At 42.4% G+C, this 57,671-nt stretch carries 52 protein-coding genes (1 of these 52 running past the window's edge); 42 read left to right on the plus strand and 10 right to left on the minus strand.

Going from position 1 to position 57,671, the window contains the following annotated elements; translation table 11 throughout:
• The first annotated feature begins 568 nt into the window (after positions 1-568).
• The 4 genes from ACTNB8_RS10345 (at position 569) to ACTNB8_RS10360 (ending at position 3,789) form a co-directional block, all read left to right on the plus strand.
• On the plus strand, positions 569-1,465 hold the full coding sequence (locus ACTNB8_RS10345; RefSeq protein WP_441054410.1) for a hypothetical protein: 897 nt from the start codon (positions 569-571) through the stop codon (positions 1,463-1,465).
• Between the two features lie 119 nt (positions 1,466-1,584).
• Complete coding sequence (locus tag ACTNB8_RS10350; protein ID WP_441054412.1) at positions 1,585-2,559, plus strand: hypothetical protein; 975 nt, start codon at positions 1,585-1,587, stop codon at positions 2,557-2,559.
• A gap of 630 nt (positions 2,560-3,189) precedes the next feature.
• On the plus strand, positions 3,190-3,477 hold the full coding sequence (locus ACTNB8_RS10355; protein WP_441054414.1) for a hypothetical protein: 288 nt from the start codon (positions 3,190-3,192) through the stop codon (positions 3,475-3,477).
• A gap of 24 nt (positions 3,478-3,501) precedes the next feature.
• Complete coding sequence (locus tag ACTNB8_RS10360; RefSeq protein ID WP_441054415.1) at positions 3,502-3,789, plus strand: hypothetical protein; 288 nt, start codon at positions 3,502-3,504, stop codon at positions 3,787-3,789.
• Positions 3,790-4,146: 357 nt separating this feature from the next.
• Here ACTNB8_RS10360 and ACTNB8_RS10365 read toward each other — a convergent pair whose 3' ends face one another.
• Positions 4,147-5,265, minus strand: coding sequence for a lactonase family protein (locus ACTNB8_RS10365; protein WP_441054417.1), 1,119 nt, complete (start codon positions 5,263-5,265; stop codon positions 4,147-4,149).
• A 193-nt stretch (positions 5,266-5,458) separates the two neighbouring features.
• Between ACTNB8_RS10365 and ACTNB8_RS10370 the strand changes: the two genes are divergently transcribed.
• Positions 5,459-6,349 (plus strand): nitroreductase family protein, encoded by an 891-nt coding sequence (locus ACTNB8_RS10370; RefSeq protein WP_441054419.1) that lies wholly within the window; start codon positions 5,459-5,461, stop codon positions 6,347-6,349.
• Positions 6,349-7,728: an MATE family efflux transporter gene (locus ACTNB8_RS10375; RefSeq protein WP_441054421.1), complete on the plus strand. Its 1,380-nt coding sequence runs from the start codon at positions 6,349-6,351 to the stop codon at positions 7,726-7,728. The genes ACTNB8_RS10370 and ACTNB8_RS10375 overlap by 1 nt, the downstream gene beginning before the upstream one ends.
• Before the next feature lie 25 nt (positions 7,729-7,753).
• On the opposite strand, the gene ACTNB8_RS10380 is transcribed toward ACTNB8_RS10375, so the two are convergent.
• Complete coding sequence (locus ACTNB8_RS10380; protein WP_441054423.1) at positions 7,754-8,668, minus strand: LysR substrate-binding domain-containing protein; 915 nt, start codon at positions 8,666-8,668, stop codon at positions 7,754-7,756.
• Positions 8,669-8,861: 193 nt separating this feature from the next.
• Between ACTNB8_RS10380 and ACTNB8_RS10385 the strand changes: the two genes are divergently transcribed.
• Genes ACTNB8_RS10385 through ACTNB8_RS10405 form a run of 5 tightly spaced genes read left to right on the plus strand, consistent with a single transcriptional unit; the run spans position 8,862 to position 15,375 of the window.
• Positions 8,862-10,274, plus strand: coding sequence for an MmgE/PrpD family protein (locus ACTNB8_RS10385; protein WP_441054425.1), 1,413 nt, complete (start codon positions 8,862-8,864; stop codon positions 10,272-10,274).
• Between the two features lie 43 nt (positions 10,275-10,317).
• The gene (locus tag ACTNB8_RS10390) at positions 10,318-12,237 is read left to right on the plus strand and encodes an aconitate hydratase (RefSeq protein WP_441054427.1); all 1,920 of its coding nucleotides are present in this window, start codon (positions 10,318-10,320) and stop codon (positions 12,235-12,237) included.
• A gap of 20 nt (positions 12,238-12,257) precedes the next feature.
• The gene (locus ACTNB8_RS10395) at positions 12,258-13,634 is read left to right on the plus strand and encodes an acyclic terpene utilization AtuA family protein (RefSeq protein ID WP_441054429.1); all 1,377 of its coding nucleotides are present in this window, start codon (positions 12,258-12,260) and stop codon (positions 13,632-13,634) included.
• Positions 13,634-13,939, plus strand: a complete 306-nt coding sequence (locus ACTNB8_RS10400; protein WP_441054431.1) for a DUF4387 family protein — start codon at positions 13,634-13,636, stop codon at positions 13,937-13,939. The genes ACTNB8_RS10395 and ACTNB8_RS10400 overlap by 1 nt, the downstream gene beginning before the upstream one ends.
• Before the next feature lie 35 nt (positions 13,940-13,974).
• On the plus strand, positions 13,975-15,375 hold the full coding sequence (locus ACTNB8_RS10405; RefSeq protein ID WP_441054433.1) for a YfcC family protein: 1,401 nt from the start codon (positions 13,975-13,977) through the stop codon (positions 15,373-15,375).
• Positions 15,376-15,704: 329 nt separating this feature from the next.
• Here ACTNB8_RS10405 and ACTNB8_RS10410 read toward each other — a convergent pair whose 3' ends face one another.
• From ACTNB8_RS10410 to ACTNB8_RS10420, 3 genes are all read right to left on the minus strand, one after another.
• Positions 15,705-16,628 carry a TDT family transporter gene (locus tag ACTNB8_RS10410; RefSeq protein ID WP_441054434.1) on the minus strand — a complete coding sequence of 308 codons (924 nt, stop codon included), beginning with the start codon at positions 16,626-16,628 and terminating at the stop codon, positions 15,705-15,707.
• 47 nt (positions 16,629-16,675) lie between these two features.
• Entirely contained in the window at positions 16,676-17,200 is a 525-nt protein-coding gene (locus ACTNB8_RS10415; RefSeq protein ID WP_441054436.1) for a C-GCAxxG-C-C family protein, read from the minus strand.
• A gap of 199 nt (positions 17,201-17,399) precedes the next feature.
• Complete coding sequence (locus ACTNB8_RS10420; protein ID WP_441054438.1) at positions 17,400-18,467, minus strand: FUSC family protein; 1,068 nt, start codon at positions 18,465-18,467, stop codon at positions 17,400-17,402.
• Between the two features lie 152 nt (positions 18,468-18,619).
• On the opposite strand from ACTNB8_RS10420, the gene ACTNB8_RS10425 reads away from it, so the two are divergent.
• The 13 genes from ACTNB8_RS10425 (at position 18,620) to ACTNB8_RS10485 (ending at position 32,333) form a co-directional block, all read left to right on the plus strand.
• Positions 18,620-20,200: a glucose-6-phosphate isomerase gene (locus ACTNB8_RS10425; RefSeq protein WP_441054498.1), complete on the plus strand. Its 1,581-nt coding sequence runs from the start codon at positions 18,620-18,622 to the stop codon at positions 20,198-20,200.
• A 140-nt stretch (positions 20,201-20,340) separates the two neighbouring features.
• A complete protein-coding gene (locus tag ACTNB8_RS10430; protein WP_441054440.1) occupies positions 20,341-21,348 on the plus strand; it encodes a beta-ketoacyl-ACP synthase III in 1,008 nt (335 codons plus the stop codon).
• A 63-nt stretch (positions 21,349-21,411) separates the two neighbouring features.
• Positions 21,412-21,636 (plus strand): acyl carrier protein, encoded by a 225-nt coding sequence (gene acpP, locus ACTNB8_RS10435; protein ID WP_441054442.1) that lies wholly within the window; start codon positions 21,412-21,414, stop codon positions 21,634-21,636.
• Positions 21,637-21,699: 63 nt separating this feature from the next.
• Positions 21,700-22,635: an enoyl-[acyl-carrier-protein] reductase FabK gene (gene fabK, locus ACTNB8_RS10440; protein ID WP_441054444.1), complete on the plus strand. Its 936-nt coding sequence runs from the start codon at positions 21,700-21,702 to the stop codon at positions 22,633-22,635.
• Positions 22,628-23,554: an ACP S-malonyltransferase gene (gene fabD, locus ACTNB8_RS10445; RefSeq protein WP_441054446.1), complete on the plus strand. Its 927-nt coding sequence runs from the start codon at positions 22,628-22,630 to the stop codon at positions 23,552-23,554. The genes fabK and fabD overlap by 8 nt, the downstream gene beginning before the upstream one ends.
• A gap of 51 nt (positions 23,555-23,605) precedes the next feature.
• Positions 23,606-24,355, plus strand: coding sequence for a 3-oxoacyl-[acyl-carrier-protein] reductase (fabG, locus tag ACTNB8_RS10450; RefSeq protein ID WP_296158189.1), 750 nt, complete (start codon positions 23,606-23,608; stop codon positions 24,353-24,355).
• Positions 24,352-25,593, plus strand: coding sequence for a beta-ketoacyl-ACP synthase II (gene fabF, locus ACTNB8_RS10455; RefSeq protein ID WP_441054448.1), 1,242 nt, complete (start codon positions 24,352-24,354; stop codon positions 25,591-25,593). Before fabG ends, fabF begins: the two co-directional genes overlap by 4 nt.
• A gap of 3 nt (positions 25,594-25,596) precedes the next feature.
• Positions 25,597-26,055: an acetyl-CoA carboxylase biotin carboxyl carrier protein gene (gene accB / locus ACTNB8_RS10460; RefSeq protein WP_441054450.1), complete on the plus strand. Its 459-nt coding sequence runs from the start codon at positions 25,597-25,599 to the stop codon at positions 26,053-26,055.
• A 71-nt stretch (positions 26,056-26,126) separates the two neighbouring features.
• Positions 26,127-26,555 (plus strand): 3-hydroxyacyl-ACP dehydratase FabZ, encoded by a 429-nt coding sequence (gene fabZ, locus ACTNB8_RS10465; protein WP_296158192.1) that lies wholly within the window; start codon positions 26,127-26,129, stop codon positions 26,553-26,555.
• Positions 26,556-26,565: 10 nt separating this feature from the next.
• Complete coding sequence (locus tag ACTNB8_RS10470) at positions 26,566-27,915, plus strand: acetyl-CoA carboxylase biotin carboxylase subunit (RefSeq protein WP_441054452.1); 1,350 nt, start codon at positions 26,566-26,568, stop codon at positions 27,913-27,915.
• A complete protein-coding gene (locus tag ACTNB8_RS10475) occupies positions 27,912-29,666 on the plus strand; it encodes an acetyl-CoA carboxylase carboxyltransferase subunit alpha (protein ID WP_441054454.1) in 1,755 nt (584 codons plus the stop codon). Before ACTNB8_RS10470 ends, ACTNB8_RS10475 begins: the two co-directional genes overlap by 4 nt.
• Before the next feature lie 266 nt (positions 29,667-29,932).
• The gene (gene ftsH, locus ACTNB8_RS10480; protein ID WP_441054456.1) at positions 29,933-31,807 is read left to right on the plus strand and encodes an ATP-dependent zinc metalloprotease FtsH; all 1,875 of its coding nucleotides are present in this window, start codon (positions 29,933-29,935) and stop codon (positions 31,805-31,807) included.
• A complete protein-coding gene (locus ACTNB8_RS10485) occupies positions 31,791-32,333 on the plus strand; it encodes an HdeD family acid-resistance protein (RefSeq protein WP_441054458.1) in 543 nt (180 codons plus the stop codon). The genes ftsH and ACTNB8_RS10485 overlap by 17 nt, the downstream gene beginning before the upstream one ends.
• Before the next feature lie 68 nt (positions 32,334-32,401).
• Here ACTNB8_RS10485 and glgD read toward each other — a convergent pair whose 3' ends face one another.
• Together glgD and ACTNB8_RS10495 are read right to left on the minus strand one after the other, a co-directional pair.
• Positions 32,402-33,517, minus strand: a complete 1,116-nt coding sequence (gene glgD, locus ACTNB8_RS10490; RefSeq protein WP_441054460.1) for a glucose-1-phosphate adenylyltransferase subunit GlgD — start codon at positions 33,515-33,517, stop codon at positions 32,402-32,404.
• 1 nt (position 33,518) lies between these two features.
• The gene (locus ACTNB8_RS10495; protein WP_441054462.1) at positions 33,519-34,658 is read right to left on the minus strand and encodes a glucose-1-phosphate adenylyltransferase; all 1,140 of its coding nucleotides are present in this window, start codon (positions 34,656-34,658) and stop codon (positions 33,519-33,521) included.
• 632 nt (positions 34,659-35,290) lie between these two features.
• On the opposite strand from ACTNB8_RS10495, the gene ACTNB8_RS10500 reads away from it, so the two are divergent.
• From ACTNB8_RS10500 to ACTNB8_RS10510, 3 genes are read left to right on the plus strand one after another with little or no spacing between them, the layout of a single operon-like run.
• Complete coding sequence (locus ACTNB8_RS10500; RefSeq protein ID WP_441054464.1) at positions 35,291-36,682, plus strand: sugar transferase; 1,392 nt, start codon at positions 35,291-35,293, stop codon at positions 36,680-36,682.
• Positions 36,675-37,511, plus strand: coding sequence for a LicD family protein (locus ACTNB8_RS10505; RefSeq protein WP_441054466.1), 837 nt, complete (start codon positions 36,675-36,677; stop codon positions 37,509-37,511). The genes ACTNB8_RS10500 and ACTNB8_RS10505 overlap by 8 nt, the downstream gene beginning before the upstream one ends.
• 4 nt (positions 37,512-37,515) lie before the next feature.
• Entirely contained in the window at positions 37,516-38,352 is an 837-nt protein-coding gene (locus ACTNB8_RS10510; protein ID WP_441054468.1) for a glycosyltransferase, read from the plus strand.
• Between the two features lie 54 nt (positions 38,353-38,406).
• On the opposite strand, the gene ACTNB8_RS10515 is transcribed toward ACTNB8_RS10510, so the two are convergent.
• Entirely contained in the window at positions 38,407-39,144 is a 738-nt protein-coding gene (locus ACTNB8_RS10515) for an ABC transporter ATP-binding protein (RefSeq protein WP_441054470.1), read from the minus strand.
• Between the two features lies 1 nt (position 39,145).
• Positions 39,146-39,931, minus strand: a complete 786-nt coding sequence (locus ACTNB8_RS10520; protein WP_441054472.1) for an ABC transporter permease — start codon at positions 39,929-39,931, stop codon at positions 39,146-39,148.
• 261 nt (positions 39,932-40,192) lie between these two features.
• On the opposite strand from ACTNB8_RS10520, the gene ACTNB8_RS10525 reads away from it, so the two are divergent.
• The 12 genes from ACTNB8_RS10525 to ACTNB8_RS10580 all read left to right on the plus strand — a co-directional run bounded on the left by ACTNB8_RS10525 (position 40,193) and on the right by ACTNB8_RS10580 (position 50,066).
• Positions 40,193-41,362: an ABC transporter substrate-binding protein gene (locus tag ACTNB8_RS10525; protein ID WP_441054474.1), complete on the plus strand. Its 1,170-nt coding sequence runs from the start codon at positions 40,193-40,195 to the stop codon at positions 41,360-41,362.
• A gap of 97 nt (positions 41,363-41,459) precedes the next feature.
• Positions 41,460-42,344 carry a branched-chain amino acid ABC transporter permease gene (locus tag ACTNB8_RS10530; RefSeq protein ID WP_441054476.1) on the plus strand — a complete coding sequence of 295 codons (885 nt, stop codon included), beginning with the start codon at positions 41,460-41,462 and terminating at the stop codon, positions 42,342-42,344.
• Positions 42,345-42,360: 16 nt separating this feature from the next.
• The gene (locus ACTNB8_RS10535) at positions 42,361-43,446 is read left to right on the plus strand and encodes a branched-chain amino acid ABC transporter permease (protein ID WP_441054478.1); all 1,086 of its coding nucleotides are present in this window, start codon (positions 42,361-42,363) and stop codon (positions 43,444-43,446) included.
• Positions 43,439-44,281 (plus strand): ABC transporter ATP-binding protein, encoded by an 843-nt coding sequence (locus ACTNB8_RS10540; RefSeq protein ID WP_441054480.1) that lies wholly within the window; start codon positions 43,439-43,441, stop codon positions 44,279-44,281. The genes ACTNB8_RS10535 and ACTNB8_RS10540 overlap by 8 nt, the downstream gene beginning before the upstream one ends.
• A gap of 1 nt (position 44,282) precedes the next feature.
• On the plus strand, positions 44,283-45,002 hold the full coding sequence (locus ACTNB8_RS10545) for an ABC transporter ATP-binding protein (protein WP_296158218.1): 720 nt from the start codon (positions 44,283-44,285) through the stop codon (positions 45,000-45,002).
• Between the two features lie 884 nt (positions 45,003-45,886).
• Positions 45,887-46,036, plus strand: coding sequence for a 50S ribosomal protein L33 (gene rpmG / locus ACTNB8_RS10550; RefSeq protein WP_296045474.1), 150 nt, complete (start codon positions 45,887-45,889; stop codon positions 46,034-46,036).
• A 22-nt stretch (positions 46,037-46,058) separates the two neighbouring features.
• Positions 46,059-46,268 carry a preprotein translocase subunit SecE gene (secE, locus tag ACTNB8_RS10555; protein ID WP_441054482.1) on the plus strand — a complete coding sequence of 70 codons (210 nt, stop codon included), beginning with the start codon at positions 46,059-46,061 and terminating at the stop codon, positions 46,266-46,268.
• 16 nt (positions 46,269-46,284) lie between these two features.
• Complete coding sequence (gene nusG, locus ACTNB8_RS10560; protein ID WP_296158212.1) at positions 46,285-46,800, plus strand: transcription termination/antitermination protein NusG; 516 nt, start codon at positions 46,285-46,287, stop codon at positions 46,798-46,800.
• Positions 46,801-46,859: 59 nt separating this feature from the next.
• On the plus strand, positions 46,860-47,285 hold the full coding sequence (rplK, locus tag ACTNB8_RS10565) for a 50S ribosomal protein L11 (RefSeq protein WP_015540664.1): 426 nt from the start codon (positions 46,860-46,862) through the stop codon (positions 47,283-47,285).
• Between the two features lie 56 nt (positions 47,286-47,341).
• Positions 47,342-48,034, plus strand: a complete 693-nt coding sequence (rplA, locus tag ACTNB8_RS10570) for a 50S ribosomal protein L1 (protein ID WP_441054484.1) — start codon at positions 47,342-47,344, stop codon at positions 48,032-48,034.
• A 64-nt stretch (positions 48,035-48,098) separates the two neighbouring features.
• The gene (locus ACTNB8_RS10575) at positions 48,099-48,914 is read left to right on the plus strand and encodes a transglutaminase domain-containing protein (protein ID WP_441054486.1); all 816 of its coding nucleotides are present in this window, start codon (positions 48,099-48,101) and stop codon (positions 48,912-48,914) included.
• A gap of 96 nt (positions 48,915-49,010) precedes the next feature.
• Positions 49,011-50,066 (plus strand): D-alanyl-D-alanine carboxypeptidase family protein, encoded by a 1,056-nt coding sequence (locus ACTNB8_RS10580; protein ID WP_441054488.1) that lies wholly within the window; start codon positions 49,011-49,013, stop codon positions 50,064-50,066.
• 86 nt (positions 50,067-50,152) lie between these two features.
• Here the strand turns inward: ACTNB8_RS10580 and ACTNB8_RS10585 are convergent, their stop codons facing one another.
• On the minus strand, positions 50,153-50,578 hold the full coding sequence (locus ACTNB8_RS10585; protein WP_441054490.1) for a helix-turn-helix domain-containing protein: 426 nt from the start codon (positions 50,576-50,578) through the stop codon (positions 50,153-50,155).
• A 128-nt stretch (positions 50,579-50,706) separates the two neighbouring features.
• Between ACTNB8_RS10585 and ACTNB8_RS10590 the strand changes: the two genes are divergently transcribed.
• The 3 genes from ACTNB8_RS10590 to ACTNB8_RS10600 all read left to right on the plus strand — a co-directional run.
• Positions 50,707-51,411: a serine/threonine protein kinase gene (locus tag ACTNB8_RS10590; RefSeq protein WP_441054492.1), complete on the plus strand. Its 705-nt coding sequence runs from the start codon at positions 50,707-50,709 to the stop codon at positions 51,409-51,411.
• Positions 51,412-51,421: 10 nt separating this feature from the next.
• Positions 51,422-52,669, plus strand: coding sequence for a zinc-ribbon domain-containing protein (locus ACTNB8_RS10595; RefSeq protein WP_441054494.1), 1,248 nt, complete (start codon positions 51,422-51,424; stop codon positions 52,667-52,669).
• Positions 52,670-53,014: 345 nt separating this feature from the next.
• On the plus strand, positions 53,015-57,671 hold the 5' portion of the coding sequence (locus ACTNB8_RS10600; RefSeq protein ID WP_441054496.1) for a leucine-rich repeat domain-containing protein. 506 nt of this gene lie beyond the right edge of the window; only the first 4,657 of its 5,163 coding nucleotides appear in the window; it begins with the start codon at positions 53,015-53,017; its stop codon lies beyond the right edge, outside the window.

Below are 57,671 nucleotides of genomic sequence, written 5' to 3' on the forward strand. Positions count from 1 at the left end.
TTTTCAGAAATGGAAATCTTAAGAGCAGCATAAACACAGGCAGATATACAGCGGACTACCTGTGGTGTGGGGACCTGCCATATCTGGCATGGAAAAAAGCGCATGACTGCGAATATCCTAAGTTACAGGCGTATCCGCCGATATTTAGCCTTGTCGCTTAAAGCGACTGAGGAGCATGTGACTTTAGTTACGTGAGATCCACCAGTAATTATATGTACGTAGTAGTTAATCCAGAGGTGATAGAAAATGCTGAAGATTATAAGACGAACATAGATAGGTTACGAACAGTTATTGTGGAAAAATTTTTGTCAGCGACTGAGTTGAAAGAATTTTAATATTTCCCCCAGGATAGTAGTATTTGTCCTGGGGTTTTGTTAAAATAAAAGAAATCGGAGAGGCGGGTGAAGAAGGTAAGATTTTCTTTACAAAGGATAAATTTCTGCATTGCAGAATTAAATATATAGAGATAAAAGACAGGCAGTCAAAATTGCGATAAAAACACAAAAGAGGATTTTCCTGAATACAAAAGAAGATAATTCATAATAATTATTAAGAAAGGAAAAGCCTCATGGCAGTTAGTAATAATACAATATTTGATGATGTCTTTCGGACAATGATCGAAAAGATGCCGGAGCTGGTGCTCCCGTTAATAAACGAGGTGTTTGGGACGGATTACCCGGCGGACATTCCGATCATTCAGCAAAGGAATGAACACCAGACGGAGGACGGAGAAATTATCACGGATTCGAACCTGTGTATAGGAAACCTGATCTATCATATTGAATGCCAGAGTACATCAGATTCTACCATGATCATACGGATGGTGCAGTATGACTTTTCAATTGCGATGGATCATGCAGAGAATCGAGATGGGAAATATTATATGGAATTTCCGCAGTCCTGTGTATTGTATCTCCGTGGAAAAGGTGAACCGGATTTTCTGGAGATGATCATGGTAATGCCGGATGGAAGAAAAATGGAGTACCAGGTGCCGGTAGTGCATGTACAGGCATATACTAAAGATGAGTTATTTCAGAAGAAGCTGATTTTCTTATTGCCTTTTTATATCATGCGATACGAAAAGAACCGGGATCAGGCAGAAACAGATCCGGTATTTCTGGAAGGAATATTAAAAGAATATGCAGATATTGAGGAATATCTGGAAGAGGAACTGTTGGATCAGGACAGGGAGCAAGCTTACCGGGATATGATAGAACTGATCAGACGGATTGCAGACTACATATTTGCAGACAGGAAAAAAGTGAAGGAAAGGTTAGGTGATATCATGGGAGGAAAAGTGCTGGAACTGGAATCAGATAAGCTGATAAAGCTTGGAAAAGAGGAAGAAAGGCTGCAGCTGATTGCTAATTTAATGACATCAATGAAATGGACTGTCAAACAGGCAATGGATGCACTTGGAATTCCAGAAGAAGAGCGGTATAAATACACTGACGAACTGAAATAAAGGTAAATATAAATTTTTATTCTTAAGTCAGTCAAAGATGCAATAAAAAACACAAAAGAGGATTTTCCTGAATATAAAAGAAGATAATTCAAAATAATTATTGAGAAAGGAAAAGCCTCATGGCAGTTAGTAATAATACAATATTTGATGATGTCTTTCGGACAATGATCGAGAAGATGCCGGAGCTGGTGATCCCGTTAATAAACGAGGTGTTTGGGACGGATTACCCGGCGGACATTCCGATCATTCAGCAAAGGAATGAACACCAGACGGAGGATGGAGAGATTATCACGGATTCAAATCTGTGTATAGGAAACCTGATCTATCATATTGAATGTCAGAGCACATCGGATTCAACTATGATCATACGGATGGTGCAGTATGATTTTTCAATCGCGATGGATCATGCAGAGAAGAGAGACGGAAAATATTATATGGAATTTCCACAGTCCTGTGTATTGTATCTCCGTGGAAAAGGTGAACCGGATTTTCTGGAAATGGTCATGGTAATGCCGGATGGAAGAAAAATGGAGTACCAGGTGCCAGTAGTGCATGTACAGGCATATACTAAAGATGAGTTATTTCAGAAGAAGTTGATTTTCTTATTGCCTTTTTATATCATGCGATACGAAAAGAACCGGGATCAGGCAGAAACAGATCCGGTGTTTCTTGAAGGAATGTTAAAGGAATATGCAGATATTGAGGAATATCTGGAAGAGGAGCTGCTGGATCAGGACAGGGAGCAAGTTTATCGGGATATGATAGAACTGATCAGGCGGATTGCAGACTACATATTTGCAGACAGGAAAAAAGTGAAGGAAAGGTTAGGTGATATCATGGGAGGAAAGGTGCTGGAACTGGAAACGGATAAGCTGATAAAAATTGGCGAGGAAAAAGGAATAGAGAAAGGAATAGAGAAAGGAATAGAGAAAGGGATAGAGAAAGGGATAGAAAAAGGAATAGAGAAAGCACAGCTACAGTCGATTCATAATTTGATGGCATCAATGAAATGGACTGTCAAACAGGCAATGGATGCACTTGGAATTCCAGAAGGTGAGCGTCACAAGTATATGGATGGACTGAAACAAAAGTGAATATGAGATATTTTTCCCCAGGACAGTAGTATTTGCCCTGGGGAATTGTTTGTTTATATATATTATTTTTTACCTGCGAACAGGAATCCCATATAGCGGATAAATGTATATACAACAAAAACAACCGCAAGGACTGTTTCAATCAGTACTATATACTGCATAAATTGCATAGGGTGTTTGAAAGGAAAAGGTGACAGGCACAATAAAGGCGCAATTAAGCATAATTAAATATCTGTTAAATTTCATAAAGTGATTATAGATATGTTGCGAACAGATATTACAGAGAAATTTTTGTCGGCGACTAAGATGAAAGAATTTTAATATTTCCCCCAGGATAGTAGTATTTGTCCTGGGGTTTTGTTACAATAAAAGAAATCGGAGAGGCGGGTGAAGAAGGTAAGATTTTCTTTACAAAGGATAAATTTCTGCATTGCAGAATTAAATATATAGAGATAAAAGACAGGCAGTCAAAATTGCAATAAAAAAGACAAAAATTACCCGGCAGACATTCCGATCATTCAGCAAAGGAATGAACACCAGACGGAGGACGGAGAGATTATCACGGATTCAAATCTGTATATAGGAAACCTGATTTATCATATCGAATGTCAGAGCACATCGGACTCGACGATGATCATACGGATGGTGCAGTATGACTTTTCAATTGCGATGGATCATGCGGAGAATCGAGACGGAAAATATTATATGGAATTTCCGCAGTCCTGTGTATTGTATCTCCGTGGAAAAGGTGAACCTGATTTCCTAGTGATGGTCATGGTAATGCCGGATGGAAGAAAAATGGAGTACCAGGTGCCGGTGGTGCATGTACAGGCGTATACTAAAGATGAGATATTTCAGAAGAAGCTGATTTTCTTATTGCCTTTTTATATCATGCGATACGAAAAGAACCGGGATTAGGACAGGGAGCAAGCTTATCGGGATATGATAGAACTGATCAGACGGATAGCAGATTACATATTTGCAGACAGGAAAAAAGTGAAGGAAAGGTTAGGTGATATCATGGGAGGAAAAGTGCTGGAACTGGAATCAGATAAGCTGATAAAAATTGGCGAGGAGAAAGGAATAAAAAAAGGAATAGAGAAAGCACAGCTACAGTCGATTCATAATTTGATGGCATCAATGAAATGGACTGTCAAACAGGCAATGGATGCGCTTGGAATTCCAGAAGAAGAACGGAATAAATATACTGAGGGACTGAAACAAAGGTAAATATAAATTTTTATTCTTAAGTCAGATAAAGATGCAATAAAAAACACAAAAGAGGATTTTCCTGAATACAAAGGGGGACATCCGAAATATCCGTAAAGAGAAAGATATGGGACACAAGACCAACCAGAAGTTTCACAGCCTGCCATGTAAGATACAATGCAGATGCAGTAGGCACATTTAATATCCTGCAGAAATATCTTTCCATATCCGGGAAGCAAAAAGAACTGTCCGTAACCGGACTAAAAAATCCAGAAATAATAAAAGTAGCTGCATAGCCGAAAGGCAAGCAGTATTGGTGTCATGGACGCACCCTGAAAAAAGGCGGTTTCCCGCCAGATTTCAGATGCTCTGGTAAACTTAAAACTCTGAAAACAAAATACAGACAGGGCTTCCGGTTTCTATGGTATTTCCGGTGTAAGTTAAACTGCCGTCAGGATTTATTTCAAACTGAACAATGGTATCACTGCGTTCGTTAGCCGCGTAAAGAAAACGTGATTCTGGATCCAGTCCAAGGAAACGCGGGAAATCTCCCATAGTAGGAACAAAACCGGCAGGCTGCAATTTGCCGCTTAACTGATCTACTCGGTAAAGGGCAATGCTGTTATGGCCACGGTTGGATACATAGAGATATTTTCCGTCTTTTGTAATATCAATTCCACTGGCAAGAATAAGTTTTGGATCAGCACAGTTGTCCGGTAAAGTCTGAGAAGTCTGGAATGGAGTTAATTTACCGGTTTCATTATCCAGAAGACAGGAAAGAATCACATTACGGCGTTCGTTGACCTGATAAACAAAACGGTTATTTGGGTGAATGGCAACATGGCGGCATTCATCTAGGTTTCTTCCGCCTAATTTATAAATATCCGTAAACCCGTTTTCTGGCGAAAAGGTAAAGACATTAATTCCATGTTTTGCGCCTGTGGTAATATTGCGCCCGCCTTTTGCAGATACGATTAAATATTTCTCCTCTTTGTCATAAAAAATCTGATGAGGACAGGAATTTTTCCCTTCTTCAGCACCGGGCAGGTGGTAATTATAGGCGACATTTCCTAGCGTACCATCCGCATTTCTGCTAACAGCAACGATATTTTCTGTTCCAAGGCAGGCAATCAGAATGTACATATTTGTTCTATCCGGGAGCAGGTAAACGGGATTTTGCCCATGGATTTCAACCGTATTTAGGAACTGAAGTTTGCCGCTATTATGGTCGATGGAAAAGGCGCTTGCACTGGTTTTATCTCCATGAACAGCGTAGAGGTAATTCCTTGTTTTATCCATGCACAGATAGGAGGGATTTTCCAGGCCATCTACAGTTTGAATATGTGTCCACTGACCAGTGCTGTAATTCGTTTGATAGACTTCAATTCCATTTCCGTGTGCGTTACGTTCGCGGCTAGTACGGGAGCCTACATACACATAATGATTCATTAATAAATTCTCCTTTCTTTTGGGGTGAAGTTGTGTGTGGTTCATCATGTTTTATGGTTGTCTGTTTTAGATATTGTATAGTATATAACATGAAGAGGGCGTAAGGTAGTATAAATAAACTATAGCTTCATAGGGCAGCTCTATAGGTAAATAAGAAATTTATATTTGTCTTGCTGAATTATCTATGGTATATCTTAGCTGAAACCAGTTGTTTAGGAAATTAGTGAAAGTGAGGCAGGTTATGGAAGATAAGAGATTTGAAGAGGCAGTTTTGCAGATGGCACAGCGGCAAACAGTGAGAAGTTTCAGGGCTGAACCTATTCCTGATGAAGTGTTGAAAAATATTTTGGAGGCAGGAATTAATGTAGCCAGTGGAGGAAATCTGCAGCCCTATTCCATTATTGTTGAGCGTGATCGGGAGAAAGCACAAAAACTGGCAAAGATATTACACTACCCATTTATCGGAAATGCGTCGGTTAATCTTTTGGTATTAATGGACTGGCATAAACTGGCAGTGTACAGCAAATGCAGACAGGCTCCTTTTATTGAAAATTACAGTACAAATCATTTTTTTATTGCCTGGGATGATGCAGTACTCTGTGCACAGGCGATGGAAACCGCAGCGTGGCTTTATGGAATCGGGACCTGTTTTGTCGGGCATGTGATGGACTGCGACGATGCGCTGAAATCCATGTATCATTTGCCGGATATGACATATCCTGTGCTTTTGTTAAGTATGGGATATCCCAAAAAGCTTACTTCAAAACCACGCAAGCTTTCTTTGGATTTGATGGTATTTGAGGGAGAGTATCCTGCATTGCATGAGGAACAGATTTGTGAAGCATTTGATGAAAAATATGAAGGAAAAAAATTGCCGCTTCCTTCGAATGAAAATGCCAGAGCCGAGCACATAAATAAGTTTAGAAGGGCAATGAGAACAGTATATTCGGTGGAAGAAACGGAAAAAATTATCCAGGAAGTAATTGGGCGGGGGTATTTTTCTGAGATGCAGCGTCTATTTGGAATTCATTATCATCCGGATCGGGAGATTGGAAATAAATTACTTGGATGTTTTCAGGAACATAAACTCTATCCTTTTACGGATGCACTGACTAGGCAGGAAGAGGAGTAATGCGTTCGGCAGAATTAAAACAGCATGTCAGGGATCAGGGTAGGACCTATTATCAAAAAATGACAGAGTCCCCTGTTGCCCGATTGATTATTCAACTGTCAATTCCCTCCATTATCAGTATGATGATCAGCAATATTTACAATATGGTTGATACGGCCTTTGTAGGCCAGTTGGGAACGAGTGCCAGCGCTGCGGTGGGAATTGTATTCGGCTTTATGGCTATTTTGCAGGCTGTGGGATTTCTTTTCGGTCAGGGAAGCGGGAGTATTCTGGGACGAAAACTTGGACAGCAGGAGCTCGATGATGCTTCTATTATTGTTTCAACAGGATTTTTCTTTTCACTGTTGATAGGATGCTTTATCGAGATTGGGGGATTGCTGTGTCTGGATACTTTAGCTGTCTGGTTGGGAAGTACTCCAACCATTCTTCCTTATACAAAAATTTATATGGTATATATCCTGCTCTCTTCGCCGTTAATGATTGCCAGCTGTGCAATGAATACTATTCTTCGCTATGAAGGCAAGGCATTGTTTGCTATGATCGGTATGATATCGGGGGCTGTCTTAAATATTTTCGGAGATATTTTCTTTATGTTTGTTCTGGATATGGAGATTGCAGGGGCAGGGTTATCTACGGCTTTATCACAATTGATTAGTTTTGGTATCCTTGTATCACCATTTCTTCGGGGAAAAACACAGTGCCAACTTTCATTTAGAAAGATCAGCCACAGATTTATAGATTATATTGATATTTTTACTACCGGATTGCCGAGTATGAGCCGACAGGCCCTTACCAGCATTTCTACGATTTTTCTGAATATGGAAGCGGGAATTTATGGTGACGCAGCGGTAGCTGCAATGAGTATCGTCTCAAGGATTATGTTTTTTGTTTTTGCAGTTGCTTTGGGAATTGGACAGGGATTTCAGCCCGTCTGTGGATTTAATTACGGGGCTGGGAAATATGAACGTGTCCGTAAAGCTTACCGGGTTACGCTGCTGTCTGCAGCAGCGGCAATGATTTTCCTGACTGTTATTGTAATGCTTCAGCCGGGAAATCTGCTTCGTCTTTTCCGAGATGATCCAAAAGTTATTCAGATAGGAATCCGAGCTCTAAAACTCCAGGCTCTTGCACAGCTTGTTCTTCCTGTGTGCATGGCGGCAGAAATGCTTTATCAGAGTACAGGGAAAAAAATAGGGGCATTGCTGCTTAGTGTAATGAGAAACGGATTATTTATGATACCTGTACTGCTGATTCTTTCCAGGTGCAGAGGTTTGGCAGGGATACAGGAGGCTTATCCTGTAGCCTGCCTGCTTTCCTTTCCACCCTCCATGCTGCTGGCAAAACATTTTTTTCAAAAACTTCCACCCGATACAGAATAATTTTACCATGTGACACTGTCAATTTTTAGTTCATAGAATTGACAGTGTCTTTTATTTCTTTGATGATTTTGCTGCCTGCCCGTTCCGTGGGACGTTTTTTATCAAAAGCAACAACAAAATCCACCATCAAATCTTCGGTATCTACATAGTAGCAGTTGGCTTCGTCATTAAGATAACTAAATTCCTGGGGGATATCAAACAATAATGTTGCGCCCAATCCACGAGATACCAGTCGGCAGGCAGAACGGATACTTAAAACTTCCTGTACAATCTTTGGTGTGATATTCATATGTCTACAGAATTTATCAAAAACAGTCCGCATACTCCGACCTTCTGGGAGCAGGATATAAGGCAGTTCACCAAGAGCATCTGCTGGAAGGTAGGGATGCTTGCTGCCAGGAACCATATAGGCTTTTTGTGTTACCGGATGATGTTTATTGACCGCTAAAAGTAGCCGATCTGTAAATATGGTCTGACAGGACAGCGCCTTTGTGTTCATAGGGTCGTTGAGTAAGATGAAATCTAATTCGCCGGATAAAACTCTTTGAATCAGATTTTGGGATGTATCCATGCTAAAATTAACGGAAGATGCAGAATCTGGACAGTTCAGCCTGTAGTACAGGGTATCAAGATACTGATCAGCCCGGCCAGGGGTTATTCCGATCAGAAATTTCTGTTTTTTAATTCGCTGCATCTGTTCTAAATCGGTCATCAATTTTGTATCCAAATCAATAATCTTTTGGGCATAGGAAAGGTAGACTTTTCCTTCTGAGGTTAGAGTCCTCCGATCATTTTTAAAAAAACGTATGCCTAATTGCTTTTCTAATCCATGAATATAGGCGCTCAATGATGGCTGAGAAAGATACAGTGCCTCGGCAGCTTTTGAATAGGAACCATATTCTACAACAGCAGCAATATAACTAAAATCTTTAATGTTCATTACCTTTACCTCTTGTTTTTCACTATAACTTCTTTGGCATGGCTTGTCAAGAATGAACAATCTGCATATTTGTTTTTCCTTGAGTACTAAAGTTTTTGTATATTTTACAAGCACTGCTTTTTCTGTTAGCCTTGAATCAGAATTACAACACATTAACGCAAAGGAAAAACAAAGAATAAGGAGGATTGGATTAATGAGCACAACCAATGAAAACGCAGTTCATGTAGCAGAAAAATTAGCAAAGTATTCCCTGGGATTAAATTATGATGAACTTTCGGAGAAAGTGGTTCATGAAGCAAAACGTGCACTTCTGGATACATTAGGTGTTACTTTTGCTGCTAAGGGCGCGGATGCAGTAAAAATCATGTGGAGAGTGTTGGATAATTTCAATGTAAATGGCACAGCAACCATTATCGGCAGCGGGAAAAAGACCTTACCGCAGTATGCAGCTCTGGCCAATGGATGCATGACCAGATACTGGGACTATAATGACGGGTACGGGTTCCCCATGGGAAAAATGGTTGCAGCCAGCCATCCAAGTGAGATTATTCCTATCTGTCTTTCTCTTGGAGAGTCAGAGAACATCAGCGGTAAAGAGCTGCTTGTAGATATTGTACTTGGATATGAGCTTTCTGGACGTATCCTTCGTTCGATAGAAAACAAATCTCTGGAAGCCAGAGGCTGGAATATGGATACCCGTGCAAGCTTTGTAAGCCCCCTGGTATGCGGACGTATCCTGAAGCTGAATGTAGAGCAGATGGAAAATGCACTGGGCATTGGCGGAAGTCGCGATATGGTTCTGGGTATTCTGGATACTGCAGGTGAGGTGAATACCATGGCAAAGAACATTCGTCACGCCTATTCCTGTCATACAGGTATTTTAGCAGCAATGCTTGCAAAGGAAGGGTTTACCGGGCCGGTACGGGTTCTTGAAGGTGAGAAAGGCTTTAATGAAACAGTTCTGGAAGGTGATTTGAATTTTGATACCCTGATTAATGGTCTTGGGCATTTTATCATCGAAGATGCAGAGTATAAGCCAGTAGTTGCAAGCCGTACAGCTTCCGGACATATCTTTGCTACTTTGGAAAATACAAAGAAGAACGATATTCATCCAGAAGATGTTGCACGGGTTGATATCTATGCTTCCACTCGTGTTTCTGAGCATACCGGAGATCCGTCAAAGAAATATCCGTTTAACAAAGAGAGTGCAGATCACAGCATTTATTTCCTTACAGCAGTTGCGATTACTGATCGGGCAGTTGGACTCCAACAGTATACAAAAGAAAAATATGAGGATGCAGGCATTAAGGAATTAATTGGAAAAGTAAATGTACATGCAGATCCGGATACCTTTAATGTGCATCATAAAGCTGGCGGACGTTCAGTAATCACCATGAAAGACGGAACTGTATATGATACAACAGTTTTGGAGCCTGTTGGTGATAATACTACCAATCCGATTTCTGATAAGCAGTTAGAAGAAAAGTATTTTGACTGTGCAAGTCGTGTAATGTCACGGGAGCAGGCAGAAAAGATTAAAGATGCTATCTGGAATATTGATTCCTTCGATAATATCCGTGATTTCATGGAAATGTTAAAATTCTGATCTTTGTATTAGAGATAACGAAGATAACGAGGAGGTTAATAACGTGGCAGATAATTTGACAAGAAGGATAATTAAGTCACATCTCGTTTCCGGCAGCATGACTGCCGGGAATGAGATTACAGTAAAGATTGATCAGACACTGACACAGGATGCTACAGGAACCATGGCATATCTTCAATTTGAAAGTATTGGGATTCCCAGAGCAAAAACAGAATTGTCAGTCAGCTATGTGGATCACAGCTGCCTGCAGGTTGGATTCCGCAATGCAGATGACCATCGCTTTTTGCAGACCGTAGCAGAAAAATACGGTGTGTACTTTTCACGGCCAGGAAATGGAATCTGCCATCAGCTGCATATGGAACGTTTTGGCATTCCTGGAAAAACATTGCTTGGCTCAGACAGCCACACTCCCCATGGTGGAGCTTTAGGGATGCTGGCTATGGGTGCCGGCGGTCTGGATATTGCCTTAGCGATGGCAGGGAAACCATTTCATGTCAAGATGCCCAAGGTGGTAAATGTCTGTCTGATTGGAAAATTAAAGCCCTATGTTGCCGCAAAAGACATTATTCTTGAACTGCTTCGGCGCTGTTCCGTAAAAGGTGGAGTGGGAAAAGTTTTTGAATACAGCGGGCCTGGGGTAGAAACCCTTACCGTACCCCAGAGGGCGACCATTTGTAATATGGGAGCAGAACTTGGCCTTACGACTTCTGTATTTCCGTCCGATGAGCAGACAAGGCGTTTCCTGAAAGCAGAAAACAGAGAAGAATGTTTTATTGAACTGAAAACAGGAGATGGCTGTGATTATGATGAGTACATAGAGATTGATTTAAGCACACTTGAACCTCTTGTTGCCCAGCCTCATATGCCGGATCGCGTTGTGCCGGTAACAGATTTAAAAGAGATGAAGGTTGATCAGGTATGGGTGGGTTCCTGTACAAATGCCAACTATCATGATATGGTTAGTGTTGCAAAAATTTTGAAGGGAAAACAGGTACATCCTGATGTCAGTTTCAGCGTAAGTATTGCTTCTAGGCAGGTACTGCATATGCTTACGGAGGAAGGCTGGCTGAATAATATTATTGATGCAGGAGCCAGAGTTCTTGAACTTACATGCGGGCCATGCGGAGGCGGCGGGCAGTCACCATGTTCCGGTGGAATTTCAGTCCGCACAAATAACCGTAATTTTGAAGGCCGTTCAGGAACGAAGGATGCAAAAGTTTATCTGGTGAGTCCGGAAACAGCAGCAATGACTGCCCTGAAAGGAACGCTTTCTACAGCAGAAGAGGCATCTGAAGTCTTAAAGGACTACCGGGAACCAGAACAATATCATATTGATGACCGTATGATTCTTGCTCCGGCAGAAGACGGTTCGGCAGTGGAGGTTATTAAAGGGCCAAATATCAAAGGCCTTCCTGAATTTTCTGAACTACCAGATAGGATAAAAGGAGAAGTGGTAATTAAAGTTGAGGATAATATTTCTACGGATCATATTATTCCGGCGCTTCCGGAGATTGTGGCATACCGTTCCAACATTCCGGCAATATCTGAGTACGTATTTAGTGGAATTGACACTTCATTTGCCAGCCGCTGCAAAGAAAAACAGGGTGGGTTTATCATAGCAGGAAAGAACTATGGCCAGGGCTCCAGCAGAGAACATGCAGCACTTGGACCGAAATATCTGGGAATTAAAGCAGTTATTGCTATTTCATTTGCAAGAATCCACAGTCAGAACCTGGCAAATTTCGGGATTATGCCTCTGGAATTTAAGAATGAAGCAGACTATGGCAGGATTGAACAGGGGGATTGTTTGGAAATTTCAGGTTTACTGGAGAATCTGGAGAAAAACACTATTGAACTGAAAAATGTAACCAAAAATGAAACCTATCCGCTGCTCCATCATTTGAGTGAATATCAGATTACTTCCATTAAAGCCGGAAGTATATTAAAATTAGCAGCAAAATAAGCTTAGAAAGGATAATAACGATGAATGTATGCAAGGTGTTTGTGCCTTATGGCGCATTAGGTACGGGTATTAGTGATGAAGCTTTTGAAAATGGAATGGCATTGAACCCGGATATTATTTCGGTAGATGCAGGCTCAACCGATTCCGGCCCATATTACTTGGGCAATGGAAAGTGTAAGTATGCAAGGGAAGCCTTAAAAGAGGATACAAAGAAGATGATTGTAGCAGCTCATCAGCATAATATTCCTATTACTATCGGAAGTTGCGGCACCTGCGGCGTAGATGAAGGCGTGGACTTTATGGAGGAAATCTGCAGGGAGATTTTGGAGGAAGAGGGATTTTCGGCAAAGATTGCAAAAATTTATACGGAACAATCCATTGATGTAATGAAGGAGAAACTGAGAAATGGAAAAATTAAGCCATTAGGAACAAGAGTGGAAGTCAGCGAAGAAATTCTGGACAGTTGTTCCCATATTGTGGCTGCGGCAGGTGTAGAAGCATTTATTAAAGCCTTAAATGATGGAGCTGATATTGTACTGTGCGGTCGGGCGACGGATACAGCAGTTCTGGCCTGTATGCCGATTATTAAAGGGTGCAGTGAAGCTGCGGCATGGCATGGGGCTAAAGTATGTGAATGTGGACCGTTATGCAGCACAAATCCGCAGAATGGCGGTATCTTTATGACTGTGGATGAAACAGGTTTTGAGGTTGAAGCTACAGCATCAGACAGTATTTGTACCCCTTATACCGTATCGGCACATCTGCTTTATGAAAATTCGGATCCCTTCCATCTGGTTGAGCCTGGAGTTGTTATTGATACCAGCAAAGCAGTCTATATACAGTTGGAAAATGGTCGTGTACGAGTGGAAAAATCTTCCATTACAAAATCTGATGTTTATACGATGAAGCTTGAGGGAGCTGGTCCGGCAGGTTATCAGACCATTACTCTGGTTGGTATCCGAGATCGGATTATTATGAAAAATCCGCTGGGTTGGCTGGAAAACTTAAGAGCTTATGCCCAGAATAAACTTGAACGGTTAGGCTATGATAGTACCCGGTATTCTTTCTCTCTTCGTCCTTATGGATATAATGCTGTATACGGAGGTGATGTGCCGGAAGGTTATGTACCGAATGAAATTGGTGTGCTGCTGACGGTAACAGCAGATGAACAGGAACTGGCGACACAGATTGCAAAGGTAATGAATCCACTGCTGCTTCATTTTGAGGTGGAAAAAAATCGTCCTACGCCTTCTTTTGCATTTCCATTTTCACCGGCAGAAGTAGTGAAAGGCAAGATTTATGAGTTTAAACTTTATCATGTGGTAGAAATGGATGATCCGTTTGAATTGCTGCGGACAACGATGGTAGAGGTTAATGGAAAAGGAGGAAATGCATAATGGCAACAATTGGAGAAACCGCATATTATGTAAGATCGAAAAACGCAGGGCCGTTTATGGTAACCGTTGATATTTTCTGCGGAGAAAAAACGGTATTTGATAAGCTTTCTGCATCAAAAAATATTACAGCAGAGAAGGTGGCAGAAGTTTATAATGTTCGACCGGAAGAAGTGAAATTGTTTCATATTCCTGACTTAAATGTAATTAAGATTTCCTATCCTAGAGAACTGCCTCAGGGACAGAAATATGAACGTGATATGCACGCTGGGCAGCAGTATGTACAGATTACCGAACTGGAGGTTTAATTGCTGTTCTCGATGTAATCAAGGAGGAACCTTTTATGGGAAAAAATGCGAAAAGAAAACAGGGAATGGACCCGCTAGTAACTGTTCTTCTTATTATTATATTTGCTGTTATTTTGACCTTTATTATTCCAGCTGGAGAGTTTGCAGAAACAGTGGATGAAGCAGGGAATAAAATTATTGATATTACAACATTCCGCAATATACCCAGGACGCCGATTAGTTTTTTGGAAATTCCGTTGATGATTACAAAAGCATTCGAAAAGTCGATTGGGATAATTGTACTGATTGCAGCCGGCTCAGGGGCATTTGAGGTTATCCGCAAAACGGGCACAGTTGATGCAATTATTGGCCTTACTTTAGAAAAGACCAAAGGGAACGGGAAGAAAGCATTATGGATTGTTTCTTTGATATTCACCCTTTTATCCTGTGCAGTAATTCCTCATGTATTTATTCCCTTTACACCAATGTGTATTGCTCTGGCTATTGCTTTGGGATATGATGATTTTACTGGTACAGCTATGGTGCTTTTGGCAACAGTGGTAGGTGCTGTTGGGGCACCGATTGCTCCTGGCACAGCAGCAGCACAGAGTATGCTGGGACTGCCTGCATACTCGGGTGTGCAGTATCGATTTGCTATTATGATGATTTTTTATCTGGTAACAGTCCTGTATCTGATTCGGTACGCAGAAAAAGTAAAAAAAGATCCATCTGCCAGTGTGGTTTCGAATATGAGTGAGGAACGAAGAAAGCAGATTTCTGCATTTGAAGTAACGGAATATCCTAAGGTCACAGCGGGACATGCACTTGTAATGATAATTATGGTAGGATTGTTTGCTTTGATGATTTACGGCGGGCTTTCCTTTAACTGGGGAAATTACGAAATTGCAGCAATTTTTGTTGTAATGGGAATAGTCTGTGGATTAATCGGTAAAGCCAGTTTTACTGAAATTTCCAAAAGTTTTGTGGTTGGCGTAAAAGCTCTTACCAGCACCTATATGATTATTGGTATGGCGACATCTGTAACTAACATTCTTTCCAGTGGAAATATCATTAATACGATTATTTTCTATTTGTGTAAGGGACTTGGTTCCTGGCCTGTAATCCTTGCACCGGTGGGAATTATGATTGCTGTTGCTATCGTAAATCTTTTTGTACCTTCGTTAAATGGAAAGATGCCCCTTCTTCTGCCAATTCTGGGACCTGTCTGCAAGGTACTTGGGATTAATCAGCAATTATTGAGTGTTACATATACATTTGGTGACTGTTTTACGAACTTTGTACTTCCATATAACAGTGGCCTTGTGGGATTTTTGGAGGCAGGGAATGTGACCTTTGGTCAATGGTTTAAGTTCTTTAAAGGTTTGTTATGGATATGGATGGCCATGGGGGCAGTAATATTAGTTGTTTTGCAAATCGTTGGTATTGGTCCATTCTAATGATAAAGAAATGCAGGATTGAATAGAAAAAATTATAGATAAATAACTAAGACTTCCCATACCTCAAATGGGATTTGTACCTTGAAAATTCAATATTTCAGCTAACAAAATAGTGATTTATGCCGCAACAACCTCGAGCTGGAGTGCACGTTTGGATATTGACCAACGGGTGAAAAATGCCATTCTGGAATGGAAGAGTGCAGAAAGACAGATAAAAAGATAGAAGGTGAGCGGCACAAGTATATGGATGGCTTGAAACAAAAGTGAATATGAGATATTTTTCCCCAGGACAGTAGTATTTGCCCTGGGGAATTGTTTGTTTATATATATTATTTTTTACCTGCGAACAGGAATCCCATATAGCGGATAAATGTATATGCAACAAAAACAACTGCAAGGACTGTTTCAATCAGTACTATATACTGCATAAATGGCATAGGGTGTTCGAGGTTTGCAGCACAGGCCATGGTCTGTTTGGAGGCGATGGCACTGATCACAAATGGGAATGTAAAGGCTGCATAACTTGGATAAAATGGCATTTTCAGATATGTGACTGCTTTGACCAGTGCAAAAAGGTAGATCACAGTTGCCACAACCAGCATTCCGATGAGGAATGCATAGGATTTTGGTGTTACTGACTGTACATAACCTGCAATGCAGAGGCTTGTTGGTGCAGCGTAAATGCAGATCAGCGGTTTGGCCGGGTTCGGAACTTCTTTGAATTTTATGTATCTGTATGTTACAAGAATAAGAAGCAGAATCAAGGTCACAAAACCAAACCAGAATGCATAAGTGCCGATGGAGCTTGTTTTTTCATAGGCCGGTGCTGTGACAGAAGCTACTACGATTCCTACATAAACAATGTAATAGCTGGCAAAGACTTTTGGCAGCTGTAATTTCAACAGAAACTTTGCTGTGAAATATATGATCAGGATTATATGCAGACAGACAGCCAGAAGCCAGATGTAATAAGCTCCTTTTCCGATAAAAGGCTTTACATAAACGCTGAGAAGCATCAATGCCATGGGAAAAGTGCCGGAAACGCTTGCCATGATGGGATTTTTCATGTCCTCTTTTATCATCTGGGGGAACATGATCAGTTTCAGCAGAACGAGCACCAGTAAAAATGCTGCCAGGATTCCGCAGAAATATCGGATACCTTCTGAGTAACTTTGCAGAAGATTTCCAAGTGCCGCCAGTCCGAGCATTACTCCGCACAGCGGGATTGGAACTTTTTTGATAGTATCTTTCATGATTGGTTTATCCTTTCCCTGTTGTTTGACATGTTTTTGTGGTGAAATCAGATTTCCGCAATTGTACGTCTTTCAGCCGGTTCATCGATTTCGTCCAGACTTTTGATGCCCAGCTCACGACAGACGATCTGAGCTACTTTCCATGCACATAATCCAGTATAATAAATACACTGTTCTTTATGTTCGCCCTGTCCCATATTGAATTCTTTTGTCAGGATACGACAGCAGATGGCATTTTTGCCGTTTGCTTTTTTGAACCAGTCATGGAGTTCGTGGGTCAGCTCCATGCATTTAATGCTTTTCGGATCTGTTGGGCCGTTCGGAGCGGTTCTTCCGAAAAACATTCCAAGAGCAAGAATTCCGCCGTTGAATGCGCCGCAGGCACAGCCTGATTTGCCAGCTCCGACTGCCATGCCGGAAGCCATTGCGACTACTTCTTCCGGTACGTCCAGTTTGAATTCGTCTCTGATAGCGCTCATCAGAGCTTCACAGCAGTAGTAACCGCCTTTGAATTTTTTTTCTGCCACTTGCTGGATTGCACGTGGGCTTACTTCTGATACACCTATATTCATGTTCAGTCCTCCTTGGTGATAACATAACCGGAGATTTTCCCCGATGTCATATAATAATTATATCGGTTTTTTGGCTGGATTTGAAATCAATTATATAAATAAACATGGGATATTTATAGACATCATCTATAAGAATAAGATAAAAAATCCCACATCATTTTTTGTGATGTGAGATTTTCTTAATTCACTATCATTGACATCAGCACTGAGGACTTTCCAGATTTTTATGTGTTGTTGCATGAGCAGCAATTTTGTCAATCAGCCTGTTGCAGATTACAGTGTAAACAGAGCCGAATATATTGGCTCCGATACGAAGTGCTACGGCAGCAGGCATTCCGAACAGCCCGGCTGCGGTTGACAGGGCACCAAAAGTATTGAAGGCTGTCTGCCATGCATAGCCGGCTGAATATCCTACGCCGATTCCGCCGATCATGCCAATGTACGGATACATGGATTCTGGAAGAAGCAGATATAATATAATAAACAATGCACAGCCGACAATGTTAAATGCCCATCTCTTTCCTGAACGTGCGATGCAGTCATTTGTAAATGGAAGGCATACGGACATGCAGGCGATCCCCGCCCACATAGCTCGTGGAAGCCCGAGCAGTGACATGATGAGTATGGAACTGGAAACAATCAGAGTCAGTTTGAGATACCATCTGCCTCTGGCAGAATGAAGGTTAAATTCCCGGAAGAGATCCCGGAAAGTTCTTCTGTATGGGCGGTTTTTTTGATTTTTATAAAAAATGATCATGCAGAGTATCATTCCGACAAGCAGACCTTCGATACGGAAAATGTAAGATTTTCCGGTTACGTCATACCCAAAAAGGAGCAGGTACCCGAGAACGAAGGTTGAATGGTTATACATGATCACGTTATGGCAGCCGAGTATCATCAATAGAAGGATACAGACTGTATTAACGAAAAATGCCGGTATCGGAGAAACGGAATTGGCGATCCTTGGGCCGGCCATGAGTATTCCAAAAATACCTGCAATAGAAAGTAACCCATGTGTGGTACGGATTCCGAAATCAGCCTGTCTGAGGACGAGTACTGCCAGAAGTACGGTAACACCTGCAACGCTGTTTTCATTGCCGGTTATCTTGCTGTATACAGATACAACTGCAACGCAGAATGCCATTACAAGATATACTTTGAAATTATATATCAGAATATGGCGGCGTTTTTCCCCGGGGTCTTTTGTGTTTTTGATCAGCTGTTTTGAGCCGGTTGAACTTAACTGAAGTTCCTGATAAAAAGTCATATTTTTCACTCCCTGTTACAAAGTGTACAGTAATATACATCAGAATTGAGATCAGGTCAAGAGGTTGAATTTATTTTTAATTAATATTATAATCAGAATTGACGAACAGGGAGTTAGTATTTTACAAGACTATATTTAAGGAGGAATCTATGATGATTACCTGGAAAAACCTGGATACGCTTGCCTCATTTAAGGAACTGAAAGAAACCAAGGAAGTAAATCTTGCAGATGTTATGAGTGGGGACAATGGCGCAGAACGAGTAAAAAATTACAGTGTGCCGATGGCTGAAGGTATGGCATATAACTATGCGGCCAAAAAAGTAGATGATAAAACTCTGGCAGCTCTTAAGAAACTGGCAGAAGAAGCACAGCTTACAGAGAAATTTGAAGCTCTTTATGAAGGTGAAGTTATCAATACCGGAGAGAAACGTCTGGTTCTTCATCACATGACACGTGGACAGCTTGGCAAAGCTGTTGAAGCAGATGGTGTTGACAAGAGAACTTTCTATGTAGAACAGCAGAACAAGATTGCTGATTTTGCAAACAAAGTACACGCAGGTGAGATCACAAATGCAGCAGGTGAGAAATTTACTACTGTTGTACAGATCGGTATCGGTGGAAGTGACCTTGGCCCTCGTGCAATGTATCTTGCTCTTGAGAACTGGGCTAAGAAAAACGACAAATTTAAAATGGAAGCCAAATTCATCAGCAATGTAGACCCAGATGATGCAGCAGCAGTTCTGAACGGTATTGATGTTGCTCATTCTATTTTTGTACTTGTATCCAAATCCGGCACAACTCTTGAGACTCTTACAAATGAATCTTTTGTAAAAGCTGCTCTTAAGAATGCAGGACTTGACGCATCTAAACATATGATCGCTGTTACAAGCGAGACATCTCCTCTGGCTAAGAGTGATGATTATCTTGCAGCTTTCTTCATGGATGACTATATTGGAGGACGTTATTCTTCCACATCTGCAGTTGGTGGTGCTGTATTATCTCTGGCGTTCGGTCCGGACGTATTCGCACAGTTCCTTGACGGTGCGGCAGCAGAAGATAAACTTGCTGCAAATAAAGATATCTTCCAGAACCCGGCAATGCTGGATGCACTGATCGGTGTTTATGAGCGTAATGTACTTGGATACCCAAGCACAGCTGTTCTTCCATATTCTCAGGCTCTCAGCCGTTTTCCTGCACATCTGCAGCAGCTGGATATGGAATCCAATGGTAAATCTGTGAACCGTTTCGGCGAGCCTGTAGATTATGTGACAGGACCGGTTATCTTCGGTGAACCAGGAACCAACGGACAGCATTCTTTCTATCAGCTTCTTCACCAGGGAACTGACATTGTACCGCTTCAGTTTGTCGGATTCAGAAACAATCAGATGGATACAGATGTTGTGATCCAGGGAAGCACAAGTCAGCAGAAACTCTGTGCAAATGTAGCAGCACAGATTGTAGCTTTTGCATGTGGTAAAGCTGATGAAAACCGCAACAAGAACTTTGAAGGCGGACGTCCGTCCAGCATCATCATTGGTGATCAGCTGACACCGGGAAGCCTTGGTGCCCTTCTTGCTCATTTCGAAAACAAAGTTATGTTCCAGGGATTCCTGTGGAATGTAAACAGCTTTGACCAGGAAGGTGTTCAGCTTGGTAAAGTTCTTGCAAAACGTGTACTTGCTCACGAAACAGACGGAGCTCTTAAAGTATTCAGTGATCTTCTGAATATCTGATTAACGGATTGTCATTGTTTACAGTGACGTAAAATCGAAACAGGTTGTCCTGAAAAAATTTCTTGACAACCTGTTTTTTTAGATATATACTTTGATAATCAAAATATTATAAAATCAAAATAAAACAAGGAAACAATAATATGAACAGAGAACAGACCATAACAGGAGTGATCTGTGGTACCGGTGCCTGTGTGCCGGAGAAGGTTATGGATAACAATGAGATCGCACAGCTGGTGGAAACCAGTGATCAGTGGATCAGGGAAAGAACCGGCGTGGCCAGAAGGCATATCGCAAAAAAGGAAACTACGGTTTCCATGGCTGTGGAAGCCGGACGTCAGGCAATGGAAGAAGCTGGAATCTGTCCTGAGGAGATTGATCTGATCCTGGTGGCATCAGCTTCGCCGGATCAGGTTTTTCCATGTACAGCCTGTCGTGTGCAGGAATTTCTGGGAGCGGTTAATGCATCGGGATTTGACCTGAATGCAGCCTGCAGTGGATTCCTTTTTGCATATAATACAGCGCAGGCTTATATTAGTGCCGGAGTGTTTCGGACAGTTCTTGTGATAGGAGCAGAGTGCCTGTCACGGCTGGTGGACTGGCAGGATCGTAATACCTGTATCCTCTTCGGTGATGGAGCAGGGGCAGTTCTTCTGAGGGCGCAGTCAGGACGGCTTTATTTACCGGCAGCGCATTCTGATGGAACAGGCGGAAGCGCCCTGACGTGTGACGGAACAGCTGCAATAGGGCCGGGCGCAGAAAACGCAGGGACATCGGAGAGAAAGATTCCTTACATAGAAATGAACGGTAAGGAGGTTTTTCAGTTTGCAATCCGAAAAGTTCCGCAGGCTATAGAAGAAGTCCTGGAAAAAAATCATCTCACAAAAGACGATATCGACTGGTTTATCCTGCATCAGGCAAACAGCCGGATTGTAGATGCAGTCGCAAGAAGACTGAAAACAGATATAAAAAAATTTCCAATGAATCTTCAGGAATATGGAAATACATCTTCGGCAAGTATTCCGATACTGCTCAATGAACTGAATCGGAATGGTATCCTGAATAATGGACAGCGGATTGTACTTGCAGGATTTGGAGCCGGACTTTCCTGGGGAGCCAGCATACTGGAGTGGAAGATTCCGGAGAAATAAAGGTAGTAGAGGGAAATTTAGCTCCCAATATATAAATAATATAGAATTTAAGGAGAGAAAGACATGTTAGAAAGAATTATTGAACTTACAGCAGATACTTTAGGAGCAGAAGCAGCACAGATTACAGCAGAGACTTCTTTTATGGAAGATCTTCATGCAGATTCACTGGATCTTTTTGAACTGGCAATGGCACTGGAGGAAGAATTTTCTGTAGAGATCCCAAGTGAGGATCTGGAGCAGATCACTACAGTTGGTGACGCAATGAAATATCTTGAGGAGCATAAATAATTTCCGGATAAACAGGTGGAACAGAGAACATACGAAGGAAATTCAGGTTAAGAGAGGTTTCAGATGAAAACAGAGATCACAGAATTATTAGGAATTGAATATCCGGTCATTCAGGGTGGTATGGCATGGGTAGCTGAATGTCACCTGGCAGCGGCAGTTTCCAATGCAGGAGGCCTTGGGCTGATCGCAGCGGCAGCAGCGCCTGCCGAATGGGTAAGAGAGCAGATCCGTAAGACAAGAGAACTGACAGATAAGCCATTTGGTGTAAATATCATGCTTATGAGTCCTGAGGCAGATGAAGTTGCAAAAGTTATTGTGGAAGAAGGCGTTAAGGTAGTTACTACAGGTGCCGGAAATCCGGAAAAATATATGGCAGCGTGGAAAGAAACCGGGGTAAAAGTAATTCCGGTTATTGCTTCCGTTGCTCTTGCAAGACGTATGGAGCGCTGTGGTGCTGATGCTGTTGTTGCAGAGGGAACAGAGGCCGGCGGTCATATCGGTGAGATCACAACTATGGCTCTTGTTCCGCAGGTTGTAGACGCGGTGAAGATTCCGGTGATCGCAGCCGGTGGTATTGCAGACGGCAGAGGGATGGCAGCAGCATTTATGCTTGGTGCCAAAGGAATCCAGATGGGAACTGTTTTTGCAGCCTCCAAAGAGTCTGTGATCCATGAAAATTACAAAAACAGTATTCTGAAAGCAAAAGATATTGACAGCCGTGTAACGGGAAGAAGTACAGGCCATCCGATCCGTGTTCTCCGTAATGATATGGTCCGTAAGTATCTGGAACTGGAACAGAATGGAGCAGATTTCGAGGAAATGGAAAAACTGACTCTCGGAAGTCTCAGAAGAGCAGTCCAGGAAGGCGATGCAAAGAACGGAAGCCTTATGGCAGGTCAGATAGCGGGCCTTGTAAAAGAAGAACGTTCCTGTAGCGACATTATCACAGACACTGTAAAAAAAGCAGAACAGTTAATGGGAGTAAGTGTAAATGAGTAAGATCGCCTTTATTTATCCTGGGCAGGGAGCGCAAGTTCCGGGAATGGGTCAGGATTTTTATGAAAAAAGTTCTCTTTCCAGAGCTGTTTTTGATCAGGGATCAGAAGCAGTAAACCTTGATCTGAAAAAGCTCTGTTTTGAAAAAAATGATTTTCTTGATAAGACAGAATATACACAGGTGGCTATGGTGACAGCCTGTCTTGCTATGACAAGAGCTGTGGAAGCCATGGGACTTCATGCAGATATGACAGCAGGTCTGAGTCTTGGTGAATACTGTGCGATTGCGGCAGCAGAAGGGATGTGTGACCTGGAGGCAATCCGTACAGTCCGTTCCAGAGGGATTTTTATGGAACATGCTGCTCCGGAAGGAACAGGCGCCATGTCAGCTGTTCTCGGACTTGATGGTGATGTGATCGAGAAAGTGCTTGAAGGCAGAAGTGGAGTTTCCGTTGCCAATTATAACTGCCCGGGACAGATTGTTATTACAGGAGAAAAGGCAGCAGTGGAAGAGGCAGGAGCAGCATTGAAAGAGGCAGGAGCGAGAAGAGTTCTTCCGCTTAAAGTAAGCGGGCCATTTCATTCACCGATGATGAAACCAGCCGGTGAGGAACTTGCGAAGGTTTTTGCCTCAGTAAGCATGAATCCGCTTAAGATTCCGTATGTTGCAAATATTAATGCAGAAGTTGTCACAGACTGCAGTCAGATCGAAAATCTTCTGGTACAGCAGGTGAGCGGATCGGTGAGATGGCAGCAGAGTGTAGAAACTATGATCCGTGAAGGTGTGGATATTTTTGTTGAGATTGGTCCGGGAAAAACTCTTACAGGTTTTCTGAGAAAAATCAATAAAAATGTAAAATCATATCACATCGGAACATGGGAAGAAGCTCTGGCTGTATGTGAAGAGCTGAAAACAGAGTAAACATATAATCTGAAATGAACAGGGGAACAGACCCGCAAGGAGATAGATAAGGTGGCAGAACAGAATAAGAAAAAAACAGCGATCGTTACGGGTGCATCCAGAGGAATCGGAAGAGCCATTGCCCTGGAGCTGGCAGAAAGAGGCGTTACAGTTGTCATTAACTATAACGGCTCAGAAGAACGTGCACGTGAAGTGCAAAAGGAAATTGAAGAAAAAGGTGGTCAGGCTGCGGTTATGCAATGGAACGTTGCGGACTACAAAGCCTGTGAAGAAGCAGTAAAGACGATTTCAAAAGAATATGGAAGTATTGATATTCTGGTAAACAATGCCGGAATTACGAAAGACGGACTTCTTATGGGAATGTCAGAAGCTGATTTTGACAGTGTAATTGATGTAAATCTGAAGGGAACTTTCAATATGATGCGTTTTGTTTCCAGACAGATGCTCCGCCAGAGAAGTGGCCGAATCGTCAGCATGGCTTCTGTAGTGGGAATTGCAGGAAATGCAGGTCAGGCTAACTATGCAGCTTCCAAGGCAGGGGTAATTGGTCTGACAAAAACAGCAGCAAGGGAACTGGCTTCCAGAGGAATTACAGTAAATGCAGTTGCCCCGGGATTTATCGAGACAGAGATGACAGCTGTCCTGCCTGAGAATGTAAAAGAGACATCAGCAGCACAGATCCCTCTGGGATATTTCGGTAAGCCGGAAGATGTGGCAAAAGCCGTGGCATTCCTTACATCTGAGGATGCCAGATACATTACCGGACAGGTGATACAGGTTGACGGAGGAATGGTAATATGAGCAAAAGAAGAGTTGTTGTCACCGGACTTGGTGCAGTTACTCCCATTGGAAATAATGTAAAAGATTTCTGGGCAGGAATCCGTGAAGGAAAAGTCGGAATCGGGCCGATCACGAAATTTGATACTACAGATTACAAGGTAAAGATTGCCGCAGAAGTGAAGGATTTTAATGCAAAAGATCATATGGATCCAAGATCAGCAAGACGTATGGATCCGTTCTGTCAGTATGCAGTTACAGCAGCAAAAGAGGCACTGGAAGATGCAGGAATTGATATGGCGAAAGAAGATGCTTTCCGTGCCGGTGTTATTGTCGGATCAGGAATCGGCAGTCTTCCTCAGGTAGAGACCAATTATGAAAAAATCATCACAAAGGGACCTGGAAAAGTTAATCCGCTTATGGTGCCGATGATGATTTCCAACATGGCTGCGGGAAATATTTCTATTCAGTTTGGGCTGAGAGGTAAATGTACAGATGTTGTGACAGCCTGCGCGTCCGGTACACACAGTATTGGAGATGCATTTCGGGCTATTCAGTATGGTGATGCTGAGATTATGGTTGCCGGCGGCACAGAAAGCTGTATCTGCCCGACAGGAGTAGCCGGTTTTACAGCGCTTACGGCTCTTACAAAAACAGAAGATCCGATGAAAGCATCGATTCCTTTTGACAAAGACAGAAGTGGTTTTGTCCTGGGCGAGGGCGCTGGTATTGTAGTTCTGGAAGAACTGGAACATGCGAAGGCAAGAGGAGCCAAAATCTACGCAGAGCTGGTTGGTTATGGTGCCACAGCGGATGCTTTTCATATTACATCTCCTGCAGAGGATGGAGCCGGCGCTGCAAGAGCCATGGAACTTGCCATGGAAGAAGCAGGAGCGCAGCCCGAAGAGGTAGAGTATATCAACGCTCATGGAACAAGTACACATCACAATGATCTTTTTGAGACCAGAGCGATCCATAAGGCGTTCGGAGATGCTGCGAAGAATCTGGTTGTAAACTCCACGAAATCCATGATTGGACATCTTCTGGGAGCAGCGGGTGGTGTTGAATTTGTAACTTGCGTAAAATCCCTTGAAGATGGTTTTATCCACCAGACAGTTGGAACTACAGAGCCGGATGAAGAATGTGACCTGAATTATGCGATCGGTGCTCCTGTGGAAAAAGAAATCCGTTATGCAATGAGCAATTCTCTTGGCTTTGGCGGTCATAATGCAACACTTCTTGTTAAGAAATACGAGGGTTAAAACATGGAATTTGAAAATCTTCTTACTTTAATAAAAGCGGTATCAGATTCTGAACTGACAGAATTTAAATATGAAGAAAACGGAGCAAATTTTTACTTCAAAAAAGAAAAAGAGACAGTAGTTGTGTCAGGCGCTTCTTCTGATGTGCCGGCTGAACACTTTGCAGCAGTGCAGGTAAAAACAGAAAATCCGACACAGAACAATTCGGACAATGTATCAGAACCGGAGGGAAATCTGATCAAATCGCCATTGGTAGGTACTTTTTATGCGGCACCTTCAGAAGACGCAGAAGCTTTTGTATCTGTGGGAGATGCTGTAAAAAAAGGCCAGACGCTGGCTATTGTGGAAGCTATGAAACTTATGAATGAGATTGAGAGCGATTTTGACGGAAAAGTGGCTGAGATATATGTAGAGAACGGTCAGGCTGTAGAATATGGCCAGCCATTGTTCCGGATTGTGTAAAGATTTGGAGTTACTGTGAACAGTAACATTTTGGGATAATTCAGGGTAACGAAACAGGAGTACAGATAATTATGAACAGATTGGGCGTAAAAGAAATTGAACAGATACTTCCGCACAGACATCCGTTTCTGCTGGTAGATTATATTGAGGATTTTGAACCGGGTAAATATGCAGTCGGATATAAATGTGTAACTTTCCGTGAGGACTTCTTCCAGGGACATTTTCCACAGGAACCGGTTATGCCGGGTGTACTGATGGTGGAGGCACTTGCACAGACAGGTGCAGTAGCAATCTTAAGTCTGGAAGAAAATAAAGGAAAGATCGCATATTTCGGCGGGATCAAAAACTGCCGTTTTCGTGGAAAAGTTGTTCCGGGAGACAAACTTCGTCTGGAAACAACCATCATTAAATGTAAGGGACCGGTCGGAGTAGGACATGCAGTGGCAACTGTTGACGGCAAAGTTGTAGTTGATGCTGAACTGACTTTTATGATTGGATAGGTGACACGCTATGGTAAAAAAAGTGCTGATTGCAAATCGTGGGGAGATTGCAGTGCGGATTATCCGTGCATGCAGGGAAATGGGAATTGAGACAGTAGCTGTTTATTCGGAAGCGGATAAAGAGGCTCTTCATACACAGCTGGCAGATGAGGCAGTCTGTATCGGACCGGCACCATCTTCCCAGAGTTATCTCAGCATGGAAAATATCATCAGTGCAACGATCGTCACAGGGGCAGATGCCATTCATCCTGGCTTTGGCTTCCTTTCTGAAAACAGTCGTTTTGCGCAGCTCTGTGAGCAGTGCCATATTACTTTTATCGGTCCGTCATCTGATGTGATCGCCCGTCTCGGAAATAAACAGGCGGCCAAAAATACCATGGATGAAGCGGGAGTACCGATCATTCCAGGGGGCAAAAATCCTGTCTATACAGTGGAAGAGGGGCAGAAAGAGGCAGAGAGCATTGGCTATCCGGTCATCATCAAAGCTGCGCTTGGCGGTGGCGGTAAAGGTATGCGTGTTGCAGATACACCGGAGGATTTCAAAGAAAGTTTTTGTACAGCACAGAAAGAGACAGAGATGGCATTCGGTGATTCTACCATGTATGTGGAACATTTTGTGCGACATCCGAAACATATAGAATTCCAGATCCTGGCTGATAAATTCGGGAATGTAATACATCTGGGTGAACGTGACTGTTCTATTCAGCGTAATCATCAGAAAATGATCGAGGAATCTCCATGTGAGGTAATATCTGAAGAGCTGAGAGCCAGAATGGGTGAAGCAGCTGTCTGTGCAGCAAAAGCTGCAGGATATGAAAATGCCGGAACCATTGAATTCCTTCTGGATAAAGAGGGCAGATTCTATTTTATGGAGATGAATACCCGAATTCAGGTGGAACACCCGGTGACAGAATGGGTGACAGGTGTTGATCTTGTAAAAGAGCAGATCAGGATTGCATCCGGACTGCCTTTAAGCTATAAACAGGAAGATATCCATCTGACAGGTCATGCAATTGAATGCAGGGTTAATGCAGAAAATCCCTCAAAGGGTTTTCGTCCGTCTCCGGGCACCATTACGGATATGTATTTCCCGGGTGGTAAGGGAATACGTATTGATTCGGCGGTATACAGTGGATATACGGTGCAGCCTTATTATGATTCGATGATCGCCAAGGTTATTGTATGGGCAAAGAATCGAAATGAGGCGATCCGCAAGATGCAGAGCGCATTGGGCGAAGTGATCATTGAGGGAATCGACACCAATGTAGATTATCAGTATGATATTCTGGAAAATCCAGATTTTCAGGCTGGAAATACAGACGTGGAATTTATTGAGCGGATGGAAGGTGGCCGATCATGAAGTTAGAAAACATGTTCAAAAAAACAAGAATCGTTTCCAGAATACAAAGTCATGGAACGGTACATGCACAGCGGCCGGAAGTTCCGGAAGGGCTGCTGCGTAAGTGTAATAAATGTGGGGCTGCCATCATTGCGGAAGAAGTGAAGAGGGATAATTATATCTGCCCGAAATGCGGCGGTTATTTCAGAGTTCATGCTTACCGGAGAATCCAGATGGTTGCAGATGAGGGGACTTTTGAAGAGTGGGATCATGACCTGACAGGCGGAAATCCGATGAATTACAGAGGATACGAAGAAAAAGTCCAGGTGCTTCAGGAGAGAACTGGCCTGAAAGAAGCAGTTGTGACCGGAAAATGTGAAATAAATGGATCAGAAACAGCACTTGCCGTCTGTGATGGAAGGTTCCTTATGTCCAGTATGGGCTGGGCAGTAGGAGAAAAGATCACAAGAGCAGTAGAACGTGCAACAGAGGAACGTCTTCCGGTGATTATTTTTGCATGTTCAGGCGGTGCCAGAATGCAGGAGGGGATCACTTCTCTTATGCAGATGGCAAAAACCTCTGCAGCTCTGAAACGTCACAGTGATGCGGGTCTTCTTTATGTATCTGTGCTGACAGAGCCTACCACCGGTGGAGTTACTGCAAGTTTTGCCATGCTTGGTGATATTATCCTGGCTGAGCCGGGGGCACTGATTGGTTTTGCAGGTCCCCGTGTTATTGAGCAGACTATACGGCAGAAACTTCCGAAGGGATTCCAGAGAGCGGAGTTCCTTGTGGAGCATGGATTTGTAGATGATATTGTCCGGAGGGGAAATCTGAAAAAAACTCTTTCAGATATTCTGACTCTTCATAATTATAATAAGATTTCATCAGGGGATCAGAATTCTGCTGATGTGGAAGATGAACAGAATAACGGAAATCAGAAAGGCAGATCAAGTCATCCGGAAAGTTACCATATCGGAAACAATCCATATCTTTCCGCCTGGGAACGCGTGCAGCTGTCCCGTAAAATGGACAGGCCATCAGGAAAAGATTACATAGATGCACTTTTTGATGATTTTATGGAGCTTCATGGTGACAGAAACTATGGTGATGACAGAGCCATCATTGGTGGACTTGCTTCTTTTCATGGGATTCCTGTAACTGTGATCGCGCAGCAGAAAGGCAATAATACAAAAGAAAATATTTATCATAATTTCGGAATGCCTATGCCGGAAGGATATCGCAAAGCGCTCCGGCTGATGAAACAGGCAGAAAAATTCCACCGGCCAGTGATCTGTTTTGTAGATACTCCAGGAGCATTCTGTGGAGTGGAAGCAGAAGAGAGAGGCCAGGGAGAGGCAATTGCCAGAAACCTTATGGAACTCTCCGGACTGAAAACACCGGTGCTTTCTGTTGTTACCGGTGAAGGCGGCAGTGGCGGAGCACTGGCGCTGGCAGCGGGAGATCAGGTATGGATGCTGGAAAATTCTGTATATTCCATTCTTTCGCCGGAAGGTTTTGCAAGTATACTCTGGAAAGACAGCAGTAAGGCAGATGAAGCAGCAGAAGTCATGAAGCTTACTGCGACAGATCTTTATCAGAAAGGAATCGTTGAAGAGATGATTCCGGAACCTGTGGAATTTAACGCTGACAGCCTGTGGCAGGTTACAGGGATACTTGATAATAAAATAGAAACATTTCTTGATGAATATAATAAATTATCAGAGGAAGAACTTCTGAACCGGAGATATGACAGGTTCAGGAAGTTTTAAAGACAAAACAGCTCCAGGATAAATCCCGGGGCTGTTTTACATATATTTAACTACTATTCCTGTCTGAAATTCAAAGAGCTTTCTCTGGATATGGTTGAGCAGGTTCTGAAGTCATACCGTGGATAATTGTGAACAACAGTGGAAAAATATGGGACAGAATTTTGAAAGTGTGGAAAAACTCCACACTTTTTCTTTTCTGGGTATACTAAATGGGTAGCGGTTGGAGATATAATGTACATTAAATAAAAAGATGGAGGAAGACTGGAATGAAAGAAGTAAAATCACCAAAGAAGCCGCTGATTTTTTATTATGGAATTGTGCTTCTGATACTGATCGTATTTAATGTAGTCCTGACACCGATGCTTTCCATGAAGCAGGTAAAAGAAGTGGATTATGGAACCTTCATGAGCAGTATTGAAGATAAAAAAATCAGTGATGTTCAGGTCGAAGACAATCAGATCCTTTTTACAGAAAAGGATAATAAAAATACTGTATATAAAACAGGAATCATGGACGATCCCACACTGACGGAACGCCTTTTTAAATCAGGTGCTACCTTTGCAAAAGAGATTGACACGCAGATGTCTCCGGTTGCAAGTTTTCTGCTGACAGGAGTTCTTCCGCTGATAATCTTTATTGCACTTGGACAGTACATGGGAAGAAAAATGATGGAACAGGCCGGAGGCAAAAACTCCATGGCTTTTGGCATGGGAAAGAGTAATGCCAAAGTTTATGTACAGTCTACGGAAGGTATTCATTTCAGTGATGTTGCCGGTGAAGAAGAGGCAAAGGAAAACCTTCAGGAGATCGTAGATTATCTTCATAATCCTGAAAAATATACAAAAGTCGGTGCATCCATGCCGAAAGGTGTCCTGCTTGTGGGCCCTCCAGGAACAGGTAAAACCATGCTGGCTAAAGCGGTTGCAGGTGAATCCAATGTACCGTTTTTCTCCATGTCAGGTTCTGAATTTGTGGAGATGTTCGTAGGTATGGGCGCTTCAAAGGTTCGTGATCTTTTTAAGCAGGCGAAGGAAAAAGCACCGTGTATCGTATTTATTGATGAAATTGATGCGATTGGTAAGAAGCGTGACGGTCAGATGGCAGGTGGAAATGATGAACGTGAACAGACTCTGAACCAGCTCCTTACAGAGATGGATGGTTTTGAGGGAAATAACGGAGTTATTATTCTGGCTGCCACAAACAGACCGGAATCACTTGACCCGGCACTGACCCGTCCAGGCCGTTTTGACAGACGTGTTCCTGTAGAACTTCCAGATCTGGAAGGCCGTGAAGCAATTCTGAAAGTTCATGCAAGGAAGGTTCGGCTTTCAGATGATGTTGATTTCCATACGATAGCAAGAATGGCAGCCGGAGCTTCCGGTGCAGAACTTGCGAATATTGTAAATGAAGCTGCACTTCGAGCAGTTCGTGACAACCGGGAAGTAGTAACAGAAGCTGACCTGGAAGAGAGTATCGAAGTAGTTATTGCCGGATATCAGAAAAAGAGTGCAGTACTTTCTGATCAGGAGAAAAAAGTAGTGGCATATCATGAGATAGGACATGCTCTTGTGGCTGCACTGCAGACAAATTCCGCATCTGTTCAGAAGATCACTATCATTCCGAGGACTTCCGGTGCACTTGGTTATACCATGCAGGTTGAGCAGGGAGACAAATATCTTCTGACTAAAAAAGAACTGGAAAATAAAATTGCAACATTTACAGGAGGCCGTGCTGCTGAAGAAGTTGTTTTTGGTGAAGTGACAACAGGAGCTTCCAATGATATTGAGCAGGCAACAAAGATCGCCCGTTCCATGATCACACGTTATGGAATGAGTGATGACTTCGATATGGTTGCAATGGAAACTGTAACAAATCAGTATCTGGGTGGTGACGCTTCCCTGGCATGCTCTGCAGATACGCAGAAAGAAATTGACCGTCAGGTAGTAGAACTTGTAAGGTCAGAGCATGAAAAAGCCAAAAAGATCCTTACAGATAACCGCCAGAAACTTGATGAACTGGCTATGTATCTTTATGAGAAAGAAACCATTACAGGAGATGAGTTTATGAGTATCCTGAATGGAAAAAACACAGCAGAAATATCTGAAGAAAAGGAGGCAGATCAGAATGAACAGAAGAACTGATATCGGATGGCCGGAACTTATCCTCGGAACGGTGTTGATCATTCTTGGTGTGATCATGTTGAAACAGCCTTCAGGATTCCTTATGTGGCTTGTTGTAGTATGTGGTATTATTGCAATCTGCACAGGAATTGCAGATATTATTCTTTATGTGCGTATGGAACGTTTTACAGGATTTGGACCGGTAATCTCTCTGGTAACAGGAATTCTTGGAGTTATGGCCGGATTTATGCTTCTGGTCCATCCGGGTGCCGGTACATGGGCGATCGCGATGGTACTTCCGATCTGGATCATTGCCCATTGTATTTCCAGACTTTCTCATCTGAACTATGTACGTTTCAGACTGGGAACCACTTATTATTATCTGACGATGATCGTGAATATCCTCGGACTGATCGCAGGTATACTCCTTGTATTCAGACCGGCTATCACAATATTCTCTATCGGATTCCTTGTAGGACTGTATCTGATACTGGAAGGTATCGACTGCATCATTGCTGCTTTTGGCGGAAAAAATTACTACAGATGATAGCAGACTTTAAACAAAACAAACCCCGACTGAAATTCAGCCGGGGTGTATTTATGCGATAAAAAGGATTAAAGGGTATCATCTCTGCGAATATATCCAGGATGATCTTCAGATGCGATAATTTCATTTTCGTGAAGAATACGAACCCATTTATCAACGACCTGATTTTCGATATGAGCATTCTTTCCTATTACAGTATGGGAAAGAATGACACTGTTTTTAACAACTGCGCCTGGTTTGATCTGGCAACCACGTCCGATTACGCAGTTCTCAACAGTACCTTCGATAAGGCAGCCATTGGAAATAACAGAATTCTTGACATTTGCTCCCTCAAAGTACTGAGTCGGGCAGGAGTCGTCTGTTCTGGTATAGATCGGCCAGTCTGAATTAAACAGACTGTCTGCAGTTTTGATATCGATCAGAGAGATGTTTGCATCATAGTAGCCCTTGAAGTCTGTAAGAGATGCAAAATAACCTCTGTGTGCAATGCCACGGATATCCAGGTCTTTGGCACTTGCATTAACAATCTGTGGAAGTTTATACATGGAAGAAATTTTTCTTGCTTTGTGGATAAGTTCAATGAGAAGTTCTTTCTTCATAATATATGTATCCATGAAAATATTGCGTTTCTGAGCGCTTCCACGGTTCAGTTCGATAGATTCAACACCCTTCTGCTTATTCAGATTCAGAATATCACAGTTCAGGAATTTTTCTCTTGCATTATCTACAGAATGATAAAGAAGAGTGATATCTGCACCAGATTCGATATGAGCATCGATAAGAGTGCTGTAGTTGGCAGCGTATACCATATAGGCAGGAGCAATGATTACATAAGGCTCTCTCATACGCTCAATGAATTCGAGGTTTTCTGCGTAGCTTGCAATATCTGTATTATAGACAGTATTTTCAGCGTTGTTTTCGGAGAAAAGGAGCTGAAGTTTGCCGCTTTTGGAGTTGATATTGTAATGACGTCCGGTTCCAAGATGTTCTGCAAGGGAACGTGGTTTATGACGTACATATACCTGAATACGGTCTATGCCGCTGTTACTCATATTGGAAATAGGAAAGTCGATGGCACGATATCTTCCAAGGAATGAAAAAGCACCGATCGAACGGTAGTCCTGTAATCCCTCTACCTTTATATGAGTTCCGGAAGATGCAATGATTCCAAATGCTCTTGCCATATTATTCTACCCCCTTTACACGTTTGGAAACCAGTTCGATGTGTTCACTGTCAGCCTCACCTACTATGGCTTCTCTGCCGATCTTTACATTGTCGGCAACCAGTGCTCTCTGCACTACGGCACCGGCTTCTACTTCAACACCCGGCATCAGAACACTGTCAATGATCTTTGCGCCTTCACCTACGTGAACACCGGTGAAAAGCACAGAACCTTTGACTTCACCTTCAATGACACAGCCCTGTGTGATAAATGCTCTGTCAATCTGAGCATTAGGACCTATGTACTGAGGCAGTGTCGGGCTGTCTTCTGTGTAGATTTTCCAGGTAGGATCATTCAGATCCAGTTCATTGTGGCTGTTGAGAAGATCCATGTTTGCCTCCCAGAGAGAATCGATGGTTCCGACATCTTTCCAGTAGCCTTTGAATTTGTATGCAGCCAGAGTTTTGTTGTCGTTCAGAAGACCTGGAATGATATCTTTACCGAAGTCATGATGAGACTCAGGATTTTTCATATCAGCCAGAAGGATTTTGCGAAGGAGTTTCCAGTTGAAGATATAGATACCCATAGAAGCAAGGTTGCTCTTCGGGTGTTCCGGTTTTTCTTCAAATTCAAGGATACGTCCGGTTTCGTCTGCATTCATGATACCGAAACGACTTGCTTCTTTCATAGGAACTTCGATAACAGCGATAGTAGCGTCTGCGTTCATTTCCTTATGGTAGGTAAGCATCTTGTCATAATTCATTTTATAAATATGGTCACCGGAAAGGATAAGAACATATTCCGGAGAATACTTATCTATAAAGTCAATGTTCTGAGAAATTGCATCAGCAGTTCCTCTGTATACATCAAGATCTGCATCGGCTTTTTCACGGGGAGGAAGGACAAATACGCCACTTTCTCTTGCATCGAGACCCCAACGACCACCGTTGGCCACATAACTGTTCAGAAGAACAGATTCGTACTGGGTTAATACACCAACAATATCCACACCGCTGTTAGCACAGTTGCTTAACGGAAAATCAACGATACGATATTTTCCGCCGTAGGAAACTGCCGGCTTGGCAACTTTGTTGGTGAGTTCATGAAGACGGCTTCCACGTCCGCCAGCCAGGATCATCGCTAACATGTTGTTTTGTTTCATAGTGAACCCTCACTTTCCTTTTATAATGCTTTGTGAGTCTATTATACATTTTTTACAAATACATTTCCATATTTTTGAGCAAAAAACTGTGAAAAACTTTAAAAAAAATTACCTTTTTTGTTAAGAGTGTATCAAATAAAAGTAAATATATGAGTAAAAAAGTGAAAAAGTAACAAAATAAGACAAAAATACACCAAATATATTAATTTCACAAATATTATACGATTATTATATCGCTAAAACGTCACTGTCGAATCTGGTATCAGCATTGGACTCTGTACTTTTTGTTCTTCGTAGTAACATCATTTGTAACTGTTCACAGGTAATATCCCGCGAGGTGTTTTGCCATGAATATGGTAAAATCCCGAGACATACGGGGCAAAATCCCATCACCGAAGGTGATTTGGAATGGATTTTGACCAAGTTGCTGTGAACGGAGTGAACAGTAACCATCATTTACCTATGACTTATGAGAAAGAAAACTCAATGACTGGACGTAACCGGAGATTTACGTTATAATAACAAGGTTAAAAGAATATTGGACTTTCTGCAATTCTGTTTATACTATCAGAAGTAACAGAAGTTTTTACAGATAAGAAGCGTATATAAAATATACAGATAAGAGGGATTGTGTGAGAAAACGAGAGGATTTTAAACGATTTATAGTTTTTTGCCTGGCAAGTCTCGTAGTAGTTGCCCAGACAGCAGTTTTTGCATATATCTGGTATGACTTTTACAGAGGGCTGATATTTGAGCCGTTCTGGAGAAAAGGTAACTGGGTACTGATTGCAATCTATGCATTGATCAATGTTATGTTTTCCAGATTATATGGTGGTCTGAAGGTTGGTTACCTGAAACGAATTGATGTGTTTTATTCAATGGTGATCGCAACCATATGTACAAATGTGATCACGTATTTCCAGATCACACTGATCAACAGGTGGTTCCTGGATCCGTGGCCGATGGTTGAGATGACGTTTGTGCAGTTTGCCATTATCCTGATCTGGATATGGGGTTCGAGATATATTTATTCCAGCCTGTATCAGGCAAGGAAACTTCTGGTTATCTACGGAGATCGTGATCCGGGGGACCTGATCCACAAGATGAACTCCAGAAGAGATAAATATGATATCAGCGGCAAGGTAAATGTAGAAGTCGGTGAAAAAGAAATATTCAAACTTATGAAAGAATATGACGGCGTGATCATCTGGGATCTTCCGTCAAATGTCCGAAACCGTTACCTGAAACATTGTTTTGCACATTCGATCCGCTGCTACTTAAGCCCGAAGATCTCCGATGTCATCCTTATGGGAAGTGAGAGAATACATCTTTTTGATACCCCGCTTCTTGTGGCTAAGAATATGGGACTGCCGCTGGATCAGAGAGTCATGAAACGTATCCTTGATATTGTGGTTTCAGGAATTGGTATTGTTGTTGCATCACCAATCATGCTGATTGTTGCATTTTGTGTAAAACTGTATGACAGGGGACCTGTATTTTATTTCCAGGAGAGACTTACTGTTGGCGGAAAGCCGTTCAAAATCTGTAAATTCCGCAGTATGTGTGTGGATTCCGAAAAACATGGAGCCAGACTTGCATCAAAACATGACAGCAGGATCACTCCGGTAGGCAAAGTCCTTCGTAATCTTCATCTGGATGAACTTCCACAGCTGTTCAATGTATTTAAGGGAGATATGTCTCTTGTTGGACCGAGACCGGAGCGCCAGGAGATTATGCGTGAATATTGTAAGGAGATTCCGGAATTTTATTACAGACTGAAAGTAAAGGCGGGCCTGACCGGATATGCGCAGGTTTATGGCAAATATAATACCACGCCATATGACAAGCTGAAACTTGATCTGTTCTATGTTGAGAACTATTCGTTTTTCCTTGACCTTAAACTTCTTCTGATGACTGTGAAGATCTTTTTCCAGAAAGAAGTATCAGAAGGTGTGGAAGATGACCAGACAAATGCACTGAAAGATTCTGTAGAAGATTTTTCAGGGGAGGATAAGCATGAGTGAAAATACAGAAACAAGAGATGATCTGCGTAATCTGCAGCTGGTAGAGCTTGATATTCTGAAAGAATTTTTACGGATCTGTCAGAAACATCACCTCCGATATTATGCATTGGGCGGAACTCTTCTGGGAGCAGTACGCCATAAGGGATTCATTCCCTGGGATGATGACATTGATGTAGGAATGCCGAGACCGGATTTTCGTCGTTTCGAGGAAATTGTGAAAGAAGAACTGCCGGAATACCTTCATTACCGGAACTTCCGTAATACAGAAGGCTACAATCATTATGTACCACGTATTACAGACAGCAGGGTGAAAGTGATCGATGAATCGGCAGCAGTTGAGACAGAGAAAGAAGCATGGATCGATATTTTTCCACTCGATGGAATGCCGGGTAATAAATACCTTCGTAAGTTCCACTGCTTCCGCCTTCTGGTTGCAAGAGCCAGAGTAAACTATTCTCTGTTTTCCACAAATATTGACCTGAAAAGAACGAACCGTCCATTACATGAAAAGGTGCTGATCGCTGCCGGAAAGATTCTTCCGGTGGAAAAGATTTTCAGAACTTCTCACGAAATGAAGCGTCTGGACAGGCTGATGCAGAAATATTCCTACGATGGTTCACCATATCTTGTGAATTTTATGGGAATTCATAAACTGAAAGAAATGTTCCATAAGAAACATTACGGGAAGGGAGCTGATTATCCGTTTGAAGATATTGAGCTTCGCGGCCCGGCTGATTATGATTTTGTCCTGCGTCAGATGTACGGAGAATACTGGAACCCACCGGATGCCCAGGAAATGAACCATCATCATACGAGAATTAAGAGGTGATTCTATGGAAAACCATACAGAAGAGACTTATTCAGTTCTGATGTCAGTATATAAAAAAGAAAATCCACTGTATTTCAGACAGAGTATACAGAGTATGCTGGATCAGACACTTCCGTTTTCGGATTTTGTGCTGGTGTGTGACGGACCTCTGACTCCCGGATTGGAGGAAGTGGTTCAGTGGGCGCAGGAACAGATGGAATCCAGACTTCAGATCCTTCGTTTTAAGGAAAACAGGGGACTGGGATATGCATTGAGGGAAGGTGTCGGCAGATGCAGGTGCGAAGTGATCGCACGCATGGACAGTGATGACATCAGCAGACTGGAACGGTGTGAGAGACAGTACCAGATGATCAGACAGAGCGGTTATGCAATTGTCAGCGGTGCGCTTCAGGAATTTTCCAGTACACCGGGGGACATGGATCGGATCAGAGAACTTCCCCGTACTTCCGAAGAAATTATCCAGTATGCGAAAAAACGCAATCCATTTAACCATCCCTGCGTGATGTTTCGGAAGGCAGCTGTACTGAATGCCGGAAATTATCAGGATTTTCCGGGATTTGAGGATTACTATCTCTGGGTACGTATGCTGCAGAAAGGTTATCAGGGTTACAATGTACAGGAAGTGGTTCTGGATATGCGTACAGGAAACGGTATGTACGACAGAAGGGGCGGCAGAAACTATCTCATTTGGGCTGTGCGTTTTCAGAAGTGTCTTCTTAACAGACATTTTATCAGCAGAAACAGATTTATCAGGAATTGTGCAGTTCGCCTGGCAGTGGGAATTATCCCGGGTGGTGCCAGAGAGAAGTTTTATCACATTTTCCTGCGAAATGCGAAATAAATATTGTGTAAATAAAAAGGGTATGTCCAAAACGGGCATACCCTTTGATCATTATCAGTTTTTTTCCATAAAATCAACGTACTCATCAAGAACTGAATTCGGTTCACCGATCCGGACAATCTGTCCGTCGTGCATCCACATAACTGTATCACAGAGTTCTCTCAGAGTATCAATGCTGTGTGATACGATAACTACAGTACGATCTTTGTTGGAAATAAGGCTCTTCATTTTGTTGAAACTTTTTTTTCGGAATTTCTGGTCACCAACACTGAGTACCTCATCGATCAGCATGATGTCTGTTTCGAGGATGGCCGTGATGGAAAAGGCCAGCTTGGAATACATACCACTTGAATATGTTCTTACGGGCATATCAATAAACTGTCCGATCTCGGCAAATTCAATGATCTCTTCTTCTTTTTCATGAACCTGTTCTTCTGTAAATCCAAGAAGCATACCGGAGAGAATAATGTTTTCTCGTCCTGTCATTTCTTTCTGGAAACCGACTCCGATAGAAAGAAGGGAGATATTGTGCCCATTCAGATCTATTGTTCCTGTATCCGGAGAAAAGATTCCGGCAAGTGCATTAAGTGTGGTAGATTTACCGCTTCCGTTTTTTCCGATGATTCCGAGAATTTCACCCTCTCGAACATAGAATGAAATTCCTTTTACTGCTACAAAACGCTCATTATGGCGATGACGGAAATGCAGCAGATTTTTTTTGATTGAAGTTTTTTTCAGGTTCTGATAACTGATGACCAGATCTGTGACTTCAATTGCATGTTTTTCTTCCATATTATATCACCTTTACATAACTGTTTTCGTTTTTGTAGATTTTGCGGATGCCCAGTACACAGATTACAAGTCCGATCAGAAACCATGCAAGCAGCAGTTTCAGATTGGGAGTCTGACCGTATATTACGCAGTCACGCATTGAAGTTATCAGAAATGCAATAGGGTTGCCCTTTCCGATGTATGCATTATAAGGTGCAGGAAGACGATCCATGATGTTCCAGAATACACCTGTCAGATAAAACAGGAAACGCAGTGCAATGTTGAGAACATTGGAAAGGTCTTCTACATAGACACCATAATGAAGGAAAAAGCATCCGAAACCGAAGACAATTACAAATAATGTGATCAGAATCGGAATACAGAATAATACATTCCATGTCAGTGGTACTCTGCATACGATTACCATTGCCACAACGATCATCAGGGAAACAAACATTTTGAATCCGTTAACTTCCATTCGGATGATCAGAAGAATAAACTTCGGTATGTATACTTTCGTAACAATGGGCTTGTTGTTCTTAATAACACGAACACTCTGGATCAGAGTCTTATTAAAAAAGTCCCACAGGGTGATACCTACAAAGATAAAAATAGCAAAGTAGTCTATTTTGGATTTGAAGACATACCCGAACATGAATACATAAATAAGCATGAAACAAAGAGGATCAAGCACCCACCACAGCCAGTTCAGATAGGAATTGGCTATCTCAGATTTAAGCAGGGCCCTGGAAGAATATAAGGAATATTTCCAGTACTTCTTCAAGTCATACCTGAATCGTTTAAACATAAAATCCGCTCCTATTTGTATTTTCTTATTAAATTATAAAACCCCTGAAAACAGGGTCTGAACCTTTTTTATCATACACTAAGGAATACATCTTGACAAGTGGAATCTTTTTCTTGAGAATGGATTGTTTTTATGAAAAAACACAAAAAGTTCATGAATTTACTTGATTAAAGCGAAAGTGCATGGTATAATTCATAACATGTTCGAGACACAAGAACAAGTGTCTTTAGTATGAAAACAAAACGAGGAGGGAATTAAACAATGAAGAAAAAATTATTGTCTGTTTTAGTAGCTGCCATGATGGTTGCAGCAACAGCAGTACCGGCGCTTGCAGCAGATACTGTAAAGATCGGTGTATACGAACCGGCATCAGGAGACAACGGTGCAGGTGGAAAACAGGAAACACTTGGCGTTCAGTATGCAAACCACGTAACACCTACTGTAGAGATCGATGGAAAAGAATACGAAGTAGAGCTTGATATTGTAGATAATGAATCTTCTAATGATAAAGGACCATCTGCAGCAGCACAGCTGGTAAGTGATAAAGTTTCTATCGCACTTGGTTCTTATGGTTCAGGTGTATCTATCGCAGCATCTGATATCTTTAAAGAAGGCGGAATCCCGGCACTGGGAATCAGCTGTACAAACCCGCAGATCACACAGGGAAATACACATTATTTCCGTATCTGTTTCCTTGACCCGTTCCAGGGAACTGTACTTGCAAACTTTGCAAAAGACAATTTCAAAGCAAAGAAAGCATATGTACTTACCAAACTTGGTGACGATTATTCCGCAGGACTTGGACATTACTTCTCCAAGGCATTTGAAGAACTTGGCGGAGAGTGTGTAGAAGAAACATTCCCTGATGGAAACAGTGATTTTGCTTCCTATATTACATCTGCAAAGAACTCCGGAGCAGACGTTGTATTTGCACCTACTTCAACAGAAGCAGCAGCGCTGATCATTGAGCAGGCAGCTTCTCAGGGTCTGGAAACTCCTATCCTTGCAAGCGATACATGGGATTCCAACGTTATCCTTAAAGCAGCCAAAGGCAAAAATCTTCAGATTTATGTAACTACTTTCTATCAGGAAGGTGGAAACGAAGAATTCGATAAAGGAATCAAAGATTACATCAATTCTGATTCCACAGCAAAATCCAACAACGGTGGCGATGATACTATCGCAGCTATGTCCGCAATGGGATATGATGCATATTATGTAGCTCTTGAAGCACTGAAAGCAGCAGGCTCCACAGATCCGGCGAAAGTAAATGAGGCACTGTGGGATGTACAGTATGACGGTGTATGCGGTCACATTGAATTCGATGAAAATGGTGATGCAAAGAGAGATACAGCATTCATCAAATCTCTGAATTCTGATAAAGGTTCCTGGGATCTTGTCGGAGAACAGGGAATCGACGGCAAAAAATAAGAATTGTACTTATGAGGGATATTGAGGCGGGCGTTGCTCCCGCCTCGTTCCACGTTAAATGACTTTATGAAATAAAACGATCTTAAGGAGGATTACCATGGAATGGTTTAATACCAATCTGCCATATCTTCTTGCCGGAATTTCCGTTGGCGGCCAGTACGCACTGATCGCTATCGGTTATACCATGGTATATGGCATTTTACGACTGATAAACTTCGCACATGGAGATATTTTTATGGTTGCAGGTCTGATTATGGTTTATGCATCTGCGTCCATGCCTATGTATGTTTCAATTCCGCTGGTACTCGTTGCTACAGTACTTCTGGGATTCCTGGTTGAACGTGTGGCTTATAAACCGCTTCGTTCAGCACCGAGAATGTCTGTTATGATCTCAGCAATCGGTGTTTCCTATCTGCTTCAGAACCTGGCACTTTATGTTACAGGTGGTCTGGCACAGCAGTACCCGTCTATTCCGTGGATCAGTGATACAATTACAGTACTGGGCGCAAGTACAAAGAGAGTAACAGTGATCACACCTTTCCTTACTATTATTCTGGTAATAGTTCTGGTAGCACTGATCAAATACACCAAAATCGGTATGGCAATGCGTGCTGCTTCCAAGGATTTTGAAACATCTCAGCTTATGGGTATCAAGATCAACTCAGTTATCAGTATGACATTTATTATTGGTTCTTTCCTTGCAGCAGTAGGAAGTCTTCTGTTCTTTACAAATTATACAGGTGTTACACCGACCGTAGGTGCAATGCCGGGACTTAAAGCGTTCGTAGCTGCTGTATTTGGGGGAATCGGTTCTATTCCCGGGGCAGTGATCGGTGCGTTTATTATCGGTATCTGCGAAAATATCATCAAGGGAATGGGCTGGACCACATTCTCAGATGCTTTTACATTTGCACTTTTAATTATTGTTCTGATTGCGAAACCTACCGGTCTTTTCGGTGAAAAAGCAACAGACAAAGTATGACAGAGGAGGCGTTATCATGACAAAGAAAAAAACGGCAATCATAAACGTTTCCCTGATTGTGGCGTTACTGGTTGTTTTGTATATTATGGAACATATACTTCCGTCCACTGCAATGATCTTCACTGTACTTAAAAAAGGTGCGATCTATGCACTGGTTGCAGTTTCCATGAACCTTCTGAACGGATTTACAGGGCTGTTCTCACTTGGACAGGCAGGATTTATGCTCCTTGGTGCCTATACATATGGTATTCTGACTATTCCTGTAGATCAGAGAGAGTTTGTTTATCAGTATTTTGACGGCGGCATCGTACAGTTTGCTGTTCCTATGTGGGTTGCGCTGATCGCAGCTGGTGTGGTTGCAGCAGTTTTTGCTTATCTGATCGGACTTCCTGTACTTCGTCTGAAAAGTGATTATCTTGCAATTGCAACACTTGGTTTTGCGGAAATCATCCGTGCCGTGTTCCAGTGGGACAAGATTGGTCCTCTTACAAACGGATCCAACCTTCTGAGAAGTTATCCTACCTTTAAGAGCGTTATTTTTCCGTTCGTGGTGTCCGGGATCTGTATTGCACTTATCGTTATGCTGATCAATTCTACCTATGGACGTGCATTCAAGGCAATCCGTGATGATGAGATCGCAGCAGAGGCTATGGGTATCAACCTTGCTCATCATAAAAGAATGGCATTTACCATCAGTTCTTTCTTTGCAGGAATTTCCGGTGCGCTGCTTGCCATGTATCAGACAACAATCCAGGCATCCATGTTCAAATCAGCAATGACTTATGAAATCCTTCTGATCGTAGTTATCGGTGGTATTGGATCTGTAACAGGAAGCTGCATCAGTTCTTTCCTGTTTATCATCTTTTCTGAGTGGATCTTACGATTCCTGGATAATGACACTTATATAGGAAGTTTTCATGTGCCGCTCCTTCGTTCCGGTTTCCGTAAAGTTGTTTTTTCCTTTATTATCATGATCATTGTGCTGTTTTTCCGACAGGGCATCATGGGTACAAAGGAATTCTCAGTACAGGGAATCATTAATTTCTTTACCGGAAAATCCAGAAAAAAGAAAGCAGTGAAAGGAGGAGACTCCAATGAGTGAAAATGTACTGAAAGTTGAAAATGCGACCATGCAGTTTGGCGGAGTTATTGCCGTTGACAATATGAATATCGAAGTCAACAAAGGTGAGATTGTTTCTCTGATCGGACCGAATGGCGCCGGTAAGACAACAGCGTTCAACGTTATTACAGGTGTGTATGCACCAACTAACGGAGCTGTATATTTTAATGGAAAGAAAATAATTGAAAATCATCCTCATGGAAAAATGAAAAAACTCTATCAGGGTGAAAATGACGGAAAATATACTTCCGTGATCGCACCTACTCCGGATAAGATCACGAAACTTGGTATTGCAAGAACTTTCCAGAATATTCGTCTGTTCAAAAGCCAGACTGTATTTGAAAATATTCTCATTGCAAAACATTTAAGAAGAACAAGTAATCTTTTTACAGCTGCTTTTCACCTGAATGGCAAAGAAGAAGCTCAGATGTGTGCAGAAGCAGAAGAACTGCTTCATATCCTGGAACTGGATGATGTCCGTGATGAACTTGCGACATCTCTTCCTTATGGTAAACAGCGAAGACTGGAGATTGCCAGAGCGCTGGCTACGAAGCCGGAGCTCCTTCTTCTGGATGAACCTGCGGCCGGTATGAATCCTCAGGAAACGGATGAGCTGACTGCTTTTATTGCAAAGATCCGTGATGACTTCGGACTTACAATTTTTATGATCGAACATCACATGGATCTGGTAATGGAGATTTCCGACAGAATTTATGTGCTTGATTTCGGTAAGCCGATCGCAGCAGGAACTCCGGAAGAAATTCAGAATAATCCGAGAGTAATCGAAGCATATCTTGGAGGTGCCATAGATGAGTAATATATTGGAAATAAAAGATCTGAATGTATCTTATGGCGGAATTAAAGCTGTCAAAAACATCAGCTTTGAAGTTCCGAAGGGAGAGGTTGTCACTCTGATCGGTGCCAACGGTGCAGGAAAAAGCTCCACACTTCGTTCTATTGTAGGTCTTGTGAAACCTGCTTCAGGAAGTATTCTTCTTAATGGAGAGGAAATTGCAGGAAAGACACCTGAGCAGATTGTTTCAAAGGGTATCACTCTTGTTCCTGAGGGTCGTCGTGTGTTTGCCGATCTGACTGTTCTTGAAAACCTCAAGATCGGAGCTTATATGCGTAAAGATAATCTGGATGATGACCTGAACTGGTGTTATGATCTGTTCCCCAGACTGAAGGAACGTCACTGGCAGCTGGCAGGTACTCTTTCCGGTGGTGAGCAGCAGATGCTTGCGATCGCAAGAGCCCTGATGAGCAGACCGGAGATCATCATGATGGATGAGCCGTCTCTGGGACTTGCACCTATTATTGTTAAGGGTGTGTTTGATATTATCCGTGAGATCAACAAGCAGGGCAAAACCATCCTTCTTGTTGAGCAGAATGCAAATATGGCTCTTCGCGCTGCTGATCATGGATATGTTATGGAAACTGGAAGGATTACACTGTCCGGTACGGGTGCGGAGCTGGCTGAGGATGAATCCGTGAAGGCGGCTTATCTCGGAAAAGCCAAGACAAAAGGTGTAAGATAGGATAAAGGATTCCCGGTGATGGCCGGGAGGTAAAGATCGAACTCTGGTGAAGGTGAGTATTGATTTTTGTGTATTATCATCTGGTTCTGACTCAGTTCAGAACTTCTAAGGTACCAAGACATACAGAACTTTGCTAAAGGCGATACAGAAAACGTCAAACTCACCGCTTCGCGGTTCAGACAATCCGTTTTCTGCATCAACGCAAAAACCTGTCTGTCAGGAACCTTGACGAAGTTCTTCAGGCGAGTCCGCACCAGATGATAATCACAAAAATCCTCCCCTTCACTCAGAGTTCTTCTTTTGTCCCGGCATGCACCGTACTTTATCTGTAGGTGGCGGCGAAGCCGCGGAGCCGCGGAGCGCAGCGAGTGAACAGACCGCCGGCGGCCTGGCACAGTGGAATGTGTGAAGAGAATAATTTGTGACGGGATATATGAAAACTGTAAGCATATGATGCTGGTATATTCCGATGTACAGCCTGAAATGGATACGAATAACAGAGTTGCGGGGATGCTGCTGAAAATTTCGTCGGTGAGATTTGTGCTAGCTGATGCCACTGAGCCGCTGTTTGAGCCGTAAGGCGAGTTGCAGGCGAATGGCATCAAATAAGCGCACGAATCGAACCAGAAATTGATGCGGTATCCCTGCAACCTGTTATTCTGTATTCACTATCAGGCGTCACATATCAGGTAATCTGTTATTCTGTATTCACTATCAGGCGTCATAAAATAGCATACAAAATAGCATACAAAATATCCCGAAAAGACTTGACGCAACACATGCACTGTGATAAAATGGACAAGCGACATGGAAGTTAGGTCTTTTTTTTATGCTCAAAAAACAAAAAAAGACTCACGCAAATGAAAACACTGGAGGTGGAAGTTGTGCGCGTTAAGATTACATTAGCATGTACGGAGTGCAAGCAGCGTAACTACAATATGACCAAGGAGAAAAAGAATCATCCTGAGCGTCTTGAAACAAAAAAATATTGTAAGTTCTGTCGTAGACATACTCTGCACAAGGAAACGAAGTAATCACGAAATTGTGAGGTAGACTATGCAAGAGAAAGAAAAGGCTGCTGGCAAGGGTCAGAAGAAAAACTGGTTTCAGGGAGTTCAGTCAGAATTCAAGAAGATTGTCTGGGTAGACAGACCTACACTGGTAAAACAGACAATAGCTGTAGTAATCATTACAGTTATTCTTGCTGTGATCATCAGCGTTATGGACTCAGCTATTCTGGAAGGTATTAATCTTTTAATGAAATAAGGATAACGGTGATTGTATGTCAGAAGCAAAATGGTATGTTGTTCACACCTATTCAGGGTATGAGAACAAAGTAAAAGCCAACATTGAAAAAACAATCGAAAACAGACACCTGGAAGACCAGATTCTGGAGGTTCGCGTTCCATTGCAGGATGTAGTGGAAATGAGAAACGGAGCTGCCAAACAGGTCCAGAAAAAAATGTTTCCGGGATATGTGCTTCTCAACATGGTCATGAATGATGATACCTGGTATGTAGTACGTAATACCCGAGGCGTAACCGGATTCGTAGGTCCGGGATCCAAACCGGTCCCGCTTACAGAAGAAGAAATGCTTCCGTTAGGTATTAAGGACGAAAACATTCAGGTTGATTTTGCAGAAGGCGATATGGTAGTAGTTACAGGCGGAGCCTGGAAAGATACTGCCGGTGTTGTTACTGCAATTAACACTCAGAAGCAGATGGTTACTATCAATGTTGAATTGTTTGGTCGCGAAACACCTGTAGAAATAAGTTTCGCAGAAATTAAGAAAGCATAATATAACATGCACGTGGGAGGGAAGAACCCCCGCCAATACCACATAGGAGGTGCCGAAAAATGGCAAAGAAAGTAACAGGATATATTAAATTACAGATTCCGGCTGGTAAAGCAACTCCAGCACCACCGGTTGGTCCGGCTCTTGGACAGCATGGTGTAAACATTGTACAGTTCACAAAAGAGTTTAATGCAAGAACAGCAGATCAGGGAGATCTTATCATTCCTGTAGTTATCACTGTTTACGCAGACAGAAGTTTCAGCTTCATAACCAAAACTCCGCCGGCTGCAGTACTTCTTAAAAAAGCTGCAAACATCAAATCTGGTTCCGGCGTACCGAACAAGACTAAAGTTGCAAAAGTAACAAAAGCTCAGGTTCAGGAAATCGCTGAACTGAAAATGAAAGATTTAAATGCAGCATCCCTTGAAGCAGCTATGAGCATGATCGCTGGTACTGCAAGAAGTATGGGAATCGAAGTCGTAGATTAATAAAAAGAAGTGAAGTGGGAGGGAAATTCCCGCAATTACCACAGGAGGTTATAGAAATGAAACACGGAAAGAAATACGTGGAAGCTGCAAAAGCAGTAGACCGCGCAACATTATATGATACAGCAGAGGCTATCAGCCTTGTAAAAAAATCCGCAGTTGCTAAATTTGACGAAACTATCGAAGTTCATATCCGTACAGGCTGCGATGGACGTCATGCAGATCAGCAGATTCGTGGAGCAGTAGTTCTGCCACACGGAACTGGTAAAAAAGTTCGTGTTCTTGTATTTGCAAGAGACGCAAAAGCTGAAGAAGCAAAAGCAGCTGGTGCTGAATTCGTTGGAGCAGAAGATCTGATTCCGAAGATCCAGAACGAAGGATGGCTGGATTTTGACGTTGTTGTTGCTACACCAGACATGATGGGCGTTGTAGGACGTCTGGGTCGTGTACTTGGACCAAAAGGTCTCATGCCGAACCCGAAAGCTGGTACTGTAACTATGGATGTTACAAAAGCAGTTAACGAAATCAAAGCTGGTAAGATCGAGTATCGTCTTGACAAAACAAATATCATTCATGTTCCGGTAGGTAAAGCTTCCTTTACTGAAGAACAGTTAAGCGACAACTTCCAGACGCTTATTGAGGCTATTCTGAAGGTTAGACCGAGCACTCTTAAAGGACAGTATTTAAGAAGTGTTACTCTGACACCAACTATGGGACCTGGAGTAAAGGTTAATCCTGCAAAATTAGGCTAATATATGAAAACGAAAAGGGTATCCTGTTTTGGGATACCCTTTTTTACTATTGAGGGAGAAAATTATGAGAAGGACGAAGAGACTCTTTGTAATACTGCTCTGTATGCTCATTATGACCATAACTGTGACAGGCGAACCTGCAATGGCAGCCAAAACAATATCTTCGAAGGCTTCAACAGTTAAAAAAACTGCAAAACCTCCACAGAATGGCTGGTATACTTACAGCAAAAACAAAAAAAGATATTATCGTGATGGCAAATATCTGAAGGGCTATCAGAAGATCGGAAACAATTATTATCTTTTCAATAAAAAAGGCACTCAGCAAAAAAAGGATTACAAATATCATGGTGTGCTGTATTATATTGATACAAAAGGCAGGGTTCAGGCTTATAAAAAGGGAAAATCCTATTACAAAGTTACAGGAAAGCGCATAAGCAAAAATAAAGCAGAAGTTTTTCGTGCCGAGCATAACGCAGAGGTTATTGTAGCGAGGATCACCAACAAAAGAATGTCACGCTCACAGAAACTTCTGGCATGTTTTAAATGGGTCATAAAGAAACCATATCATACGTGGAGACGTTTTGATCAGAGCGGCCGCGTGTGGTACGCAGTGTATGCAAATGATCATTTTGAGCGTGGCCGAGGTAATTGCCATGCAGATGCAGCTGCATTTGCATATCTTGCAAAAGCACTCGGATACAAAAACGTTTATGTATGTGAAGATACCGTAAGAACGAATAATTCTGCACATGGCTGGTGTGAGATCAATGGTTTGGTATATGATCCGCTCTTTGCAGAGGCAAAAAGTTTCAGCGGAAATTACGGAGTTACTCACAGAGTATATCCACTGTCAACAGTATACCGTAAAAAGATAGCGTAGTAATACCAGGTAGAATTGTGGGAGTGCTTCGCACGAAACAATTCGTAGGTATTATATATATCAGTAAATTACATCATGTAAAAAGAAGGAAACAGTATGGCGGACAAGAGGCGGAAAAGAACTTCGGAAACGGCAAACAGAACAAGAAAAACTGGTTCTTCGCGTGAGAACAATGCGGGCAGAAGAACACGGGCACGCAGAAAAAAAGAAAACAACCGTTCGAAACTGGTTGCATGCATTATAGCTGAAATACTTGTGATCGCAGCGCTTGTGATTGCAATGGCAAGCAGATTTGGAATTGGAACTGAGTTTACAGAATGGCTGGCGCAGCTTCGTAAACCTGTTGTACAGGAACTGGATCTCAGTGGGATCAACAGTTCTACGGCAGTTCTGATGCAGGCGCGGGGCGGCAAAGTCATAGGTGAGATCAATGGAGATCAGCAGATGTATCCGGCATCTATGACAAAGATCATGACTGCAATTGTTGCTATTGAGAAGTTGGGTGACCTGGATCAGGAGATTACTCTGACAAATGAGATGGTCGCAGGACTGGCTGAACAGAATGCAATGCAGGCAGGTTTTCAGCCAGGTGAGACTGTAAGAGCTATAGATCTTCTATATGGAGTTCTGCTTCCGTCAGGTGCAGAATGCTGTATTGCACTTGCTGATACGGTAGCTGGTTCAGAGGAGGCGTTTGTAGAACTGATGAACAAAAAAGCAGCGAAGCTTGGGATGGATAACACACACTTCTGTGATACTACAGGACTTCATGATCCAAACCATTACAGTACAGCGAAGGATATTGCGGTTCTGCTGAAGTATGCCATCAAAAATGATACATTCCGTGAAATCATCGAAAGTCCGTGGCATTCCACACCCGGCACGAATGTTCATCCGGATGGGATTACATTTTACAGTACAATGTTAAAAAATCTTTCCGATACAACTGTAACAGACGGACAAATACTTGGTGGAAAGACCGGCTACACAGGTGAGGCAGGACACTGTCTGGCAAGTTTTGCTGAAATTGACGGACTGGAATATATTCTGGTAACAGGAGGTGCAGCTGGCACAGGAATTCCGCATATAAATGATGCAGTGACAATTTATAATCGACTGGGTGAAGCGGCACTGGCATTAAATAATAACTAATGTTATAATGCAGAAAAACAGATGTTAATATCAGAAAGTGGACAGAGTAAAAAGGGAATCGGTGTGTGCCGGTTCCCTTACTGGTTTCAGAACAAGGTTTCTTCATTTTCATCAAAAAGTTTATCATTGATCTCAAACAGATTCAGCTTATGCTGCAATCCGTAATATATGATCGCATCCCGTTTCAGTTTTGGATAGAGCTGAGCCATTCCGCAGAGTTTCAGAAGTTCCTGTGTTTCTTCAACATTCGCTTCGAGACCGTAACACAGACACAGCAGCCGGTTTCTGGAAGGATTACGGCGGCCGGCAAAAATCTGGTGCAGATAAATCTCGCTCATACATGACTGCTTGGCAAGAGTTGCCTTGGAAATATTCTTTTTTTCAAACAGAAGATTCAGTAATTCAGCAGTACTTTTGTTTACAAACTGATTTTGATTCTGAGAAAGAAATCGAGTCAGATCCGGTGAGTCCATAAGTTCCTGCTGTAAATTATCTGTTTCTTTTTTTTTCATATTTCGCACCTTTACAAGAATTTTTTTATAAGTTAAAATAAATTTAACAATACATATAAATTTAAATGTACTATAAATTGTATTGAAAAACAATATGCACACTGCATAGAGATAGGAATGAGAAAAATATGGATATTTATGACAATCTTCTGGAAGTATTGCATCATGAATATGATAATATCAAGCTTTTGAAGAAAAGTGAACGGGGTGAAACCTCTCTTGTACGTCATAGAGATAGTGGAACCCCTTATATTTTTAAGCATTTTTATGGAAACAGTGAAGTTTATCAGAAACTTCTGCCTGTTTCCTGTCCGAATCTGCCGCAAATTATGGAGGTAGGAGAAAAAGAAGGAAAAGTTGCTCTGCTGGAAGAATATGTGAAGGGTGATAATCTGGGTGAGATTCTGGAAGGAAGTCTTCTTACGACAGAGGAGGCAAAACAGATTGTTCAGCAGTTATGTTCGGCTCTGTGGGTACTTCATTCCAGGGGAATAGTACACAGAGATGTGAAGCCGGATAATATTATCATAAGAGGAAATGAAGCAGTTCTGATCGATTTTGATGCGTCCAGAATCCACAAAAGCGAAAATCAGGAGGATACACAGATTCTTGGAACAACCGGGTTTGCAGCACCGGAACAATACGGACTTTCTCAATCTGATGCACGTGCGGATATTTATGCAGTGGGCGTTCTTTTGAATGTCATGCTGACAGGTGAGCATCCTTCAGGGAAACTTGCAAGTGGCAGAATGGGGCGGATCGTACAGCGCTGTACGATGGTAAATCCAGCCAAAAGATACAAAAATATTCTTCATCTGAGTGAAGTTTTATAAGGGGAAAATAATGAGCAAAAAATGTGTGAAATGTGGACAGCCACTTCCTGATAATGCATCTTTCTGTCCGCACTGCACAGCAGTACAGACTGAAAAACAGGAAATAAAAACACCAAGAAAATGGAAAAAGAAAGCACTGGCAGCAGTGTCCGTACTGGTGATTCTGGCAGTCATTGGAATTGCATTTTCCATGTATCACAGACCGCAGACATATGAAGGCGGAGCCCAGGTTGTTTATAAGGACAAGGATAAATCATACAAGGTCCTGCTGACTTTTTCCGAGCAAGACGGCATGACAGGACATGCACAGGGGGAACGTACAGATAAACTGTCAGAAGGAATGGACAGTGCACTTCCATGTATGCTGTATGTTCTGAATGAGGATACAGGAGAACTGGCAGTGGAAGAATTTTCTCAGAAAGTAGAGTCCTGCCAGATGGATACCGAACCGCAGGAAAATTCGCAGAAGATGGAATATATAGAGCCGGTTTACAGTAAAAGTTTTCCAAATGCAGCATATGTTTCAGATGTTTATTTTACTTCTGACAGTGGAACAAATGATATTAAATGGAAACTGACCATGAAAAATGGGGACACCATTTTTCTGAGTACACGACTTACCGTTGAAAAGAGGCCGGCAGTTACATATTATTCAGAAGATACACCGATGGAAACGACAGAAGAACTGAATGAACTGCTGGCTTCTATTGAGGAAGAGATTCCTTCTGATACACCGGTTTATCTGCATCTTCCGCCAGTAACTTATGACGGAGATATTACTTTTGGAAATCATGTATGGGGAATTTACGGAAGCAAAGACGGCGATTCTGAGACAACTTTTACCGGAACAGTCAGTATGAAAGGCCTCAATGGAAATTATGCCGATCTGGCCGGAATTCGTTTTGAGGGTGAATCTGGAACCGGGTTGAATGCCTATTGTTACGTGATACTTTCGGAGTGCAGTTTCAGTGGCTGGGACACTGCCGCCATAGCGCAGAACGGGGCATGGATCAGAGCATGTGACTGTAGTTTTACAGATAATACTGTTGGGCTGAAATTTAATACAAGCTCAGCTTATGGTTCCAGTCCTAATTATCTGAATAATATATTTACCGGAAATGGAACAGCAGTCTGCATAGACAGTCTGCCCGGTGACGAAATCCTTGATTTTGCAGGAAGTACATTCTCCGGAAATGACACTGATATCGAGAACAGGGCAGACCATCCGATAGACACAGCGAAAGCAACATTTGAATAACAGTAAAAAGTCATGATACACCAACAGGCTCCTGCATATGCGGGAGCCTGTTGGTGTATTGATATCTTTTAATTTTTCTAATGCTGCGTCAGCGCGTTGTTTTCTCTTTTTGTATTTCTTCAGGCGCATTTCCATAAATAGTATCTACCATTTCTTCGGAAACTTTTTGAACTCTGCAAGATCTTCTGCAGACTGTATTTTGTTGATCAACATCACCAGAGACATCTCGTCGTTTTTTTATTAAAGTGAAAAACTATGCCGTCAGTTAATTGTGAAAAATCTGTGAGTACGTTATAATAACAAATTAAACTGACGAAAAAGAATATGAAGGGAATGGGGTACTATATGAAACGAAGGAAACTTGCGATGCTCCTTGCAATCGCCATGGTCACTTCCAGCGTGACGACTCCGATGGAGACAATTTATGCGGCAGATGACCTGCAGATTCAGGGGGAGGAATTTACAGATTCAGCTGCTGAAGTTGAAGATGAAAATACAGATATTACAGAAGAAACAGAAGATTTTTCAGCAGATGGTTCATATGCAGAGGGATTTGAAGAAAGTGCTTCTGATGCGAATGAAGTCAGTGTGGAAGCAGAACCGGAAGAGACAGATCCTGCAGAAACAGAAGAAGTTGAGGTCAGCGAAGAAGAATCAGATGTGTCTGCTGAAGAAGAATTTTCCGATGGGGAGATGGCAGCAGCCGGTGCCAGTCAGGAAGTAGTTGAGAGCGGTTTTTGCGGAGCTGTATATGGAACAGGAGAGAATTATGAAGACGTTTCCTATACCTTATATGCAGATGGCAGACTGATTATCGAAGGAACCGGAGTGATCAGTACAGAAAATTTCGCGGGAAAAAAGGAAATCAAGTCTGTTGAGATAGAAGAGGGAATTACCGGAATTGCCAGATCTACATTTATAGCGTGTGAGAATCTGACAAGTGTGAAATTACCTGAGAGTATGACAAAAATAAGTGCATATGCATTTCGACTTTGTACAAATTTGACCAGTATCAATATTCCATCAGGAGTGACAGACATAGGAGAAAATGCACTTATGGAGTGTCCGGAACTGGAAAGTATTGAACTTCCATCAGGTCTGACTACTATAAGTCAGCATCTGTTCCAGGGCTGTAAGAAACTGAGCAGTATTGTCATTCCATCAGGAGTGACCACTATAGAGCCGTATGCATTTACTGACTGCGAAAGCCTGATCAAGGTTGAAGGTGCTTCTGCAGTGACGAGCATAGGAGAATATGCTTTCTGGAACTGTACAAGTCTGAATACTATGTCATGGCCTTCCGGTCTGAACAGTATTGGATACCGTGCATTTAAGAATTGTAAGTTCAGAAAACTGACATTACCGGATAATGTAAAAGAAACAGGAGAAGAGGCTTTTGCTCAGAATGCAGACCTTCGAAGTGTCGTACTTCCTGCCGGACTTGAGACAGTAGGTGTCGGTATGTTTTCAGAATGCGGGAGACTGAACAGTGTGATGTTACCGGACAGCATTACCATAATTGGAAACAAGGCATTTTACTGGTGTACAAGTCTGACAAAAATAGAATTGCCAAAGGATCTGACGACAATTGGAGACAATGCATTTGAGTCTGCGAGTATTACAGATTTCAGTCTGCCGGAAGGATTAAAAAGCATAGGTAAGAATGCATTCAGCGACACAGTGTTTACAGAAATTGTACTGCCGGAAGAACTGAATACTCTTGGTGCAGGAGCCTTTTCGGGAAACAGACACCTGGAAAGCATCGTTATTCCGAAGAACATTACGAAGCTTGATGGCACGTTTAGTGGAGGCAGCGGACTGAAATCCGTAACTCTGCCGGAAGGATTAGTTGAGATCAATGGCGCTTTTTCCGGCTGTACGAGTCTGGAAACAATTACGTTACCGGCTAGTGTGACTACAATTGGTGAGCAGGCTTTTTATGACAGCGGGTTACGTAATGTAGAGCTGCCGGAGAATCTCACTTCTATCGGATATGAAGCTTTCGCAGGCTGCAATTTTGATAACATTACTTTGCCAGAGAAACTGGAAGATGTTGATACAAATGCTTTTAGCGGAAACTATATATATGGAATTTATATTCCGGGAACAAATGTCAATTTTGAAACGAATGCCATTGTAAAAAATAATCATCTGGTTATCATTGGTGAAGCCGGTTCTACAGCGGAAACATATGCTAAAGACAATGATATTTATTTCCATAATGTTGCAGACACACCGGCATATCAGGAGGCAACAGAGTCTACCTGTGTAAAGGAAGGAAATATAGAATACTGGCACTGTGATGTATGTGGACAGGATTTCAGCAATGCAGAAGGAACAAAAGTAGCAACTTATATAAAAGTTCGAAAACTGCCTCATGATAAAGAGTTTGTTCAAGGGACATTACCTACTTGTACAGAAAATGGAGTTAAAGCTCATTTCTACTGTAAAAAATGTCAGAAAAATTATGAAAATTCAATTAATTCCGACAACACGGAAGCCACAGATCTTACAATTCCTGCAAAAGGTCATACAGAGGTAAAAGCTGAAGCTATTGAGCCCTCTTGTTCTGAAGAGGGAAGAACGGAGGGAAGTTACTGTTCAACTTGTGGTGCAGTGATAAAAGAACAGGAAATAATCCCGAAGACAGCTCACGGACCGATTAAACATATTGAGGGTGTGGAAGCGACCTGTACAACAGCTGGAATAGTGGATCATTATAAATGCGAGACATGCGGAGGACTTTTCGCAGACAGTTCCTGTACAGATGCTTCGCAGATCTCGAACACAGAGATTCTGGCGAAAGGTCATACAGAGGTGATCGATGAGGCTGTGGAGGCTGGCTGTACTACAGAAGGAAAGACTGCAGGAAGCCATTGTTCCGTATGTGGGATAGTGCTGAAAGCGCAGGAGACAGTTATGCCACAGGGGCATGACATGGAAGAAAGAATAACCAAGGAACCCACCTGTACAGAAGATGGAGAAGTTATTGATACCTGCAAAAGATGTGGCATATCTGATCAACGTACAATCCCGGCAACAGGACATATGGTAGTCGAAGACAAAGCAGTTGAATCAACCTGCACGACCGAAGGAAAAACAGCAGGAAGTCACTGCTCCGTATGTGGTACAGTGCTGAAAGCGCAGGAGACAGTGGCAGCAAAAGGACACAACTGGGAAGAAAACGAAATAATCAAAAAAGCCACCTGTACAGAAGATGGAAAGAACAGCTATACTTGTAGCAGATGTGGAGCTTCCGAGGAACGTACAGTTAAAGCAAAAGGCCATACAGAAGTAACGGATGCAGCAATAGAGGCAGGCTGTGAAACCGAAGGAAAAACAGCAGGAAGTCACTGCTCCGTATGTGGTACCGTACTGAAAGCTCAGGAGACAGTGGCAGCAAAAGGACATACAGTTGTGACGCTTGATGGAACAGAAGCTACATGTGAAGCAGCAGGAAGAACAGCAGGAAGTTATTGCACAGCATGTAATAAAATATTAAAGAAACAGGAAGTAATTCCAGCATTAGGTCATGACTGGGTAGATGTTGTCACGGAATCCACCTGCACAGAAGATGGAAGAAAAACTTCGACCTGCAGCAGATGTGGAGAGACCAAAGAAGAAACAATTCCTGCAAAGGGTCATGGACCGATCAAATATCATCCCGCAGTAGAGCCAACCTGTACAGAGGAAGGCAACATAGAGTTCTGGAGTTGCGAAACCTGTGGATTATATTTTGCAGATGCTTCTGCTGAAACAGCGATTGCAACTTCAAATATTCCTGCACTTGGCCATGCATGGGATGAAGGAAAAACAACTAAGGAAGTAACCTGCACAGAAGATGGAAAGCAAACTTTTACCTGCAGCAGATGTGGAGCTTCCGAAGAACGCACAGTTAAAGCAAAAGGTCATACAGAAGTAACAGATATAGCTGTGGATCCAGGCTGTGAAACTGAAGGAAAGACAGAAGGAACTCATTGTTCTACATGCGGTGAAGTACTGAAAAAACAGGAAATACTTCCGGCAACTGGTCATAACTGGAACTATGTACGCATGAATAAGGAGGCAACCTGCACAGAAGATGGAGTGGCTTTTTATGCCTGCAGTAAGTGCGGAGAAGGAAAGCAGGAGAAAGTGCCTGCGACAGGGCATAAGGAGGCTGTTATTAAAGCAGTAGATGCCACCTGCATGACCACTGGACAAAAAGCAGGTACTTATTGTACTGTTTGCGATAAAGTGCTGAAAGTGCCTGAGATAATTCCTGCATTGGGTCATGACTTTGATGAAGGAGAGGTAACTCAGAAAGCCACCTGCACAGAGCAAGGCCGGAAACGTTTTACCTGTAAGAGGTGCAGATATTCAGAAGACAGAATAATTGATGCATCAGGTCATGATTTGAAACATGTAGATGCGAAAGCCGTGACCTGTACGGAAAATGGAAATGTTGAGTACTGGCATTGTGAAAGATGTGACAGGAATTTTGCAGATAATTCTGAAAATCCTTGGGAGATCAAAGACGTTGTAATTCAGGCGAAAGGCCATACAGTGGTAACGGATATGGCAGTAGCTGCAACCTGTACGGAAGCCGGGAAGACAGTGGGAGGTCATTGTTCTGTATGTAATACAGTGCTGAAAGAGCAGCGTGTAATCCCTGCATTGGGACATGACTGGGACGAAGGAAGAATCACTAAAGAAGCTACATGTACAGAGGATGGAATAAAACTCTTCAGGTGCAACAGATGTGGAATAGGCGATGGTAAGACTCTTCCGGCAACCGGTCATGAAATGACATTTGTAGAAGCAAAAGAAGCCACTTGTATAGAGGACGGAAACATTGAGCACTGGCATTGCGAGAAATGTGGTAAGAATTACGACAATGAATCCGAAATGAATGATGAGGAACTTGAAGATGTTGTAATCGCTGCAATTGGTCATAAAGAAGTAATTGACGAGGCAGTAGAAGCCACCTGTACAGAGCCAGGAAAGACAGAGGGAAGTCATT

It is taken from the genome of Blautia sp. HCP28S3_G10 (assembly GCF_052065235.1).
Classification (GTDB): Bacteria; Bacillota; Clostridia; order Lachnospirales; family Lachnospiraceae; genus Blautia_A.

What these genes read in the sequence shown, in the direction of transcription:
- ACTNB8_RS10420 (WP_441054438.1), bottom strand. Translation starts at nt 18,467, where the DNA reads ATGACTTTTTATCAGGAACTTCAGTTAAGTTCAACCGGCTCAAAACAG.
- ACTNB8_RS10400 (WP_441054431.1), top strand. Translation starts at nt 13,634, where the DNA reads ATGGCAACAATTGGAGAAACCGCATATTATGTAAGATCGAAAAACGCA.
- ACTNB8_RS10385 (WP_441054425.1), top strand. Translation starts at nt 8,862, where the DNA reads ATGAGCACAACCAATGAAAACGCAGTTCATGTAGCAGAAAAATTAGCA.
- ACTNB8_RS10410 (WP_441054434.1), bottom strand. Translation starts at nt 16,628, where the DNA reads ATGAAAGATACTATCAAAAAAGTTCCAATCCCGCTGTGCGGAGTAATG.
- ACTNB8_RS10590 (WP_441054492.1), top strand. Translation starts at nt 50,707, where the DNA reads ATGGATATTTATGACAATCTTCTGGAAGTATTGCATCATGAATATGAT.
- glgD (WP_441054460.1), bottom strand. Translation starts at nt 33,517, where the DNA reads ATGGCAAGAGCATTTGGAATCATTGCATCTTCCGGAACTCATATAAAG.
- ACTNB8_RS10595 (WP_441054494.1), top strand. Translation starts at nt 51,422, where the DNA reads ATGAGCAAAAAATGTGTGAAATGTGGACAGCCACTTCCTGATAATGCA.
- ACTNB8_RS10580 (WP_441054488.1), top strand. Translation starts at nt 49,011, where the DNA reads ATGGCGGACAAGAGGCGGAAAAGAACTTCGGAAACGGCAAACAGAACA.
- ACTNB8_RS10375 (WP_441054421.1), top strand. Translation starts at nt 6,349, where the DNA reads ATGCGTTCGGCAGAATTAAAACAGCATGTCAGGGATCAGGGTAGGACC.
- ACTNB8_RS10360 (WP_441054415.1), top strand. Translation starts at nt 3,502, where the DNA reads ATGATAGAACTGATCAGACGGATAGCAGATTACATATTTGCAGACAGG.
- ACTNB8_RS10575 (WP_441054486.1), top strand. Translation starts at nt 48,099, where the DNA reads ATGAGAAGGACGAAGAGACTCTTTGTAATACTGCTCTGTATGCTCATT.
- ACTNB8_RS10355 (WP_441054414.1), top strand. Translation starts at nt 3,190, where the DNA reads ATGATCATACGGATGGTGCAGTATGACTTTTCAATTGCGATGGATCAT.
- ftsH (WP_441054456.1), top strand. Translation starts at nt 29,933, where the DNA reads ATGAAAGAAGTAAAATCACCAAAGAAGCCGCTGATTTTTTATTATGGA.
- ACTNB8_RS10485 (WP_441054458.1), top strand. Translation starts at nt 31,791, where the DNA reads ATGAACAGAAGAACTGATATCGGATGGCCGGAACTTATCCTCGGAACG.
- ACTNB8_RS10475 (WP_441054454.1), top strand. Translation starts at nt 27,912, where the DNA reads ATGAAGTTAGAAAACATGTTCAAAAAAACAAGAATCGTTTCCAGAATA.
- ACTNB8_RS10425 (WP_441054498.1), top strand. Translation starts at nt 18,620, where the DNA reads ATGATTACCTGGAAAAACCTGGATACGCTTGCCTCATTTAAGGAACTG.
- ACTNB8_RS10350 (WP_441054412.1), top strand. Translation starts at nt 1,585, where the DNA reads ATGGCAGTTAGTAATAATACAATATTTGATGATGTCTTTCGGACAATG.
- accB (WP_441054450.1), top strand. Translation starts at nt 25,597, where the DNA reads ATGGAATTTGAAAATCTTCTTACTTTAATAAAAGCGGTATCAGATTCT.
- ACTNB8_RS10365 (WP_441054417.1), bottom strand. Translation starts at nt 5,265, where the DNA reads ATGATGAACCACACACAACTTCACCCCAAAAGAAAGGAGAATTTATTA.
- rplA (WP_441054484.1), top strand. Translation starts at nt 47,342, where the DNA reads ATGAAACACGGAAAGAAATACGTGGAAGCTGCAAAAGCAGTAGACCGC.
- secE (WP_441054482.1), top strand. Translation starts at nt 46,059, where the DNA reads ATGCAAGAGAAAGAAAAGGCTGCTGGCAAGGGTCAGAAGAAAAACTGG.
- ACTNB8_RS10585 (WP_441054490.1), bottom strand. Translation starts at nt 50,578, where the DNA reads ATGAAAAAAAAAGAAACAGATAATTTACAGCAGGAACTTATGGACTCA.
- ACTNB8_RS10515 (WP_441054470.1), bottom strand. Translation starts at nt 39,144, where the DNA reads ATGGAAGAAAAACATGCAATTGAAGTCACAGATCTGGTCATCAGTTAT.
- ACTNB8_RS10495 (WP_441054462.1), bottom strand. Translation starts at nt 34,658, where the DNA reads ATGAAACAAAACAACATGTTAGCGATGATCCTGGCTGGCGGACGTGGA.
- ACTNB8_RS10535 (WP_441054478.1), top strand. Translation starts at nt 42,361, where the DNA reads ATGACAAAGAAAAAAACGGCAATCATAAACGTTTCCCTGATTGTGGCG.
- ACTNB8_RS10530 (WP_441054476.1), top strand. Translation starts at nt 41,460, where the DNA reads ATGGAATGGTTTAATACCAATCTGCCATATCTTCTTGCCGGAATTTCC.
- ACTNB8_RS10405 (WP_441054433.1), top strand. Translation starts at nt 13,975, where the DNA reads ATGGGAAAAAATGCGAAAAGAAAACAGGGAATGGACCCGCTAGTAACT.
- ACTNB8_RS10470 (WP_441054452.1), top strand. Translation starts at nt 26,566, where the DNA reads ATGGTAAAAAAAGTGCTGATTGCAAATCGTGGGGAGATTGCAGTGCGG.
- ACTNB8_RS10380 (WP_441054423.1), bottom strand. Translation starts at nt 8,668, where the DNA reads ATGAACATTAAAGATTTTAGTTATATTGCTGCTGTTGTAGAATATGGT.
- rplK (WP_015540664.1), top strand. Translation starts at nt 46,860, where the DNA reads ATGGCAAAGAAAGTAACAGGATATATTAAATTACAGATTCCGGCTGGT.
- ACTNB8_RS10415 (WP_441054436.1), bottom strand. Translation starts at nt 17,200, where the DNA reads ATGAATATAGGTGTATCAGAAGTAAGCCCACGTGCAATCCAGCAAGTG.
- fabK (WP_441054444.1), top strand. Translation starts at nt 21,700, where the DNA reads ATGAAAACAGAGATCACAGAATTATTAGGAATTGAATATCCGGTCATT.
- ACTNB8_RS10525 (WP_441054474.1), top strand. Translation starts at nt 40,193, where the DNA reads ATGAAGAAAAAATTATTGTCTGTTTTAGTAGCTGCCATGATGGTTGCA.
- ACTNB8_RS10430 (WP_441054440.1), top strand. Translation starts at nt 20,341, where the DNA reads ATGAACAGAGAACAGACCATAACAGGAGTGATCTGTGGTACCGGTGCC.
- fabD (WP_441054446.1), top strand. Translation starts at nt 22,628, where the DNA reads ATGAGTAAGATCGCCTTTATTTATCCTGGGCAGGGAGCGCAAGTTCCG.
- fabF (WP_441054448.1), top strand. Translation starts at nt 24,352, where the DNA reads ATGAGCAAAAGAAGAGTTGTTGTCACCGGACTTGGTGCAGTTACTCCC.
- ACTNB8_RS10510 (WP_441054468.1), top strand. Translation starts at nt 37,516, where the DNA reads ATGGAAAACCATACAGAAGAGACTTATTCAGTTCTGATGTCAGTATAT.
- ACTNB8_RS10370 (WP_441054419.1), top strand. Translation starts at nt 5,459, where the DNA reads ATGGAAGATAAGAGATTTGAAGAGGCAGTTTTGCAGATGGCACAGCGG.
- ACTNB8_RS10540 (WP_441054480.1), top strand. Translation starts at nt 43,439, where the DNA reads ATGAGTGAAAATGTACTGAAAGTTGAAAATGCGACCATGCAGTTTGGC.
- ACTNB8_RS10345 (WP_441054410.1), top strand. Translation starts at nt 569, where the DNA reads ATGGCAGTTAGTAATAATACAATATTTGATGATGTCTTTCGGACAATG.
- ACTNB8_RS10395 (WP_441054429.1), top strand. Translation starts at nt 12,258, where the DNA reads ATGAATGTATGCAAGGTGTTTGTGCCTTATGGCGCATTAGGTACGGGT.
- ACTNB8_RS10520 (WP_441054472.1), bottom strand. Translation starts at nt 39,931, where the DNA reads ATGTTTAAACGATTCAGGTATGACTTGAAGAAGTACTGGAAATATTCC.
- ACTNB8_RS10505 (WP_441054466.1), top strand. Translation starts at nt 36,675, where the DNA reads ATGAGTGAAAATACAGAAACAAGAGATGATCTGCGTAATCTGCAGCTG.
- fabZ (WP_296158192.1), top strand. Translation starts at nt 26,127, where the DNA reads ATGAACAGATTGGGCGTAAAAGAAATTGAACAGATACTTCCGCACAGA.
- nusG (WP_296158212.1), top strand. Translation starts at nt 46,285, where the DNA reads ATGTCAGAAGCAAAATGGTATGTTGTTCACACCTATTCAGGGTATGAG.
- acpP (WP_441054442.1), top strand. Translation starts at nt 21,412, where the DNA reads ATGTTAGAAAGAATTATTGAACTTACAGCAGATACTTTAGGAGCAGAA.